Consider the following 57671-nt stretch of genomic DNA (forward strand, 5'->3'; position numbering starts at 1 on the left):
CCCGGTCGAAGAGGGTCGAGGGGCGGCTCAACGAGCTGCTCGCCGCGCTCGGCCCCGAGCTGGAAATTCTGACCACTACGCCGCTGTCCGACATCGCGCAGGCCGGCGGTGAGCTGCTCGCCGAGGGCATCGGGCGGCTGCGGAGGGGCGACGTACGCCGAGTGCCGGGTTACGACGGCGAGTACGGGGTGATCACGCTGTTCGATCCGGCGGAGCTGGGCAGGGGCGCCGGCACGGCGCAGGAGACGCTGTTCGACGTACCCGTGTCGGTGCCGTCGCAGCGACGTCCGGCGGAGCCGGCAGCCCGCGCGGCGGCCAAGCGCCCGGCAGCGGCCAAGGCCGAGTCGAAGCGCAAGCCGGCCCCGCCTCCCGCGCCACCGATCGCGCCGCCGCCGTCACCGCACGAACCGTTCGAGCCGATGCTCTCCGGTATGGAGGAGGTCGGCACCGGCCTGCTGGACCGTTTGGACGCGATGCAGCGGGTGGCGGCGTCCGCGCCCGGCGGACCACTGCTCATCGTGGCCGGACCGGGCACCGGCAAGACCCGGACGCTGACCCACCGGATCGCGTACCTCTGTGCGGAGCTGAACGTCTTCCCCGAGCACTGCCTGGCGATCACGTTCACCCGCCGTGCGGCCGAGGAGCTGCGGCACCGCCTCGACGGGCTGCTCGGCCCGGTCGCCGAGGACGTCACCGTGGGCACCTTCCACGCGCTGGGACTGACGATTCTGCGGGAGAACGCCGACGCGGCGGGCCTGCCGGCCGGCTTCCGGATCGCCGACGACGCCGAGCGGGCCGCGGCCCGGTCGGAGGCGGGTGACGACACCGCCGGCTACACGGCGCGGCTGCGCAAGCAGGACCTCGTCGACCTGGACGAGCTGGTGACGTTGCCGGTGGAGCTGCTGCGCGCGGACCGGAAGCTCGTCGAGCGGTACCGGGACCGCTGGCGGTGGATCTTCGTCGACGAGTACCAGGACGTCGACGCGGTGCAGTACGAGCTGCTGCGGCTGCTCAGCCCCACCGACGGCAACCTCTGTGCGATCGGTGACCCGGACCAGGCGATCTACTCCTTCCGGGGTGCCGACGTCGGCTACTTCCTGCGTTTCTCGCAGGACTTCACGGATGCCAGGCTGGTCCGGCTCAACCGCAACTACCGCTCGTCGGCACCGATCCTGGCCGCCGCCGTGCAGGCCATCGCGCCGTCCTCGCTGGTCCAGGGCCGGCGACTGGATCCGGCCCGGCTCGACCCGGAGGCTCCGCTGGTCGGCCGATACCCGGCGTCGTCCGTCGTCGACGAGGCCGACTTCGTGGTCCGGACCGTCGACGAACTGGTCGGCGGGCTGTCGCACCGATCGCTGGACTCGGGCCGGATCGACGGCCGGTCCACCACGCTGTCGTTCTCCGACATCGCCGTGCTGTACCGCACCGACGCACAGGCCGCTCCGATCGTGGACGCCCTCACCAGGGCCAACATCCCCGTGCAGAAGCGCTCGCACGACCGGCTCCGGGACCGGCCTGGGGTGGCGGCGATCGCCCGCGAGCTGCGGCACGCCGTCGGCTTGGCCGGGTCGCTGGCGGCCCGGGTGCGGCTGGCCGGCCAGACGGTCGCCGAGCGGTTCGCGGTGCCCACCCTGGACGGCTCGGGTAGTGGGGCCCGCCCCGAGGACGTGCGCTCGGCGGTGGACCTGCTGACCCCGCTGGCCCGCCGCTGCGGCGACGATGTGGAGGCGTTCCTGTCGCAGCTGGCCACCGGCGCCGAGGTGGACGCGCTCGACCCGCGCGCGGAGGCGGTGACCCTGCTGACCCTGCACGCCGCCAAGGGCCTCGAGTTCCCGGTGGTCTTCCTGGTCGGTGCCGAGGACGGGCTGCTGCCGCTGCGCTGGCCCGGCTCGACGCCCGACGAGGACGCGGTCGCGGAGGAGCGCCGACTCTTCTTCGTCGGCCTGACCCGGGCCCAGGACCGGCTGTATGTCAGCCACGCCGCCCGCCGTACCCGGCACAGCGCGGAACGCGACTGCACACCCTCGCCGTTCCTCGCCTCGATCGATCCGGGCCTGTTCGAACGGTTCGGCGAGACCGAACCCCGCCGCCCCAAGGACCGCCAGCTCCGCCTGATCTGACCCGGCGGGCGACCCTTGCGTCGATCATGAAGTTGTTGCCGCGACACGCCGATACGGCTGGCAACAACTTCATGATCGACGCGGCTCCCGGGACGCGGGGCGCGGTCAGGCGAGGAGTGCGGCGAGCCACGCGCCGGTCAGCAGGGCTGGGCCTAGCGGGAGCAGGGTGTCGCGGTGGACCCGTCGCGCGGCGAGCAGGCCGAGCACCAGGCCGCCGTGCAGCAGGTGTGGCAGGAGAAGCCCGGTGAGCAGGGCGTCGCGGCCCAGCCAACCGAGCGGCAGGCCGAGGACGGCGGCGAGCTTCACGTCCCCGAAGCCCAACCGGGACCTCGGCAGCAGGGCGAGCAGCACGTGTGCCGCGCCGGAGAACGCCGCGCCGGCCAGCGCGCCGACCAGTCGCCCGGGAGTGCCGGCCAGCAGCGCCGCCCCGGCCAGCCCGCCGAGAGCCAGCGTCCCGGCGGCAGCGACAAGCGGGTCGGGCAGTCGCAGACACGCCAGGTCGACCACGGCCAGCACCAACCCCACCGCCGCCACCGCGAGAAGGACCGGCAGCGCCGGATCGTGACCCCGCGCGGCGGCGAGCCCCACGAAGACCACGGCCGTCAGTGGTGGACAGAGCCAGACCGCCCCAACCGGCGGGTCGGCGAAGCGCCGGGCCACCGGGGGTACGACGAGACCGGCCACCCCACCGAGCACCGCCACCGGAAGCAGCGCGGCGGCCGACATGGGCCGGACGTTACCGGCGGGCTCCCGTCCGCGCCGCCCCCGATCGTGGTTCCGCTGCCTTGCGGCGTGGGCGTTCGGTGCTCACCACCAGGGCCACCCCGGCGACGATGACCGCCCCGCCGAGCAGCACCTGCGGCGTGATCGGCTCGGCCACGAACAACGCGCCGAGCGCCACCGCGACCGCCGGATTCACGTACGCGTACGTCGACACCAGCGAGATGGGCGCGTTCTGCAGCAGCCAGACGTACGCCGTGAAGGCCACCAGCGATCCGGCCACCATGAGGTAGCCCAGCGCCAACCAGGATCGGGCGCTGACGGCCGACGGGTGGAAGTCGTTCAGTTCGCCCCGACCGGCGGCGACCACGGCCAGGGCCAGCGCTCCGGCCGCCATCTCGTACACGGTCGCCACGAACGGGTCGGCGGGCATTCCGATCCGTCCCGACAGGAACGACCCGAACGACCAGGCGGCGGCTCCCGCTACTACCGTCAGCGCACCGACCAGTGGCACCGCATCCGAGGTACCGGCCGGCAGCACCAGCAGCACCAGCCCGACGAAGCCCACGGTGACCCCGGCGAACGTCCAGAGCGGCGGTCGGTCGCCGGTGACCGACCGCAGCAGCACCACGAGCAGTGGCACGGTCGCGACCAGCAGCGCGGCGACGCCGGACGGCAGCGCCACCCCGGGCGGCCCGGACTCGGCGAGCACCACCAGGCCGTTGCCGCCGGCGAGCAGGAGCACACCGACCAACGCGGCCGAGCCGAGCTGTCGAGGCCGCACGCGGAGCGCACCCGGCCCTCGGCGCAACCGCAGCACCACCGCCAGCACCAGACCGGCCACCGCGAACCGCATCGTGGCGGACAGCAGCGGCGGCAGCGTCTCCACCGTGATCCGGATGGCCAGATAGGTGGAGCCCCACAGCAGGTAGACCACGATCAACGCGGTCCAGACCAGGCTTGGCGCGGCGTCGGCGCGGCGGCCGGATGCGGCGGCGGCGCTCGGTGGAGATGAGCTCATCGGTGGACCACGCTACGGTGACGTCGGAGTCGGCGTCGCGCTTTGGTGGCCGGCCTCTCACCACTTGTGCAGGAGGGCGGCATGACGAACTACGGACCACCGGGTGAGGGCTACGGACGCCCGTGGCGTGGGCAACGCCCCGACGAGACGCCCAACCGGCCGCCGCAGCAGCCCTATCCGCCGGCTGCGGAGCCCTATCCGCCGACGGTCCAGCCCTACCCGGTGGCGTCGCAGCGGCCCGGCCCCTACGGCGACGGCCCGTACGGAGGCGCACCGGCGGCGCCCCCTGAGGGCGGCCAGTACGGGGGCGGGCAGTACGGGGGCGGCCAGTACGGCGGCGGGCAGGGGACGCCGTACGGCGGCGGGGCCTCGGAGCCCTACGGCGGCGCGTACCCGGCCGTCGACGGCAACCCGGCCTACGGCCCAGGGTCCTACCGACCAGACGACGACCCGGCACCCGAGCCGCCGAGGCGGGGGCGGGGACCGCTGATCGCGGTGCTGGCCGTCGTCGTCCTGCTGGTGGTGGCCGGCGGCGCGTACTGGTTCCTGCGGGGATCGGACGAACCGGCGCCGACCACGGCCGCGCCAAGCGGCTCGGCCGCTGCGGCGGAGCCCACCGCCGGTGTGACCGAACCGGAGGAGCCGGCGCCGAGCGCCGCGGCGCCGGAGTCGTCGGCCGATCCACGGTTCGTCAAGGTCGGGCAGTGTGTACGCAACGACGGCGTGACGGGCGGTAAGCCCAAGCTGCTGATCAGCGGCTGCGCGCCGAAGTCGTACGAGGTGCTGCGCCGCATCGACGGCGCGACCAGCGGTGAACGCGACGCCGAGGCCAAGTGCGCCAAGGTCGAGGGCTACACGAACTGGTACTTCTTCGACAGCGAGCTGGACACTCTCGACTTCGTGCTCTGCCTCAAGCAGCGCTGACCACCCACCCTGGGGATGACATGACGACCTACGGACCACCGGGTTCCGGGCAGCCGGACGACCCGTACCAGCGTCCGCCGACCGGCCCCGGCGGGCCGCCACCGGTCGATCCGACGCTCCCGCAGTGGGGGCCGCCACCTGAGCCCTCGCAGTGGGCTCCCCCGGAGCAGCCGACGCAGTGGGACACCCCACCGGAGCAGCCAACGCAGTGGAACGCTCCACCCCAGCAGCCGGCGCAGTGGAACGCTCCACCGCAGCAGCCGGCGCAGTGGAACGCTCCACCGGGGCCGTTTCCGCCCGCACCCGGTCAGCCGGGAGCACCGCTGGGCCCGCCGCCGCCCGGCGCGTACCCGATGCCGCCCGCCGCCTCCGCGGGTCGCAACGGCCGCAAGGTCGCCCTGATCGTGGGGCTGGTCGTGCTGCTTCTGCTCTGCCCCTGCCTCGGTCTCGTCGGTTGGGCGGCCTGGCGGATCGCCGACTCCGACAGCGACGTCACGCCCCTGCCGTCGGCGAGCGCGCCGGTCCTCCCTCCCGGCCTGCCCAGCGATGCGCCGAGCTCGGTCGCGCCGTCGCCGGACGAGGAGGAGGAGTTCGCCAAGGGCGACTGCGTCGTCAACGACGGCTCCGAGGACGACGCGGAACTGCGCAAGGTGCCGTGCGGCCCGAACACCTACCAGGTGCTGCTGCGGATCCCGGCGACCACCGACGGGGACCGGTGCCAGACACTCGCGCCGCAGGCGACCGCGAACTACGTGCACGACAACTCGATCGACCTGTTCGACTACGTGCTCTGCCTGAAGAAGCGGTAGACGATTCCCGAAACTAGGGCTGTCTAGCGTCCACGCTAGACAGCCCTAGTTTTGTCTCGACGGCCTCGACACGCCGTAGCCCCATCTATCCATATCTAGCTTCCCAGCTAGAGGGCCCGATATTCTGCGATGCGTGGATCCGGTCCGCAACCCGTACGCCCCCGGCGCCGGTCAGCGCCCACCCGAACTCGCCGGGCGGGGGCGCGAGCTGGACGTGTTCGACATCGTGCTGGAACGCATCGCCCGCGGCCGGCCCGAGCGCAGCCTCATGCTCACCGGGCTGCGCGGCGTCGGAAAGACCGTTCTGCTCAACACCCTGCGCTCGCAGGCGATCAGCCGGCTCTGGGGCACCGGCAAGATCGAGGCCCGTCCGGACCAGTCCCTGCGCCGCCCCGTCGCCGCCGCGCTGCACATGGCCGTCCGCGAACTCGCCCCGCGCCACCGCGCCCCCGACCGGATCGACGCCTTCCTCGGGGTGCTCAAGGCGTTCGCCCAGCGGTCCGCACCGGCAGGCCGCGGGGCCACGCCCAAGCTGCGCGACCGGTGGCAACCCGGCATCGACGTACCCGCCGCCAGTGGCCGGGCCGACTCCGGCGACATCGAGATCGACCTGGTCGAGCTGTTCAGCGACGCCGCCGACGTGGCCAGCGACGTCGGCACCGGCATCGCGCTCTTCATCGACGAGATGCAGGACGTCGGGCCGGAGGACGTCTCGGCGCTCTGCGCCGCCTGCCACGAACTGTCCCAGATCGGCGCCCCACTGATCGTCGTCGGCGCCGGCCTGCCACACCTACCGGCCGTGCTCAGCGCCGCCAAGTCGTACTCCGAGCGGCTCTTCCGCTACCAGCGCATCGACCGGCTCGACCGGATCGCCGCCGACCAGGCGCTCTGCGCCCCGGCCGAGCGCGAGGAGGTGGAGTACGAGCAGAAGGCGCTCGACCTGCTCTACGAGAAGTCCGGCGGCTACCCGTACTTCGTCCAGGCGTACGGGAAGGCGACCTGGGACCATGCGCCACGGTCGCCGATCACCGCGGCGGACGTCCGGGTCGCCGCGCCCGAAGCCGAGGCCGAACTGGCGGTCGGGTTCTTCGGCTCCCGGTTCGAGCGGGCCACCCCGGCCGAGCGTGAGTACATGCGGGCGATGGCCACGCTGTCCCTGGTGGAGGGCGAAGCCAGCGGGACGGTACGCGACGACATGGACGCCGCCGTGCCCACCGCCGAGATCGCCCGCGCCCTCGGCCGCAAGCCGGCCAGCCTCTCGCCGGCCCGGGACGCGCTGATCAAGAAGGGGCTCATCTACTCGGGCGAGCGGGGCACGGTGGCCTTCACCGTTCCACACTTCGGCCGCTACCTGCGCACCCAGCCGGCCTGACCCCGGCGACCGGATCGGCCCGGCGCAGTGGCGGGCCGGCGCGTCAGACCTGGGACCAGGGCGCGGGGAAGACGACCTCACCGCGCGGCGGGGGGCCCTCCTCGCTGGTGGACGGCGGCAGCACCAGCGCCTGCCACGGCTCACCGAGACCGGCCCACGGGCTGCTGAGACCCAGCTCGGTGGCCGGTTCGAAGCCGAAGCGGCGGTAGAAGGCCGGGTCACCGAGCACCACGACCACCCGCTCACCCAGTTCGGTGGCGGCGTCCAGGGCGGCCTGCACCACCGCGCTGCCGTGTCCGACCCGCTGTCGGTGCGGCGCCACGGCCACCGGTCCGAGTGCCAGGGCCGGCACCACGGCACCGCCTTCGGGCCGCACCCGCACCCGGGTGAGCAGCGCGTATCCGACGATCTCACCGCCGTACTCGGCGACCATGGCCAACTCGGGCAGCCAGGCGTCGGTGCCGCGCAGGTCGTCGACCAGTCCCACCTCCGGCGGCGTCTGCACGTCCGGGCGGGCGAACGCCGAGGCCAGCACCCGACGCACCGGGCCGGCGTCGGCCGGGCCCTCGGGGCGGAGCCGAAGCGTCGTCACCCGCGCGACGTTACCCGTCACGCCCCGTCCATCAGCGATGGTCGCTCGACTCGGCGTGGCGCGCGCAGCCCACGGACCGATCCGGATCCGCCGGTTGACCGGGTAGCAAACGCCGCGAGGGGGTATGACTGATCCATGACGCCCGTACGCTCCCTCGCCCGCGCCATGCTGAGCGGCATCTTCGTGATCCAGGGATACCGCAACCTCCGCAACCCGCACCGACTGGCGGAGACCGCCAAGCCGGTGACCGACAAGGTCGCGCCGTTGCTGCAGAAGGCGCACCCGAACTTCCCCACCGACACCGAGTCGTTGATCCGGCTCAACGCGGCGACGCAGGTCGGAGCGGGGCTCATGTTGGCCACCGGGCGGTTCAGCCGACCCGCCGCGCTGGTCCTCGCCGGCACCCTGGTGCCCGTGACCATCGCCGGGCATCCGTTCTGGAAGAACGACGACCCGATCGCCAAGAACAACAACCAGATCCACACCCTCAAGAACCTCGGGCTCCTCGGCGGTCTCCTCCTCGCGGCCGTCGACACCGAGGGCAAGCCCGGCATGCGCTGGCGTACGGGTCACCGCATCGGCCACTCTCGACGTTCCATGCAGCGCGCGGTGCGCACCGCCCGCCGCGAGGCGCGGATCGCCGTCCGGTCGGCGGCCACCGCGCGTCGACTCCCAGGCTGACCTGCCTCGATGCCTCTCGTTGTCACCCCCACCCCCCGCTAAGGCCGCGAATTACCTGAACCACCCGGTAGGCGTTAACGCGGTGGAAATGTCAAAAACATGTGTGGGATCGGACACGGTCGCATAACGCGGGAGGCATTGACGTGAGGCGCCGTTCTAGGCTCCGTGCAGGACCTGGACGGGTAGGACGACCTTGGTACGGGGGTGGCCACGCCATGCCGACGACTGTCGGTAGACGGGCGGACCGCCTCGCCCCAGTTCAGCGCATGACCCGGGGGATCGATCGCAGGAATGTCGTACGGGCCGCCGTCGTGGTCGCCGTCGCCTACGCCGCATGGCTCGCCATCGGCGAGTTCGGGCGACCGTACAACTTCTTCGATATGAAGATCTACCATGGTGCGGTGGTGTGGTGGGCGAGCGGTCACGAGCTCTACGAGTTCATCGCGCCCGGCACCACGCTCGGTTTCACCTACCCGCCGTTCGCCGGACTCGTCATGTTGCCGATGGCACAGCTGCCGATCGGCGCGGCCGGGATGGTCAACGCCCTCGCCAGCGTCGCCGCGCTGGCCCTGGTGCTGGCCGGGCTGCTGCGCCCCATCGTGGACCGGTTGGCGTGGCCACTGTGGTTCACCGTGGCCCTGGCCGTCCCGCTGGCCGTCGCCATCGAGCCCAGCCGCGAGACCCTGGGCTACGGCCAGGTCAACCTCCTGCTCTTCGCCCTGATCATGGCGGACCTCATCGGGCTGCGCTGGCGCTCCCGCCGGGGCACCCACTACGCCGCGACCGACGGTCCGCTGCTGCGCTTCGTCTACGGTGGCGCCTGGGCGGGCGCCGGCATCGGCCTGGCCACCGCCGTCAAGCTCACCCCGGCGCTGTTCATCGCCTACCTGCTGATCACCCGGCAGTGGCGGGTGGCGGCCACCGCGATCGGCACGGCGATCGGCGTGACCATCGGTACCTTCGCGATCGTCGGCGACGAATCGCGCACCTACTTCGGCAGCGTGCTCTGGCAGACCGAGCGCGTCGGCGCGGCCGACATGACGCCGAACCAGTCGCTCGCCGGCCTGCTGGCCCGCCTGTACGACTCGATCGAGACGCCCGGCCTGCTCTGGCTCGCCTTCTCGGTGCTGATCCTGGCGCTGGGCCTGTCCCGGGCGGCCAATTCACGCGCCGAGGGCGACGAGTTGACCGCGTTCACGCTTGTCGGACTGACCGCCAACGTGATCAGCCCGATCTCCTGGACGCACCACCTCGTCTGGGTGATCCCGGCGATCATCGTGCTGGCCGACGCCGCCGTACGCCGCCGCGAGGCGAGCCGGGGCCTCTCGCAGCGCACCGGCCAGGGGCCGGCGTTCGGTGGCCTGAACGGCCTGAACGCCATTCGCCCGCCGATCTGGTATCCCACGCTGACCGGGCTCCGGCACGGCGTCGCCGCGGTCGGGCTCTACCTGCTGTTCCTCATCTCCCCCATCTGGCCGTACGAGCACCAGTTGCCGGAGGTGTCGCACTACCAGGACGGCCTGTTCGGGGCGCTGATGGAGAACTCGCTGGCTCTCGCCCTGATCGTGCTGGTCGCGGCCCTGCCCTGGCGGCCCGGCGCTGAGCCGGCCTTCTACGGCGAACGACTCGCCCGGGCAGTGGTGGTGAACAGCCGCCGCTAGAACCTCGCCTGGCCGCCGTCTGGGCCGGCCGCAGGCCGGCCCAGGGCTATGGCCCGGTCAGGGGCAGTTGACCCACTCCTCGGTGCCGTCGGAGAAGACCTGCCGCTTCCAGATGGGCAAGCGGGCCTTGGCCTCGTCGACCAGTCGGGCACACGCGGTGAAGGCGGCGGCGCGATGCGCCGTGCTCACCGCGGCGACCAGCGCCACGTCACCGATGGCCAACGGGCCGACCCGGTGCGAGACCGCCACCGCGTAGACGTCGGGGTCGGCCGCGATCTCGGCGGCGACCTCGCGCAGCACCTGCGCGGCGCTCGGATGCCCCTCGTAGTCCAGGCTCACCACCGAACGCCCGTGGTCGTGGTCGCGGACGACGCCCTGGAAGGAGACGACCGCGCCGGCCCGACGGTCAGCGACCGCCGCCTCGTGGGCGGCGAGGTCAAGGGGCCGGTCGGTGACCTCGACGACGGTGATCGCCGGCGCGGTCACGACGCCCGCTCCCCGGACAGCAACGGCAGCGGCACGATCGGCACCCGGTCACCCTGCGCGCCGCTGGTGCCCGGTCGGATGACGGCGAACCCGTCGGCGCCCGCGAGGCCGCGCAGCATCGCCGAACCGACGTGCCGCACCGGGTACGCCGTACCGGCGGCCCGGTCCAGCCGAACCAGCGCCAGGTGGGTGTGGTCGCCGCGCCCGGGCACCGCCTCGGCCAACGTGGCGTGCGGCAACACCGGCATCGAACGACCCGCGAGGCCGGCGAGCAGCGGCGCGACCAGTGACACCAGCGCGACGATGGCGGACTGCGGATTGCCCGGCAGGCCGGCGACGAACCGGACCCGCCCGTCCGGATCGGCCAGCCGGGCCAACAACATCGGGAAGCCCGGTCGGACCGCCACCGTGTTGACCACGTAGTCGGCGCCCAGCGCCTCCAGGGTGGGGTGCAGATGGTCGACCGGACCGTGCATCGTGCCGCCGGTGGTGCAGACCAGGTCGGCTGTGGTCAGCGCCGTACGCAGCGCCGCCACGTGCGCGGGCAGCGTGTCCGCCACCGGCCCCACCACGTCCGAGGGGCGGACGTGGCACCCGTACCGCCGCAGCCACGCCGGCACCGCTGGGCCCAACGCGTCCCGCACCCGACCCGCCGCGGGCGGACCCGCCGTCAGCAATTCGTCGCCGAAGACCAGCAGCGCGGCGCGCGGCGCGCGCCGGACCCGCAGCGTGTCGTGGCCGCAGGAGGCGGCCAGGCCGATCACCGCCGGGTCGATCGGCGTGCCGACGGGCAAGAGCTCCTCATCGGCGTACGCCTCCTCGCCCGGCTGCCGCCACTCCGGCGTGCGCCGCGGCGTTCCGCTGACCAGACCGTCGGCGACGGTGGACTCCTCGACGCGCAGCACGGCGCTGGCGCCCTCCGGGACCATCGCTCCGGTCGCGATCTCGACGGTCGTGCCGTCGTCGGTGAGCGGCCCGGGAGTGTTGCCGGCCAGTACCCGCCCGACGATCCGCCACGGCCCGTCGCCCCGGACGGCCCAGCCGTCCACGCTGGAGGTCGGGAACGCGGGCAGGTCGGTGCGGGTGGTCAGGGGCTCGGCCAGGGTCAGCCCGTCGGTGTCGACCAGCGGCCGGGTGACGGCGGGCAGTGCGGCGGCCAGGCCTACCGCGTACACCCGGGACCGCGCCTCCTCCCACCCGGCCGGCGGGGGCGCGGCGACCTGGGCCGCCGTTGGTGTGGTTTCCGTTCGCACCGACCGAGCCTATCGGGACGGACGGACAGCCGGCGCGCTCTGACGACGCGAGACGGGTTGCGGGCCGGCCGATGATCGCTGCGGCGTGGCTGGCTGGTCCGATTCCGCGCGTGCGGTCAATGGTCGCCGCCCCGCGTGCGTCAGTGGTCGCCGCCGCGCAGTTGGTCGACGGTGTGGCCGAGGATCGGCCCCAGCACGGCGAGGCCGTCGCGGGCGCCGCCCGTCGAACCGGGCAGGTTGACCACCAGCATCCGGCCGGCCACCCCGGCCAGCCCCCGGGACAGCACCGAGGTGGGTACCCGCTCCCGACTGTGCGACCGGATCGCCTCGGCGATGCCGGGGATCTCGTAGTCCAGCAGGGCCCGGGTCACGTCCGGCGTCCGGTCGGACGGGGTGACGCCGGTGCCACCGCTGGTCAACACCACGTCGACACCGTCGCTGACGGCCGCCCGCAGAGCGTCGCCGACGGGCTCGCCGTCGGGCACCACCACCGGATCGTCCACCTGACAACCCAACTCACGCAGGCCCGCGACGAGCAGCGGACCACTGGTGTCGGCGTAGACGCCCGCCGCCGCCCGGTTGGACGCCACGATCACCCGGGCCCGGATCACGGCCGGTCCTCCGGCCGCACCCACTCGCCGGTCTTGCCGCCCTCCTTGCGCAGCACCCGGACCGCCTCCACCGAGGCCGCCGGGTCGACCGCCTTGACCATGTCGACGAGCGCGAGGCCGGCGACCGCGACGGCGGTGAGCGCCTCCATCTCGACTCCCGTCCGGTCCGCCGTGCGGGCGGTGGCGGTGATCTCCACGGTGTCGGTCGTCAGGCGCAGGTCGACCGTGACGCCGTGCAGGGCGATCGGGTGGCAGAGCGGGATCAGCTCCGGGGTGCGTTTGGCCCCCATGATTCCGGCGAGCCGGCCCACCGCCAGTGCGTCGCCCTTGGGCAACCCGTCCCGGTGTAGCAGGTCGACGACCTCTTCGGTGGTGCGCAGACGGCCCGCCGCGACGGCCAGCCGCCCGGTCACCGGCTTGGCGGAGACATCGACCATGCGGGCCGCGCCGGCACGGTCGACGTGGCTGAGCTGCGCGGGTTCGGTCACGGCGCTGAGCCTATCGGTGCGGTACGACGCGCGGACGCTCGGAAGGGGCGACGGCACAGCAGCTCGCCGGGTGCGACGGCGCCCCCACTGGGCCGTCACCCCTTCCTGGCCCCCACCCGTCACCGGAGTCGCTGGGGGGTGACCCGGTGACGGGCGTGTCTCGACGACCTGGTTCTGCCCAGGGGCAGAACCTCCCCCGTTCGTCGTTACGAGAAAGAAGCTACCGAGCCCGGCGATAAGAAATCGATAAGTGACGTGTGGGCAGGTCAGCGACCTGTCTCGTCGTCCAGCCCGGCGAGGCGACGCTCCACGTCGAGGCGTTCCGGCACACCCATCCGGCGGAAGATGGCGAGCGCCCGTTCCCAGTGCCGCCGAGCCTCGGCCGGATCGATGCTGGCGAAGTGTTCGCCCAGCCCGGCCAGCGCCCGTCCCTGCTCGTGCGGGTGGGCGATCCGGGTCGCCAACCGCAGCGCCTCGCGGTGCATCTCGGCTGCCTCGCGGTCCCGCCCACGTGCCCGCAACGTGCTGCCCAGCTCGTTCAACGCCACGGCCTCGATGTGCCGTTCGCCGACGTCGGCAGCGAGATTCCGGGCAGACTCATGTTGCTGCTGCGCCTCGGCCAGCCGCCCGAGACCGCGATAGGCGATTCCGAGATCGATGCGGACCTCAGCCTCAGCGTATCGATGACCGGTGCGGTCGCGCATCGCCAATGAGCACAGGAGGATCCGGATCCCCTGGGGTAGATCACCCATGCGGGTACGCACCGAGCCGATGTGACTGAGTGCGTTGAGCATGTGGAAGTCGTCGGAATTGATCCGCGCCCACGCCAGGTGTAGGCGATGCAGCCGTAACGCTTCGGCGTGGCGTCCCAGGGCCATGAGCGCCAGACCCAGATTCGGCAGCAGTATCGGACTTCCCTCGTTCCCGTACACCGTGTCGCGCATGCACTCGAAACCAAGTGCCACCGCCTCGTTGAGGTGGCCGCTCCACAGATAGACGGCGGCGAGGTTGGCGCGGGATCGCGCAGCACCCAGAACGTTTCCTGACCGGTGGAAGTATTCGACCGCGCGGGACAGGTAGTCGAGTGTGCTCTGCTTGTCAGCGGTACGAACGTATGCGGAGGCCAGGTAGTTGTTCATCAACGCCATGGCATCGACGTCTCCGGTCGCCTCCGCGGCGATCAGTCCGTCCTGGTGTGCTCGGATAATGTCCTCGAAATACCCCCTGATGTAGCAGAAGCGCCACAGCGAGCGCGCCATCCGCCAGGCGTGTTCGTAAAACCCTGACTCCCGCGCCGCCGACACCATCGCCACCAAATCGGTCCGGTGGGTCTCCAGCCACTCGCTGCTCGGTTCCCCGATGGATTCGAGCAGCTCAGGACGGCCGATCGACAGGTGTGTGAGCTGAGAGCCGATCACGCCCGCTTCGAGCGTCTCGGCGACCCGCAGAGTCGCCGCCAGCACGAAATCGAACAGCTCTCCCAGCGCGACCTGCCGCTCGGCCGCGGGGTCGATGTGCGAGCACATCTCGACGGCGTACTGGCGCATGAGGTCGTGCAGTCGATAGTGGGTCGCGTCCAGGTCCTCCACCAGGTGCCGATCGGTGAGCTCGTCGAGCGCCGCGCGCGCTGTCGCCACCGTCAGTCCGGTCAGTGCGGCGACAAAAGGGGGGCTTATTCGGCTACCCGGGTAGAGGCCCAGGAAGCGGAAGACCCGCTTGATCGGCTCGGGTAGCGGCTCGTAGGAGGCGGCGAACGCGCCGGTGACCGTGCTGTTCTCTCCGCCCAGATGAAGGAGTACCGACGTCGGACCCGCCATCTGTGCCGCGAGATCCGCCAATCGCCAACCAGGTCGGTGCGAAAGCCGGGCGCCCGCCAACCGGATCGCCAGGGGCAGGTGGCCGCACCGCCGGACCACCTCGAGCGCTGCTTCCGGCTCGGCGTCGACCCGTTCGCGGCCCACGCTCAGGGCCAACAGCTCGACGCCCTCCCCGGACGACATGACCGGCAGGGTCTGCGACGCTCCGAGATCGGGGTGGGTGAGTCGCCGTCGCGACGTCACCAGTACGACTGCGGTCGGCTCGACCGGCAGGAGCGGAAGGATCTGGTCGCTGCTGGCGGCGTTGTCCAAGATGATCACCGACTTCCGGCGGGCCAGCTCGCGTCGCCAGAGTTCGATCCTGCCGTCGAGTTCGACGGGCATCCGCTCGGACGGCACCCCAAGCTGGCGAAGCAGGACGACCAGGGCCGGCGCCGGTTCCACCAGATCCTTCGCGCCATGCCCACGCAGGTCGAGATACAGGCGGGCGTCCGGATACCGGTCGCTCAGCCGGCGGGCCAGGTGCACGGCAAGCGTCGTCTTGCCGCTACCGGCCATCCCGTCGATGACGTGCACGACCGGGACCCGGTCCTCGACACGCCGTGTCTCCGACAACAGCCGTGCCACCACGGCCTCGCGACCGACGAAATCGGTGACCGAGCGGGGTAGATGGTCCACCGGGGTGACCGGTTGTCTCCGCCCGATCGCCGAGGCGCCAGTCGACCCGGGCGCGGACGGACGTCGCACCTCGCTCTCGCCCCGGCCGACAACGGTCACGCGGTTCGGCATCTCGGCGAGGATCCTGCGGCGCAATGCCTCCAGGGTGGCCGCCGGACTCACCCCCAACTCGGTGACCAGGCGCCTGCGGACCTCGTCGTACACGACAAGCGCCGCCGCGTTGTCGCCGCGCGAGCTCAGCGTCCGCATGAGAAGGAGATGCGTCGACTCGCGCAGCGGATGTCGGGCGACCACCTCCCGCAGTGACGGGATCGCGAGGTCACCCCGTCCTGAACGAAGGTGGACCTCGGCGAGGAGTTCCACCGCCAACAGCCGTTCCTCTTCGACCGCGACGGTGCGAGCCGCCAGGACGGGCCCCAGCGGGAGACCGGCAAGCATCGGGCCGTCCCACCGGGCCAGGGCCCGGCTCAACAGCTGGCCAGCCTCAGCCAGGTCGCCGACCGCCAGCGCCTGCCGACCCGAACTCCGCTCCGACTCGAAGCAGAAGACGTCAATCAGGTGCGGCGGCACGTCGAGTCGATAGCCGTTCCGCTGCCGCACGATAGTTCCACGCCCGGGCTGTAATGCCTCAAAGCCTCGACGCAGATTGGCGGCGTATGTCCGCACATTCGGCACTGCGGATCGGGGGGGACGGTCGGGCCATAACTCGTCGACGAGTTCGTCCACGCTCACCAGTTGGCCGGGTTGCACCGCGAGCATTGCGAAGATTGCCTGCTGCTTGGGAGTGCCCATGTGCAACGCGCCGCTTGGGAGTCGCGCGGAAAGGCCGCCCAGAAGCCGAATCTCCACCGTCCCTACTCCAGCCGTCGCGGGGTATTCAATCAGTCACGCAACGAAGCGTACGACCTAGTCCGGCCGCCGGTGGGGCAGCCTTCGCGGATCTCAACTCCGGCCGAACTCCCACCCGGCCGGGAGGTTGCAGTGTGTGAGCGGCAAGTTGCACAACGGGGTCCGCTTGACGGACAACGCCCCACCATCGTCAGATGGTGAGGCGACAATTGGCTCGTCGGGCACCTATCGGGCCCCCGCCAAGGCGCGCCCGCCTTCGCTTCTAGCCGAACCCCGGATGAGTCATCTCGGGGTGAGCCCCCAGACTGTGGGAATAACGCAACCACAATGTTCGAGCAATACCGCTAGCTGGTCAGCCGACACCGGGGGTCATAGCCAGAAGCCTTGACCGCACTCCGCGCAGGACATGTGGACACAACGTGACATAACATCCCCATCTTGACTAATATTGCGCATACCGACATTTATTCTAACTAAATCGCCCTTCCTCCTTTTAAGCTGCCTTTCGTAGGAAGACCCCCCGTTCCGCGGATAGGTCGACTGGGCAGTGAAAGGGGATTGCGATGCGCGGCACCGACTGGAACTGAATGTTTACAGGGGGCGACCGAGGCCTGACGAGAGTAGGCTGCGGGCACGGTGAGATAGCCCCTCGGGAGTGGCGTGACCCTTCCTCAGCGACGCGAGATTGAGACCGATCGGCGGCTACTGCTGCTCGTCGGTCTCGTCGTCGTTACCGCGGCAACGGTGATCGGAACCTCCCTGCCGCCTGCGCTGATCTCGGCAAGGTCGGCGACGGTGAACGACGTAGCGGTGCTCGTCATGCTCACCCTCACGATCGCTCTGGGGACACTCGTCAAGGCCAGGGTGCGCATTCGGTCCACCACCCAATCGATCAGCTGGAACGAGACGGCCATCATCGTCGGTGCGGCCATCGCGCCGACGTCCGTGGTGGTCCTCAGCACCGCGGTCGGCATTGCCCTTGCCTCACTTCGCCTCTCGCCGATGAAGCTGGCCTTCGGCATCGGAAAGAACGTCATCGTTGCCTGGGGAGCCGGCACGGCGCTGGCGATGACGACGTGGACCTGGCCCTCATCGGGGCTGTCCGAGCTGCTCATGCCGTTGACGCTGGCCTACGTAGTCGCGGCTCTCCTGGATGATCTGCTCGCCATCCCGGTCATCGCGCTGGCCTCCCAGACCAGCATCGGAAGACAGTTCCGGGCCAACCTCGACCTTCGGCTCGCCGGCTTCGCCGTGCGCTTCGTGGTCGCCGCCTTCACCCTGGTCATCCTTCAGGCGGAACCCCGCTTGCTGCTCGCCGTTCCACCACTGGTCCTGAGCCTGCACCTCGCCTACTCCGCACGTATCCGGGGTCGCACCGAGCAGCAGGCGTGGCAGCGACTCGCCCGCACCACCGACGCGCTCAACGTGGTCGACCTGGACAACGTCCTCACCACGGCGGTCACCCAGGCCGCCGAACTGTTCTCCGCCGACGAGGTCGAGATCGAGCTGCGCGACGGTGGTCGCACCGTCCGGGGCGCCACCGGTGGCATCACCTTCGACGGGCCGACCGACACAGCCACCGAGGTGGACGGCACCGTCGTGCCCACTCCGCTGGAGGGCCACGACCGCTCCGTCGACATCGGCGTCCTGCGCCTGCGCTTCCGTGGGCCGGTGCGGCTGTCCGAGCGGGAGCAGTACACGCTGCGGACCTTCGCCTCGGCGCTCTGCACGGCGGTCCGTAACGCTCAGGCGTACGCCGAGCTGGCCCGGGTGGCCGACGAGCACGCGTACGCCGCCGCGCACGACGCCCTCACCGGCCTCGCGAACCGGCGGCAGCTGCTCGATCAGGGCACCGAGCAGCTCAGTGCCCGGCACGCCGACGGCGTGACCGCTCTCGTGCTGATCGACCTCAACCACTTCAAGGAGGTCAACGACACCCTCGGCCACGCTGCCGGCGACCAGGTGCTGGTCCAGGTCGCCGACCGGCTGCGCGGGGCCGCCCAGGCGAGCGACCTGGTGGCCCGCCTCGGCGGCGACGAGTTCGCCGTACTCCTGCGCGGGCTGCCGGCCCCGGCGGTGGCCGCGCACCGGGCCGACACGCTGCTGGCCGCCCTGCACGAGCCGTTCGAGCTGGACGGCATGCGGATCAGCGTCGAGGCCAGCGGCGGGATCTCCGTGGCCCCGGCCAGCGGTGGCATGCCCGAGCTGCTGCGCCGCGCGGACGTGGCGATGTACCAGGCGAAGCGGGCCGGTCAGCGGATCTCCACGTACGCGCCGACCCGGGACACCGCCGACCTGAACCGCCTCACCCTCGGCGGTGATCTGCCCCGCGCGGTCGCCGACCACGAGTTCATCGTCAACTTCCAACCGATCGTCGACCTGGGCACCGGCGAGGTGACCAGCGCCGAGGCGCTGGCCCGCTGGCACCACCCCACCCACGGGTTGATCGATCCGCTGCGCTTCCTGGAAGCGGTGGAACGCTCGGGAATGCTGCCAGCCTTCGCCGAGGCGATCCTCGACCAGGCACTGATCGCCGCCGCCGACTGGCGTGACGCCGGCTTCGACGTGCCGGTGGCGGTCAACGTCTCGCCGCGCAGCCTGCTCGACGCACGCTTCCCCGGCTCGGTGCTGGCCCGGCTGCGCGCCCACGACCTGCCGCCCGAGCGGCTGGTGCTGGAGCTGACCGAGACGTTGACGCTCAGCCAACTCGACGTGGTCGACCGGGTCCTCAGCCGGCTCCGCGACGAGGGCGTCCGGTTGGCGCTTGACGACTTCGGCACCGGCTACTCCTCCCTCTCGCTGCTCTCCCGGATTCCCGTGCACGAACTGAAGATCGACCGCAGCTTCGTCACGACCATGGAGAGTTCGGCCGAGGCCGCAGCCGTCATCCGCTCCACCCTCGACCTGGGCCGCAGCCTCAACCTGGCGGTGGTCGCCGAAGGCGTGGAGAGCGAACCGCAGCGGCGGGCCCTCTGGGAGCTGGGCTGCTCGGCCGGCCAGGGCCACCTGTTCGCCCGACCGATGCCCGCCGGAACCCTGCTCGCCACGATGCAGCGCGGCTCGGGGGGCCAACCCGGGACGCTGGCGCCGCCGCTGCACGACACCGGCGCGGTGATCCGCCTCAACCAGACCCGCCGCCAGGCCGGTCGCTCCCGTCCCGACCGCCACCTCCCGGCCTGACCGGGCACCGGCGCCCCGACCAGGCTGCGGCCGGACGGCCAGCGGGGTGAGCAGCGAGATCTGCCAGACTGGCGGCCGTGACCGCCGACGCCCCGACCGCCCTCCACCAGCGCTGGCGGACACTCGACACCGCCGCCGGCGGACTCGCCCTCGACCTGGGTCTCTACACCATGTCGGCCCTGTTCGCGGCGATCACCGCCAGCACGTCGACCCTCCTGCCGCACCGGGCCTGGGGTGCCGTCGCCACCGTCGGCTACCTGGTCACGACGCTGGCGGTGGTCGTCCAACTCATCGTCCGCCGACGTGCCCCCCGGCTGGCCGGGCTCGCCTCCCGCTGGGTGGTGACGGGCCTCGCCTGGGTGACCACCGCACTGGTGCCCGTGCTCTGGCAGAGCATCGAACGGGCCAACGGACGTATCGACCGGGCGCAGGAAGAAGTGCTCGTCGTCGAGCAGGCCGGCATCCGACTGCTCGACCACGGCACGCCGTACCTCGGTCGGGACGCGATCGCCGCCCTGCCAGCCGGCGAGCAACTGCTCGGATACACGCCGTACCAGCCGGGCATGGCGATGTTCGGCGTGCCCCGAGCCCTCGTCGACGTCTGGTGGACCGACGCCCGGGTGTGGTTCGCGTTGGGCACCGCCCTGGCGCTCGCCCTGGCCGTGGTCGCGCTGCGCTCCGCGCCCGCCACCCTCGGCGCGGAGCACCGGCGGGACGCCGCCCTGCTGCGGGGATTGCAGGCCGCCACCGTCCTGCCCGTCTGCGCGCTGACCCTGGCCACCGGCGGCGACGACCTACCCGTACTCGCGCTCTGCCTGCTCGCCCTCGCGCTCGCCGCCGTCGGACGGCCGGGCCGGGCCGGTCTCGCCGTCGGCCTGGCCGGCGCGCTGAAGCTGTTCGCCTGGCCGGTCGCCCTGGTCCTGATCGTCTGGGGTCTGACCCGACGAGCCGGTGCCCGGGTCGCGGCCGGCGCGATCGGGCTACCCGTGCTCGCCCTGCTCCCGGCGTTGCTCGTCGACCGCGGGGCGCTCGCCGAGAACGTGCTGCGCTTTCCACTCGGCCACGGCCTGGTCACCAGCCCGGCGCAGTCCCCGTTCCCCGGTTACCTGATCGCCACCATCCTGCCGGGAGGCCGGCTGATCGCCGCCACCCTCCTGGTCGCGGCCGGCGCCGCCATCGCCGTCCGGCTCGCGCGACGCCCGCCCGGCACCGCCGCGACCACCGCTTCGATCTGTGGGTACGGGTTACTCGCCGCCATCGCCCTCATGCCCTCCACCCGGTTCGGTTACCTGCTCTACCCGGTGGCGCTGCTCGTCTGGGCACCCGCGGTGCACCGCCCGGAGTCCGCACCGACCACCCCGACGCCCGAGCACCTGCCCGGTCGGGCCACATCGGCGTAACCGGCGGGCGAAACGACGTGGCACGGCGTAGACCTGAGGGCATGACCACCTACCGTGACCGCGCCGAGGCGGGCCAGGTGCTCGCCGAGCGGCTCACCGCCCTGGTCGGTGACCCGGACGCCGTCGTCCTCGGCCTGGTCCGCGGTGGCGTACCGGTGGCCCGGGTCGTCGCCGAACGGCTCGGCGTCCCCCTGGACGTGTTGGTCGTCCGCAAGCTCGGCATGCCCTGGGCGCGGGAGGTCGCCTTCGGCGCGCTCGGCCCCGGTGGTGTGCAGGTGCTCAACGACGCGATCGCCAGCCGCCTCGGCAGCAACGACATCGCCGAGGTCAGCCACCGCGAACAGGTCGAGTTGGAGCGCCGCGAGCGGCTCTACCGGGGTGGTCGCCCACCGCTGGACCTCACCGGACGCGTCGCCGTGATCGTCGACGACGGTCTGGCCACCGGCGCGACCGCCCGTGCCTCCGTCGAGGTCGCCCGCCGGCTCGGCGCCCGCCGCGTCGTGGTGGCCGTGCCGGTCGGCGCCCAGGAGGCGTACGAACTGCTGGCCGCCGAAGCCGACCAGGTCATCTGCGCCCAACGCCCGCCGGAGTTCAGCTCGGTGAGCGTCTACTACGACGACTTCCACGAGGTCTCCGACGACGAAGTCATCGAGGCGCTCACAGCAATCGCTTAGGTCGACCGGGTACCGTCGGGTGATGAGTGACCTCATCTGTCCCAAGTGTCGCGGCGAGATGCGCCAGTACGAGCGCAGCGGCGTCGTCATCGACCAGTGTGGCGAGTGCCGGGGCATCTTCCTCGATCGCGGCGAGCTCGAGAAGCTGTTCGAGGCAGAGGCCAACTGGAGTCGCCAGCAGGCCGGGCCGACCGCGCCGGCCCAGCAGCCGGGCGGTTACGCGCCCCCACCCCCGCCGCCGCCGGCCCAGCACCAGCCGGGTTACGGCGCCGTCCCGCCACCGCCGCCCCCGCCGCCCCCGCCGCCCGCGCACGGCTACCCGCCGGCGCCTGCCTACGGCCACCAACAGCAGCACCACGGCTACCACGGCCACTACCGGCACAAGAAGCGCAAGAGCTTCCTCGACGAGATGTTCGGCTGAGCGCGGCCGAGTCTCCCGCCCGGGTCGATCCACGTCGACCCGGGCAACGCCGCGGGTGATTGGCTGGCGCGGCGGTCCGTGCGAGGCTGCACCGCATGACCGCCACCCGGCACGACGAGGCCCTCGCCGAGGCGTACGACGGCATCACCGCAGTGGTCGACGCCCTCGACGACGCTGACCTGCAACGGGCCACCCGATGCCAGGGCTGGCTCGTCGCCGATCTGCTCCTGCACGTGCTCGGCGACGCCCAGCGGGCACTGGTGGCCCTGGCCAGCCCGGTCGACGGTCCCGCCGACGTGGACGACGTCTCCTACTGGCGCGGCTTCCCGGGCGGCGACGAACAGGCAGCCCGGCACGCCTGGTGGATCCGGCGGTCGGCGTCCGCCTTCGACCGGCCGACCGCCATCGTCCGGCTGTGGCGCGAGACCGCCCCGGCCGCGGTCCGCGCCGCCGGGTTCGCGGACCCCGAGGGGTACGTGACCACACAGGGCCACGTGCTGCGCGTACCCGATCTCCTGGCCACCCTGACCACCGAGGCCGTGGTGCACCACCTGGACCTCACGCCGGAACTGCCCGCCGCGCCGTCACCCGGACCGATGGCGGTGGGCGTGGCGGTGTCCACGATGGATGGCCTGTTGAGCGACGACGCCGTACGCCCCGCCGGATGGGACGACCAGGAGTTCCTGCTGAAGGCGACCGGCCGGCTGCCGCTCACCGACCGGGACCGGCTGGAGTTGGGCGAGGCGGCGGGCTGGTTCCCTCTGCTGGGGTGACGTGATGAACGATGGGGACATGGATCCTTCAACCGACATGCTGCCGAAGATCGGTGCGCCGGCCACGCGCGCCCTGCACGGCGCCGGTTACACGACCCTGCGCGAGCTGGCCGGGGTGCCCCGTACGGAGTTGGCCGCACTGCACGGCATGGGCCCGAAGGCGCTCGACATCATCCAGGCCGCTCTCGAGAAGCACGGCCTCAGCCTGGGGTGATGCCTGTCCCGAGCCGTTGCCCCGGGCGATCCGGCCGTCGGCGGATCGGCGAGCCGCACGGCGCGCCGAGGACGCCGATCATCCGATGGCCATGTCCACGAATCGCGACAGGTGCAGTTGGGCTGCGACCGTCACCGTGTCGGTCGGACCATTTCGATGCTTGGCAACGATGAAGTCCGCTTCGCCCGCCCGCGGTGACTCCTTGTCGTAGTAGTCGTCGCGGTGCAGAAGGATGACAACGTCTGCATCCTGCTCAATCGAGTTGTGGGTGGCGATGCCGTTCGCCACGAAGTTGTGCTTACCGAGCACTGTCGCGTCGAACACCTCCTGCTCACCGATCGACTCGATGGACACGATCGAGTCCCAGAAGATGTCGTTGGTCGCGTGCAGGTCGAGGTCGGCAGAGTCGAGCACTGCGGCAACCGCCGCGAGCCGAGAGCGGCTGGGCGCGCTCTTCCAGAGCGCACTGCCGCAGAACTGGGTGCCGATGGCCTTCGCGAACTCACGGTGGGACATCCCCTGTTCGACCAGGATCTCCTTGACCGTGTCCCACACCTCGCGCGGCACCGTGTCGACGTTGGTGTTGCTTTCCCTGAGTTCCAGAGCCGCAAGCAGAACAGCACAGCCCTCCGACCGCTGACCATGGACTCCGATCTCGCGTAGGAACCTCAACTGGTCGTCGCGGCCGGAGATGTCAAGCGTGTACTGGGGACGGTGGCCTACCACCGGCACGGCCCGAAGGCGGGCAGTGATGCCGTACCTCAGAAGCAGCCTGGAGATGTCCTCCAACATCCGCCGACTCGTAGACGAGAAGTAAACCCGTCCGCCACGGCCTGAACTGTTGGCGGTGACCGAGCCGTCGGTGGCCCAGAGATGCCGCAGGAAGACGGTGACCTGCTCCTTGGGAAGTCCGAAAACCGAGGATGGAACAAACTTCTCGTGCGACCGCAGACCAAAGAGGCCCAAGCCGTCCAGCCACTCCGCTATCGGGTTACGCCGGCCTCGCGCCAGCCGGAAGGGGGCAGGCAACCGCAGGGTGGTCACCCTCGCGGCCGCATAGTCATCGCGCACGGCGGTGATGCCGAAGTGTTTTGCCGCCTCCGTCACCGCCTGCAGGTTCAGCTCGTCCCGGCTTGCATAGCGAATCGGCTGACGTCGCACGAAGGAGCCGTCGCCCAGCAGGTGCGCCAGCATGACAACCTCTGCTTCAGCCCAGGGCCGGATCGTCATCGGGGGCGGCAGGTGTCGTGGCGTAGCGATGCGGTCTCCCGGTGCCAGTTCGCCCAGCGGCACCCATCCCGTGAAGGCGAGGAAGGGGTGGTTCGCCGTGGCGTCGACCTGCTTGCCTGAGGCCAGCGTCAACCGGAACACCTCACGGGTGCCGCTCGGGAATACGTGGGTCATGGTGCGGGGGGTATAGCGAAGCCCTTCGTCGAGTGCCCAGACTGGAATGTCTCTTGTCCGGTTCGACAGCAGTTCGCCAAGCGTGATCTCCGCATTGTTATCTGCACGTACGACTCGGGTATCCGCAGTGAGACACCCCGATTCACGCAAGTCGGACAATTGAGGCCGCTTGTCGGTGCGCTGCTCCGGGCCACGGTTCAGCTGACTCACCGCGATGACCGGGCACTCGACCTCCTTGGCCAGCAGCTTGAGGCCACGGGAGAGGTCGGCGACCTCCTGCTGCCGACTCTCGGTGCGCTTGGGCGAGGTCATCAGCTGGAGGTAGTCGACCACGATCATCTTGAGGTCGTGCCGTTGCTTGAGCCGGCGGGCCTTCGCGCGAATCTCCATCAGGTTCATGCTCGGCGTGTCGTCGACGAACAACGGCGCCTCGCTGATCTCACCCATGCAGCGGGCCAGCTTGGTCCAGTCGTCGTCGGAGAGCTGCCCGCTGCGCAGGACGTGCAGCGGGACCCGCGCCTCGGCCGAGAGCAGTCGCATGACGATCTCGACCTTGCTCATTTCCAGCGAGAAGATGGCAGCGGCCTGGTTGGCGCGGATGGCGGCATTTCGGGCAAAGTCCATACTTGCGGTCGATTTGCCCAAACCAGGCCGGCCGGCCACAATGATCAACTGCCCCGCGTGCAGGCCGTTGAGCAGCCGGTCCAGGTCGCTGAAGCCGGTCGGCACGCCCGTCATCACGCCGCCCTGCGCGCCCACCGCCTCGATCTCGTCCAGGGTCGGCTGGAGCATGTCGGCCAGGATCGCGAAGTCCTCGCTCACCCGGCGTTCGGTGACGTCGTAGACGGCCTGCTGGGCAAGGTCCACGACGTCGTCGACGTCGCGGCTGCCGCCGCTGGCGGTGCCGTAGCCCAGCTGCACGATCTTGGTGCCGGCCTCCACGAGCCGGCGCAGCACGGCACGCTCGCTGACGATCCGCGCGTAGTACGAGGCGTTGGCGGCGGTGGGAACGCTGGCGATGAGGGTGTGCAGATAGGGAGCCCCACCGATGCGGGCCAGGTCGCCCGAGTCGGTCAGGGCGGCGGCCACGGTGATCGGGTCGGCTGGCTCACCCCGGCCGTAGATGTCGAGGATGGTGTCGAAGATGGTGGCGTGCACCGGCCGGTAGAAGTCGTTGGTCTTGAGGATCTCGACGACGTCGGCGATGGCGTCCTTGGAGAGCAACATCCCGCCGAGGACGCACTGCTCGGCGGCGACGTCCTGGGGTGGAGTCTTGTCGAACCCGCCGTCCCGCTGCACGGGTGGCTGACCGTTGCCGGACCGGGCCTCCGCCCGCATGTCGTCGGTGACCGACACCGGTCCCCCCTCCACTGCGTCCGATCCGTCCCAGCTCTACCGCCCGGGTACGACACTGCTCCCGACCGAACCGGTCGATCGGGGGCCATCGCGCCGGCGGTCGAGGGCCAACCATACGGACCCCGAGGTCAGCCACTCAACAAGCACGGTGGACGAGCCTCGGGACAACCTGTGGATGCCGGTGGACGAGCATGTGCGCAGGGTGTGCACAGCCTGTGGACAACTGCTGGGGAATTCTCGGCCGCAGGTCGTTGACCTGGGAATATGTGGTCCCCAACCTGTGGAGGAGAATATTTCGGTCGGTTCTTTTACACGATCTTCCCGTACTATCTCCAGCGAACGGCTACACCTGGACAGCGGATCACGCTTTGGGTTCAGAAGGGTCACACTCCGGCCGTGAGTTACCGGGACTGGGGACGCGGGGAGGGCAGCCCGCGGGAGCGTCCGTCAACCGCCTCGTGGGGTCGGCCCGCGCTGCCCGCTCCGGCCGATCCGTACGACGAGGACGCGCCGTACCGCACCTCCAGTCGGCGGCGTGCGCGGGACCGTGGGCAGGACGAGCCGGTCGACGCCTACCTGCCGCGGTGGGCGCTGGAATCGGGTGTCCAGCGTGCCGACGGTGGTGGACGGCACGCCGCTCCCGACGAGGACGAGGTCGAGGTCGAGCGCCCGAGTTCGGGCGCCGGCTGGCGCGGCGCCGAGACGACCGGCCGGCGACGGGCCGACGCGAGTGGTCGGCGTGAGCAGCCGGCGATCAGCGCGAGCGCGTGGCGGGCGCAGCCGGCGATCGGCGCGGGTCCCGATTCGGACCACACCCGGGAGTGGACGCTCGACCGTCCCCAGGAGCAGGGCTACGCGGGCCGCCGACGCGCCGACTCGGCGGAGGAGGAGCCGGTCTCCGGCGCTGCCGCAGACCGTCGTCCCCGTCGCGCGCCGGCCGGTCGTCCGCAGGTGATCTGGTCCGGTGGGGACCTGGAGGCCGGCTCGGCCGAGGCGGCGTCCCGCCCGGAGGTGAGCCGACCGACGCGGCGTAGCCGGCGCGCGGCGGAGGAGTCGTGGACGCGTCCGGCGGTCGATCCCTGGGAACGCGGGTCGGAGCGGCCGGCGGAGCCGGATCCGTCGTACGCGCCAGCGGTGGACCCGTGGGACGCGTCGGGTGTGCACGCGTGGCCGCCGCCCGGCCCGGACACCACGGACCTGAGCGGGCAGTGGTCGCAGGGGGAGAGTGCCGGCGGTTGGGAGCGGTCGGACCGCACCGGCCAGTGGGAGCGGTCCGCGGTCGAGGACGACCAGTGGGACCGGACGCTGCCACCCCGCTCGGACCGACTGACGGAGGGATGGCCGAGCCGGGACAGCGGTTTCTGGTCCGGTACGCGGTTGTCCGGTGACGATCCGCGCTGGATGGACACCACGACAACGTCGGCGCCTCGGTCGCCGGTGGTGGGTTACACCGCCCCGCGACCGCGTAGTGCGCCCGTACCCCCTCCCGGTGCCGTACGTCGGGCGGACCGGTCGCCGGTCGGTACGGCGTCGGTACGGCGTCGGGTCGAGTCGGTGGCGACGGGCGGCTGGGCGCGGCGTCTGGAGGATGACCTCCTCGACCCTGATCCCGGTGGGTCGGTCCGGCCGCTGCTGTACACCACCGCCTGCTACGTGGTGCCGGCTGTGCTGATCTTCCTGTGGTTGCTGACGCTGGACGGGCAGGCGCCCGCCGGTTGTGTCACCGACATCTCCGGGGGTGGCTGCGACTCCGCACGGTCGCGTGCGTTGGAGTCGTTGCTCGCCGGCTCGCCGCGTTTCGGGTTGGCGCTGGTGAGCAGCCTGGTGGTGGCGGCGCTGCTGCGGCGGGTCGGCACGACGTGGCGGTCGGCGACGATCGCGCTCGCCGCGGCGGTGGTCGGTGGTGGTCTGTCCACGGTGCTGATCAGCGCGGTGACCGGTCAACCGATCGGCTGAGGCTGGCGAGCCGGGCCACGTGTGGCGTATGCGCGAAGGCCCGCACCGATCGCTCGGTGCGGGCCTTCTTCGTGGTCCAGCGGGTCGTCAGCCCTGAACGACGTTCAGGTTGAACGACGCGGTGACCTCGGGGTGCAGCTTGATCTTCACCGGGTAGGTGCCGGTCGACTTGATGTGACCGGGCACCTCCAGCCGACGACGGTCGAGGACCGGACCGCCGGCGCCCTTGACGGCGTCGACGATCTCGGCCGAGGTGACCGAGCCGAAGAGCCGCCCGCCGTCGCCGGCGCGGGCCTTCAGGTTGACCTTGAGACCCTCGAGCTGGCCCTTGACCTCGTTGGCGTGGTCGAGGTCGCGGATCTCACGGGCCGAGCGGGCCCGCTTGATGACCGTGACCTGCTTTTCCGCGCCCTTGGTCCAGGCGATCGCGAAGCCCTGCGGCAGCAGGTAGTTACGGCCGAAGCCGTCCTTGACCTCGACGATGTCGCCCGGGGCACCGAGGCCGGACACTTCCTGAGTCAGGATGATCTTCATATCGGTGCCTCCTTTCAGCGGGCCGTTGCGGTGTACGGCAGGAGCGCCATCTCGCGGGCGTTCTTGACCGCGCGGGCGATCTGCCGCTGCTGCTGCGAGGTCACGCCGGTGACCCGCCGAGCGCGGATCTTGCCGCGGTCGGAGATGAACTTGCGCAGCAGCGCCGTGTCCTTGTAATCGATGTAGGTGATCCCGTCCTTGTCGAGCGGGTTCACCTTCTTCTTAGGCTTGCGAAGTGCCGCAGCCTTGGCCATTGACCTTGCTCCTGGTTTGCGATCGCGGGCGCTCGGCGCCATTAGAACGGAGGCTCCTCGTCGAAGTTGCCGCCCGAACCGGCACGCGCGGGAGAGGGTGCGGCCGAAGCCCAGGGGTCGTCGAAGTTGCCTCCGCCGCCACCCTGGCCACCACCACCGCCGCCACCGAAGCCGCCGCCACCGCCACCGGAGCGGGACATCTTCTGCACCTTCGCCGTGGCGTAGCGCAGCGACGGGCCGATCTCGTCGACCTCAAGCTCGATGACAGTGCGCTTCTCACCCTCGCGGGTCTCGTAGGACCGCTGACGCAGCCGGCCCGAGACGATCACGCGGGCGCCCCGCTGCAGCGACTCGGCGACGTGCTCCGCCGCCTGACGCCACACGGTGCAAGCAAGGAAGAGCGGCTCGCCGTCCTTCCACTCATTGGTGGTCTTGTCCATGAAACGGGGCGTCGAAGCGACCCGGAACTTGGCGACCGCCGCACCGGACGGGGTGAACCGCAACTCGGGGTCATCGGTCAGATTGCCGATGACCGTGATGGTGGTGTCTCCTGCCATGACCATCTCCTCGCGCACTCAGCGTCTCGTCGTACAGGCTCTCAGAGCCGTACGACAGAGTCGCGGAGGCTGATCCGGGCGAACCGGGTTGAATGCCGGACAGAATGCTTAGCGCATCTCCGGCCGGATGACCTTGGTGCGCAGAACGGACTCGTTCAGCCGGAGCTGACGGTCCAGCTCGGCCACGGCAGCAGGCGTGGCCTGCAGGTCGACGACGGCGTAGATGCCCTCGGCCTTTTTGTTGATCTCGAACGCGAGGCGCCGGCGGCCCCACACGTCCGTCTTCTCAACCGAGCCACCCGCGGTCCGAATCACGTTCAGGTACGTGTCGAGCGACGGGGCGACGGTGCGCTCCTCGAGGCTGGGGTCGAGGATCACCATGATCTCGTAATGACGCAAGACGTGCTCACCTCCTGTGGGCTAAGCGGCCACGGTCCTTCCGTGGCAGGAGGTCGTGCGTCGCTGCCCGCACGTGCCGGGGGAACCCGGCCGGACGCGGACAACCTGACCAGGATACCCGGTCCGGACGATCATGCCCGGGGCGGTCGGGTCGGCGTCGGGGACATGCCGACGGGGGCCCGCCACCCGACCGTCACTGGTCGATGGCGAGCCCCCGTCAACGAGGCCGCGGAGCGTCCCGTCCGCATTCCTTGGGTGGGACCTGGGGAGGAACGACCACACCGATGAGGTTGGACCGGAGACGCCCCGCGGAGCTTTATCGTGTTGTTATCTGACGATACAACGGGTGTCGTCCCGTGTAGGGGGAAAAGGCAGAAATTTCCGAGATTCTGGATCCGGGCCGATCTGGTACGACGACGGGGTCTCCCCCCGCGGCGCCGGGCCGCGCCGCAGGGGTGACCTCGCTGTCGGGCCGACGAACACCCGCTGGCCCGTACCCGGGCGCCTCGTCGCGCCCAACCCCGGGCCGCTCGGCGGATCCCATCCCCTCAACGATCGTCCGACGGCCGGAGTGACGACATCGCGCCGACCGTCAGCACGCCCGCCGTGCTCCCGACGTAGGCTCGCTGCCATGCGTATCGGAGCCCACGTCGATTCGACCGACCCGCTGGCGGAGGCAGCCGCACGGTCCGCCGACACCGTGCAGTTCTTCCTCTCCGACCCGCAGGGATGGAAGGCACCCAAGCCTCGGGAGGACGCCGAGCGGCTGCGGGCCAGCGAGGTCGACCTCTACGTGCACGCGCCGTACGTCATCAACGTGGCGACCCTCAACAACCGCATCCGGATCCCCAGTCGCAAGCTGCTGCTCGGGCACGCGACCGCAGCGGCCGAGATCGGCGCCAAGGGCCTGATCGTCCACGGTGGACACGTCAACGCCGGGGACGACCTGGCGGTCGGCTTCGACAACTGGCGCAAGACCTTCGCGTACGCGGCCGACTCCGGCGGGTTCGGCGTGCCGGTCCTCATCGAGAACACGGCCGGCGGCGACAACGCGTGCGCCCGCCGGCTGGACGCGCTGGCCCGGCTCTGGGACGCGGTCGGCGACTACGAGGTCGGCTTCTGCCTGGACACCTGCCACGCGTACGCCGGGGGTGAGGAGCTTCTCGGCCTCGTCGACCGGGTCAAGGCGATCACCGGCCGGATCGACCTGGTGCACGCCAACAACTCCAAGGGCGCGTTCAACTCGGGGCAGGACCGGCACGACAACCTCGACGGCGGGACGATCGACCCGGAGCTGGTGGTGGCGGTGATCCGCGCCGCCGGGGCGCCGGTGGTGGTCGAGACCCCGGGCGGCGTCTCGGGCCAGGCCGCCGACATCGACTTCCTGCGTCAGCAGCTCCCGACGGAGCGCCCGGCAGCATGACGACCGGCCAGTCCAAGCCGGGGAAGGCTCGGCCCGCGTCCACCGGCGACGACCCCATCCGACCTGCCGCGCCGCCCACCGGCGACACTCCGGCCGCCTCGCCCGGAACCACCGCGAACGGCGCGACCCGCGACGACCCGGCGCAGGGAAAGGCCCGCACGAGCGCCGGCACGGCCGCGAAGGGCGCCGCCGACGAGCAGGCCGGCGCGACCACCGCCGGCACGGCCGCGAAGGGCGCCCCCGGCAGGAACGGTCGCGCCAAGGGCGGCGCGGAGAAGGCCGACACGGCCAAGAGCGTCGGTACGACCAGCGACGGCGAGAAGGAGGCCGACAGCGAGAAGAAGGCCGACGACGCCAAGGACGCCACCGCCAAGGACGGCGAGTCGCCCGCGAAGGCGACCAACGAGGCCAAGCCGGTCGACCCCGACCGCTGGGAGGCGTTCGCCTCGGCGCCGGAGCCCCGGCCCAGCTGGCTCACCCGGGCCGCCCGCCCGGTGGGCCGGTCCCTGATCCACGAGTGGACCCTGGCGGCCCTCACCTCGTTGGCGCTGGCCGTGCTGATGACCTGGCCGACGCTGCGCTACCCGCGCTACACCCTGCCGCAGGACACCTGGGACCCGAGCCTCCAGGCGTGGCAGATGGCATGGTCCGGCCACATCCTGCTGGCCGACCCGGCCCGCCTGTGGCAGTCGAACACGTTCTTCCCGGAGCTGTGGAGCTTCGCGTTCTCTGACACGCTGCTCGGCTACGCCCCGGCCGGGATGCTCGGCAGCGGCCCCGAGGACGCGGTGCTGCGTTACAACATCATGTTCGTGCTGGCGCACGCGCTCGCCACGCTCGGGGCGTACGCCCTGGCCCGGCAGCTCGGGGCCGGCCGGATCGGCGCCGCCGTCGCCGGCGTCGGCTACGCCTACGCGCCGTGGCTGCTTGCCCAGGCGGGGCACCTGCACGTGCTCTCCAACGGTGGCATTCCGCTGGCCCTCGCGATGCTCGCGCGGGGGCACGGCTGGTCGCTGCGCCACGGCTACCGGCCCGACCGACGACACGACGGCTGGGTGTACGGCGGTTGGCTGGTGGCAGCCTGGCAGATCAGTCTCGGCTTCGGCATCGGCCTGCCGTTCGCGTACTTCCTGGCCGCCGCCGCGCTGGTCGCCGCAGTGCTGTTCGGGGTGAAGTGGCTGCGGTCCGGTCGTACCCTGCCGTTCGGCCGCCGGCTGCTCGTGGCCGACCTGGTCGGCGGGGTGTTCTTCGCCGGGGTGGGCGCGCTGATGGCGTTCCCGTACTTCCAGGTGACCGAGCTGCACCCGTACGCCGAGCGGAGCGTCGGCGACATCGCCATCTTCTCGCCGCCCGCGTCCGGCTTCGTGACCGCGCCCGCGGAGTCGCGGATCTGGGGTGGGTTGCACGAGGGTGCCCGCGCGGCGCTGCCGTTCCACGCGGAGATGACACTGCTGCCGGGCTTCGTGCTCTACGCGCTGGCGTTCGGCGGCCTGTTCTTCTCGGTCTGGCGGCTGCGACACCGACTGTTCCTGCTCGGCGGTGTGCTGGTAACGATGGTGTTCGCGATGGGCACCCGCTTCTTCGACGGCACCTTCACCTACGTGCCGCTGTTCGAGCACGCGCCGGGATGGAACGCGCTGCGTACCCCCGGGCGGTTGATGCTCTGGATCACGTTGCTGCTCGCGCTGCTCGCGGCCGGCGCGGTCACCGCCCTCACCGACCGGGTCCGTGAGCTGGCCGCGCAGCGGGTGCCGTCCTGGCCCGGGCCGTGGCTGCGGATCGCCACGCTGTTGCCGCTGCTGCTGGTCACCGTCGAAGGGTTGAACACCACCCCGCATCCGGTGGTGCCGAGGCAGCCCGCCGCGATGCGCTCGGCGGAGGGTCCGCTGCTCGTGCTCCCCAGCGACCAGGGCCTCGACCAGCACGTCATGCTCTGGTCGACGAGCGGATTCCCGGACGTGGCGAACGGCGGCAGCGGCTTCACGCCCCGGCAGCTCGACGAACTCCGCCGGGCCAGCCAGTCGTTCCCCGACCCGAACAGCGTCAACTACCTGCGCACGTACGGCGTGCGGACGGTGGTGCTGCTACGCGACGAGGTGCCCGGCACGCCCTGGGAAATCACCATCGACGCGCCGGTCGAGTCGCTCGGCATCACGCGCCAGGAGGTTGGCGACGCCGTGGTGTACCGGCTCTGACGCGCTCTTCCCTGGGGCGGTTTGCGGGGGGAGCCCGCCCGGCTCCGGGCGGTCAGGCTTGATCCCTGCGCCGGGCGGGCTCCCCCCGCAAACTGACGTGGTCCGGCACGTCCGTTCCTCAGGATCGATCAGGTCGCGGTTGCAGTCTGTGGCTCGGGCTCTAGCTCGGGCTTGTTCGCGGGCCGGCGCCAGCGGTCCAGCCAGGGGGCGTCCGGTGCGCCGTCCAGTACGCCGCCGTCCGGGTCGTCGTCGTAGGTGGCGCGTACCGCGTCCTGCTCCGGGTGCAGGATCTCCCGCACGACCAGCACGCACAGGGTCACCACGGTCGCCAGCCGCAGCGTCGAGGCCAGCACGAAGACCCCTTCGGGGAAGACGGGACGGCTGGTCGCCGCGCCCAGCAGCTCACCGTAGAAGGCCACGAAGTAGCAGACCTCGGCGAGTTGCCAGGCCAGGAAGGCACCCCACTTCGGCCGGGCCAGCACCACCAGCGGCAACATCCAGAGTACGAACTGCTGGGACCAGACCTTGCTGAAGATGAGGAACGCGGCGACCACCAGGAAGGCGAGCTGGGCGAGGCGCGGCCGGCGCGGGGCCCGCAGCGCCAGCACTGCCACGGCGATGCAGGCCAGCCCGAACAGGGCGTACGAGATGGTGTTGAGGGTCGGGATGTTGGTGTTCAACCATTCGAACGGGCCCTGCTCTCCAGGGTCGTTGCCGACCTTGCCGTCGAGGTAGCGCCCGATGTACCAGAGCGTGCCCCAGTCGATCGGCCGGGTGGTGTTCAGCTCGAAGAACCGACCCCAGTTGTCCGGGTTGGCCCGGTAGGCCGGCAGGTTCACCAGCACCACGGCCACCACCGCCGCGCCGAGCGCGGTGAGCGCGGCGCGGAGCCGGTTGGCCCGCAGCGCCAGGACGAGGATCGGCCCCAGCAGGAACAGCGGCCAGAGTTTCGCCGCGCCGGCCAACCCGAGCAGCACGCCGGCCACCACCGGTTGTCGCCGGGCCCAGGCCAACAGACCGAACGCCGCCAACCCGATGGCGAGCAGGTCCCAGTTGACGGTCGCGGTGAGCAGCAACGCCGGGGCGAGCGCGAACAGGGCGGCGTCCCAGGGTCGTCGGCGGCGCAACGCGAGGATCACCGCGACGGTCGCCACGGCGAGCGCGCCCAGCACGAGCGCGTTGAGGTTGTAGAACCACTGACCCTGGTTGATGCTCGGGTCGCCCTTGCCGATCGCGTGCACCGGCAGACCGAGGGCACCCATGAAGTAGCCGGTCAGCACCGGATATTCCACCGGGTGGTCCCGGTAGGGCACCTTGCCCTCGTTGAGGCCCTCGGCGTAGTAGAGGGCGAGGACGTCCGTGTAGCAGAACCGGTTGTACTGGACGTTGTTCTGCCACGCGCCGTCCTGGCACGGGGATTTCTGCACCCAGTGCAACGCGAGCGTGAGGCAGGCCAGCGCCAGGACGATCCGGACGGCGGTCCAGAATCGGCGTTCCTGCCCGGCCGGCCGGTCCAGTGCCGTCGCGTGGTCGCCCAGCGGCCCGCCAATGGCGCCGGACAGGCCGCGAACGAACCCGTCGGAGCGGGACGGGTGGTCGGTGGTTCCGGCGTCGTCGATGCCGGGCGTCGACTGGGTGCTCATAGAGAGGCATCCTGCCGTACTCGCAGCGGTGCGTCATGTACTCGTGTACCCGTCGAGGTCACGACCCGCACGGTCGACAAGCGACAAGTGCCCGGTGCCACCACGTCAACCGCCGGCCGGACAGGTCGTCCGGCCGGCGGCGGCGTGTGCGCTGTGGCTCTTGTTCCAGGGTGCTCAGTGGCAGGTCGGCTCGCGGTTAACCGTTCGGACCGCCGCCCCCACCGGGACCACCCGGTCCACCTGGGTTGCCCCCGTTCCGTGGGCAGAACGGATTGGTCAGCGGGTCACACGGCTGTCCCGGCTGGCCCGGCTGGCCCGGCTGCCCGGGCTGACCCGGCTGGCCGGGCGGTGGTGCGGCCGGCTCCTTGCCGTTGCCCTTGGTGATGTCGCCCTCACCGGTGACGGTGGGAAGGGGGATCTCCTCCTGACCCTTGAGGGCGGTGTTCATGTACTTCTCCCAGATCGGACCGGGAAGGGTCGAACCGCCGATCGGCTTACCACCCGCGAGGCGGATCTGCGGCTTCTTCGGGTCCCGGCTGCCTACCCAGACGGCCGTGGCGACCTGCGGGGTGTAGCCGACCGTCCAGGCCTGCGAGTTGTCCTTGCTGTCGTACTCCCAGGTGCCCGTCTTGGCGGCGGCCTGGCGGCCGCCTTCCAGCGAGAGACTGTTGGGAGCGGGAATCTGCTTCAGGACCGCGGTGACCTCGTCGGTGACCTTCTTGTCGATCCGCTGCTCGGGCTTGATGCGCTCGCTGCCGACGACCTTCCACTTACCGTTGCTCTTGTCCTGCTGCTCCACCTTGATGACGAAGTGCGCCTTGATGTACTTGCCGTCGTTGGCGAACGTCGCCATCGCGTTCGCGTGGTCGAACACGGTGAGCGGGTACTTGCCGAAACCGGTGTAGTTGTCGAACGGGTTCGGCCCCTTCTTCGCCAGGTCGAACGCCTGCGGCGGGTCGACGCCCCACATGGTGGTCACGCCGGCCTTGCGGGCCATGTCGACCACCTTCTCGGCGCCGATCTCCTTGGTGACCCAGTAGAACGGCACGTTGTACGACTGGATCGTCGACTCTTCGAGGGTGCAGTTCTTGCCGCACTTGAGGTTGGTGCGGCCGGCGTTACCGATCGCGACTGCGGAACCCTCGGGCTTGTACGGCGTCGGGTCCCAGTGCGACTTCACCGAGATACCGGCCTCGATCGCGGCGGCCAGGGTGTAGACCTTCATCGACGAGCCCGGCGAATGACCACCGGTCAGGTCACCGTTCTTGTCGGTGTTCTTGCCGGCGTAGTCGAAGTCTGCGCCACTGTCACCGCCGTAGTAGGCGAGCACCCGGCCCTTCTTCGGGTCGATCGAGACAACCGCCGCCATCAGGTTCTTGGGCTGGTCGTTGAGCTCCGAGCCCTTCTTCGACTGCATGGCGACGTTCTCGGCGGCCGTCTGGAGCTTCGGGTCGATGGTCGTGGTGATCCGGTAGCCGCCGTCGCGCAGCGCGTCGACGCAGCTCGTCTTACCCTCCGCACCGCTGTCGGAGCAGAGGCCCATCGCGTCCATCTCCTGACGGACGTAGTTGATGACGTTGCCCCGAGGGCTGTCGACGCCGAAGCCGTTGCCGCCCTTCTTCGGCGGCAGCACCTTCGGGTACGCGATCGGGGCGGCGGGGTCCAGCCACTTTTCCTTCTTCATCCCGTCGATCACGTAGTCCCAGCGGGTCTTCGCGTCGGTCGGGTTGACCGCCGGGTCGTAACCCTTGTGGGTGTCGGTCGCCACCGGCTGCTTGATCAGCGCCGCCAGGACCGCGCCCTCGGCGGGGGTCAGCTTGATCGCCGGCTTGCCGAAGTACGTCTGTGCCGCCGCCTCGATGCCGTACGCGCCACGTCCGAAGTAGATGACGTTGAGGTAGTGCTGCATGATCTCCGGCTTGCTGTACGCGTCGTTCAGCTTGGAGGCGAGGATGGCCTCCTTGACCTTGCGGCCGTACGTGTCGTCCTGGAGATTCTCGAACGCGTTGCGGGCGTACTGCTGGGTGATCGTCGACGCGCCCTGCTTGTCACCGTTGGAGACGTTGTTCCAGGCGGCACGGACGATGCCCTTGTAGTCGACGCCGGAGTGCCGGTAGAAGTTCCGGTCCTCGGCCGCCGCCACCGCGTGCTGCACGTGCTCCGGAATCTGGCTGATGGTGACGAAGGTGCGGTTCTCGCTGCCCAGCCTGGCCAGTGTGGTCTTGCCGTCCTTGGCGTACACCGTGGTGGACAGCGGCAGCGGTAGTTCCTCGGGCATGACCACGTTCGTCGAGTAGTAGGTGAACCCGACCACGCCGGCACCGGCGAGCATGATGAAGACGGCGAAACCGGCGATCAGCAGGTTCATCCGCTTGCGCTTCTTGGCCCGCGCCGCCGCGGCGGGGTCACCCGCGCCACGACCGCCCCGGCCACCGCGACCGGGCCCGTTCGGTCCGCCCGGGCCATTCGGACCGCCGGGACCACCCGGCCCGCCGGAGACCGGGGAGACGCTCGCCCGGGCGACCGCGGCGCGGCCACCCACCGACGCGGAGCCGACACTGGCCCGGCCCGCCGAGGCGGCGCCGACGGCGGCGGTGCCCACCCGGGCCCGACCGGCGGGTGCTCCCGGCGCCGGCGACACCGGGACGGAGGCCCGTCCGGCGCCGGCGCGACCCGTGGCCGCACCCGGCGCCGGCGACACGGGCACCGAGGCCCGACCGCTGCGGCCGGGCGTGGCCGGGCCCACCGACGCGGATCCGGCGGCAGCGCCGGGGGGCGGCACGGAGGCCGAGCCACCGACCGACGCGCGGCCGCCGGCGGCTCTCGGTGTCACCGAAGCCCGACCGGGGGGCGCCGCGGGCTCCGGGGAGGACCAACCGCCCGCGCGGGAGTCACCGCCGGGTCTGCGGTACGCGTCGTCCGCGCCCGGTCCGGGGTCACCGTCCGGGCCCGGGTACTGGGCCCGACCGCGCGCGGAGCTGGGATCGCCGTACGAGTTCATTCTTCACACCCTGCCGGTCGCGGTGGGACGCGACAGCGCCGCCACCGGGTTGCCGTGAGTTGCTTCACCCGGACCGCCGGCAGAAAGGTGCCGGTGCGCCAGGGTCATTGCCGAATCAATCGGGCCAATCGGACCAACGAGTGGTCGGCCGTCCCGGGTCATGTCCCCAGCCCCGGAGCCGGTCCAACTCGCTGAGATCACCGTTGCGCCTCTCGCCTCCGCCGACCCACGCCTTCGGTGGCCGCAGCGTCCTGCTCGTCAGCGCCAACGCCGTCACCGTCGCCGGTGAGACCGTCCCGACCGAGCAGGTACTGCTCGACGAGATGGTTCCAGTCACAGCCGAGGCACACCTCCACCACGAAGACCTGGAACTCACGTAGCGTCATCGCCAGCACGGGCAGCTCGGCGAGCGTCCGGGCCTGTCCGGCGGACTGCTTGAGTTCGTCCCCGTAAATGTAGTGGACCAGGGTCAGATTCTCGCTGCGACAGATGGGGCAGCGCAGGTCGGTGGGCTCGCCGTGGAAGCGTGCAGCGTTCTTCAGGTACGGCGACGCGTCACACACGTCGTACGTACCGATACGGCTGGCCATCAGCTCACGCAGCACTGCTCGCTTCTGAAGCGAGTAGTCGACGATCTGGCGCTGCGTACGCATGCGGTGAAGGGTACGCGGTCCGGCTCGACGAGGCGACCACGGTCACGATCCGTGACGGCAGCATCCCGGAACGGGGGTTTGCCCTGGCCGGCGGCAGCGACTAACGTGCGATGTATCGGTCCGATACATCGCGGCGGTTACCGCTCCGCGCCGGAGGGTAAAGGGAGGGTGGCTCGTGCTCGAATTCGCCATCCTCGGCCTCCTGCAGGAGTCTCCGATGCACGGCTATGAGCTGCGCAAGGAGTTGACCGCCAAACTCGGCGCGATCCGGGCGGCGATCAGCTACGGCTCGCTCTACCCGACCCTGCGCAGGTTGCAGGCGGCGGGCTGGATCACCGAAGCTGCCGAGACGCCCGCCACCGCCGAGGAGGTTCCCGCGCTGACCAGCCGACGAGGTCGGGTGGTCTACAAAATCACCGCGGAGGGCAAGGAACGCTTCGCCCAGCTCATCGCACAGGCCGGGCCCGAGACGTACGACGACACGGGTTTCGGTGTGCACTTCGCGTTCTTCGCCCGGACCGACCAGGCGACCCGCCTGCGCATTCTGGAGGGTCGCCGCCGCAAGATCGAGGAACGTCGTGAAGGCCTTCGCGACGTGCTGGGCCGGGCGGCCGAGCGCCTCGACGCTTACACCTTGGAACTGCAGCGCCACGGCCTGGACGCCTGTGAGCGTGAGGTCCGCTGGCTGGAGGAGCTCATTGCCAACGAGCGCTCCGGCCGAGCCCCGACGGTCCCCCACCTGGGGACAGCCGGTGGCCGACGAGAAGACAACAGCCCGCCTCCGCCTGGAGAGACCAGGAAAGAGCGGCCGTGACAGAAAAGAAGGAGGCAGACGCTATGGGCTCCGTCCGCGTCGCCATCGTCGGTGTGGGTAACTGCGCCTCGTCCCTGGTTCAGGGCGTCGAGTACTACCGCAACGCCGACCCGAACGACCGCGTCCCGGGTCTCATGCACGTCACCTTCGGCGACTACCACGTCTCTGACGTTCAGTTCGTCGCGGCGTTCGACGTCGACGCCAAGAAGGTGGGCATGGACCTCGCGGAGGCGATCGTCGCCAGCGAGAACAACACCATCAAGCTCTGCGACGTACCGCCGACCGGCGTGTCCGTGCAGCGCGGCCCGACCTTCGACGGTCTGGGCCAGTACTACCGCGAGATCGTCGAGGAGTCCGACGCCACCCCGGTCGACGTGGCCCAGGCGCTGCGCGACGCGCAGGTCGACGTCGTCGTCTCCTACCTGCCGGTCGGCTCCGAGCAGGCCGACAAGTTCTACGCCCAGGCCGCGATCGACGCCGGTTGCGCGTTCGTCAACGCCCTGCCGGTCTTCATCGCCTCCGACCCCGAGTGGGCGCAGAAGTTCACCGACGCGGGCCTGCCGATCGTCGGCGACGACATCAAGAGCCAGGTCGGCGCCACCATCGTGCACCGCGCGCTCGCGAAGCTCTTCGAGGACCGCGGTGTCGAGCTGCTGCGCACGTACCAGCTCAACTTCGGCGGCAACATGGACTTCATGAACATGCTGGAGCGCAACCGCCTGGTCTCGAAGAAGATCTCGAAGACCCAGTCGGTGACCTCGCAGATCCCGCACGAGATGAGCAAGAGCGACGTGCACATCGGCCCGTCGGACCACGTGCCGTGGCTGGACGACCGCAAGTGGGCGTACATCCGCCTGGAGGGTCGCTCCTTCGGCGACACCCCGCTCAACGCCGAGCTGAAGCTCGAGGTGTGGGACTCGCCGAACTCGGCCGGTGTCATCATCGACGCCGTCCGGGCCGCGAAGATCGCGCTGGACCGCAAGATCGGCGGCCCGATCCTGTCGGCCTCGTCGTACTTCATGAAGTCCCCGCCGGTGCAGTACGCCGACCACGACGCCCACCAGGCCGTGGAGGAGTTCATCGCCGGCGAGGTCGAGCGCTGACCCGCTGAACAACGCACGGAAGAGGCCGGATCCAGCTGGATCTGGCCTCTTCCGTCGGTCGCTCTCAGGGGCTTGCGTGGCGCCCGGTCATCGCGGCCTCCGCCGCGGCACCGGACGGCGCGGGCGCAGACCGACCAACAGTCGCACCCCGGTCGCCGGCCCGCGACCGCGTCTGCGTGGGCACCGACGAGCCCTCCGCCCGACCCCGGAGCAGATCCCGGGCGTACGCGCTGACGGCGTCGCCGAGACGCGCCTTCAGCTGCACCTGATGCTCCTGCAACGACAGGTCGTACTCGGCCCGCCGCATGCGAGCCCGGCGGTCGATATCGTCCTGCTCGGCGGCGTACTCCTCGACGGCCCGCCGTTCCTCGGTGCTCACCCGTTCCGCGAAGATCCGCTGAGACGCGGTCGACCGGATCTTGAACAGTTCGTCGTAACCGCTGGTGCCGCCGAAGAATTTGACCACCACTGGCAGACAGTCGACGGCGACGAAGAACAGCCGTATCGCCCACGTGGCGACGCCGAGCGCGAAGCTCTGGCCGGACAGCGTGTGCAGCGCGTCGAGCCGTTCCAGGAAGCCGATCGAACCCTGGTGGCTCCGCTCCTCGTCGACGCGGCTGTTGATCTGTGTGTCCCGACTCTTCTCGAAGTCGGTGACCGCCGTGCCGAGCTGGCCTTCGAGCGCGGCGCTCCGCTGCCGCAACTCTGCCAGCTTGCTGGTGTTCTGCGCGATGGGATGCGTACGGGCGAACTCCTCGGCGTCGGCGGTCCGTTGCCGGCACAACGGGCCCTGACCCCGGCGTCCGGTGAAACCCGCCCCACTGCCGCCAGCGCACTCTTTCGCCGCGTCGTTCCGCAGCCGGGTGAGATCAGCGGTGTCCTTGGTGACGACGCTCTGCAGATCTTTCGTCTCCGCGCGGACCCCGGCCAGTTCCCGCCGGACCGAGGCCGGGGTGGCAGCGAAGGTGAGTGTGTAGTCGGCACACTCCGGACCGACCGCGTCCTCCCGCTCTGCGACCGCCCGCTCCTCGCTGTTGCACTTCACCAGATTGGCACGGAGCGCATCGAGCTGACCAGCGCGCTCGTCCTGGATGTGCTGCACGATCGCGGTCTCGAAGATCCGCATGATGAGCGGCTCGGCGATGATGAACCCGAACGTCAGGGCCACGGCAAGCCGCATCACCAGGGAACCGACCCGGCGGGCGCCGCCCACCATGCTGGTGACCAACAGACGGTCCAGGTTCAACACGAAAAGCGCCCAGAGCAGGGCCGGAACGAGATGCACCGCGGAGACCACGCCCAGCGACTGGTTGATCGCGATCCACATCGAGAAGCCTGCGATCATCGCGGTGCCGAGCACCACGCCGCCAAGCGCGGTGTGGCGGGCGCGCTCGTGCCAGATCTGTCGGAGCAGAGCCTCGTCCACGCCGGCAAGGGCCCGCAACAGCCGGCCCGGTTCGACACGTCCACCCCGGCTCGCCGTGGCGGGCGTCGGGTCAGGTGACGGATTCCGGTTCTCAGGCAATGTCTTCCTCGCTGGGAATCGGGTCCGGCTCTGTCGAGTCGTCGGCGGCCACCGCCCGACGATGGCTGTCCCGGCCCGCGCCGAGTGGGACCGTCGGTCCGCCGTGGGCCGCCGGTGGTATCTCGCCACCACCCATGCGGCGACCGGCGACCTCGTCGAGCAGGCGCATCGGGTCGACCGGCATCCGATCGAAGTAGCCGCGTTCGACCATCATCTGGAGCGTCTCGCCGAGCTGTTTGCGGCGTTCCCGGTCGTCCTCGCGCATCCGCTCGGCCACCTGGCCGACGTTGACCTCATGCCGCACCACGCCGAGCGCCTCGGCGTACTCGGGCCCGGCGGAAAGGATGCCCGCATACCGGTTGACCTCGCCGTCCTCCCAGGCAACGTCGATGCGCCCGACCTCGCGCTCCCACTCCTTGTCCCGGACGCGCCGGCGCTGCTCCCGCAGGTCCGCCGAGGGGTGCACAAGCACCGAGGAGAGTTCGATAGCCATTCCCCGCACCGCCGGCGGCACCAACATGCAGTACGCGGTGACCTGGGCATCGACCAGGCTCCTTACCTCGTTGATGTCGTCGATCCGGTGGCCCAGCCCCAGGCTCTTGAGGTCCCGGTCCTGGGCCAGGTGGTTCGCGAGCACCGCCGAAAGGTCCATCAGGCCCGACTCCGCCACCACTTCGGGCGCCAGGACCTGACAGCGGAAGGTCACCGCGATGGTGAAGTCGTCGGCCGCGCTGGTCGAGGGGATGGCGAACTCACAGGTGATCATGGAGGCACGCCGCTGCACGATGCTCACCGCGACGGCGTCGACCACCACGTCGTCGCCGAGGTCGACGTGACCGTCGCCATACAGCCGTTGGCGGCCGTCGACCTTGAATACGTAGACCCCTCCGGGCGGTACCGGCGGAAGGTCGTTCGCGTCCCGGCGGGTCGGCCGGAACATGCGCCGGGGAACCGGCGACAGCGACTTCTCAGTCAATACCGGATAGAACATGTCGGACGCCTTTCTGAAGGGTCGTGAAGAACGTTCAGCGCGAGAGGAAACGCGCAGGGGTACCGGCAAGCGCGGACAGCAGGGCGGTGACCACCGGGCGGTAGGTGTCCGCTTCGTCGAACGGGTGCCGCAGTGCCCAAGCCAGGTCACGCCCGAGCAGCTCGCACTCCTTCGGGGTCAGTTCGTCGCGTATCGCACCGCCCAGCCGGCCCACGACGCCGCCCTCCGCGGGCTCGTTCGCCGCCGCGTCCAACGTGGCGCGCAGCGCGTCGATCCCCGCGCCACGGTGTGGCAGGTTTCGCAGCACCTCGCCCCAGAGCGCGCCGACCGTCGAGGTGACCTGCGGTCGTTCCCGGAGGAGGTACGCGACCATCGGCTCGTCCCGGTCCAGATGCCGCACCGTGAGAACCTCCAGGACCGCCTCGATTGCGTAGCCGCTCAGCCGAAGCTCCACGGTGCCGTCAAGGGTGTGCCGCAACCGGGCGAGCAGCCGCTTCAGCATCGCCTCGGCACCCTGAAGGTCGCCCTCCGTGGCGCAGAGGAGTAGACCGAGCGAACGGGCGGCAACCACACGCACCGGCTTGCCACGCGTGGACAGGTGCCACAGTCGACGCACCGCCTCGGTGGGATAGCGGATTCCGAGCGGACCCCCCAGCGCCATGGCCGCGGTGACCGCGCAGTTCTGGCCCTTGCCCTCGGACCAGTCGAGGACGGTCCGCAACGCCACCGGAGCGAGCACGTCGTCACCGGCCATGAACGAGACGGTCGAGACCGCGGTGAAACGCTCCGCAGCCCTGCCTGCTGCCCACGTTCGCAGCAGATCCCGTGCCTCACCGGCGGCACTGCGGTTGCGGGCCAGCAGGGTCACCCCCAGCGCGAGTTGCAGCCGGGTGTCGAGGTCCGGCACGGCCGCCAGCTCGTGCATCCAGATCCGCAGCGGCCGCCAGAGCCGGTAGTCACACTCGTACAGCTCCCGCAGGACGTGTTCGCGCATCGATGCGGCGACGAAGACGAGCCGGCGCTCGTCGCCGAGGCCCATGTCGAGCGTCGTGCCCTCCCGCCGGGTGATGAGACCCCCGTCCCGATGCAGCCCGCGACGCCCCTGAAATCCGGACGGCGACGGAGCCGGCGCGGCCGTCTCCGGCTGAAGTCCCTCCTCCCGGTCGATCTGCCGCAGCCTGGCGTGCAACTCCTCGAAGGTGCGTTCCGGCAGCTCGTAGGCGAAGGCGAGAGCCGCCACGGTCAGCAGCTCCGTCCAGCTCGTCGTCTCGCCGAACCAGTCCTCCACACGGCGCTGCGCGGTGCGCTCCGCCTCATCGAGGGCGGCCTCCACGCTGCGGGACAGTCGTTCCAGCAGCCGTACGACCTCGGCGGGACGGCCGAGCTCGGTGACCCGCTGCCGAATTCGTGCCGCATCCTCGGGCGAGAGCGGCGAGATGGCTTCCTTGCCGAGATAGGCATCCACGATGGCGGTCGGATCCGGGCTCTGCCACGCCACCACGTGGCCGGGCAGTGCCCGGCGGAGGGTCGGGCGCGGCTCCGAGGTGATCACGAGGAAAGCGCCAGCCTTCTTCAGGCGATGGCTCAGCCGTCCAACGTCGAACGCCTGGACCGCGCCGTCTCGGCGTTCGCCCAGCCAGTCGAGCACGACGTAACCCCGATCCGGCAGGTAGTCGTAGTCGGCGAGCTGGGCCAGCGTCATCGCCGGGGACAGACCCGTCATCTGACCGGCAGTCACCGTCCGTAACAGGGCGAACGCCGAGGCGCGCCGGCCGCTGCCCTCCTCGGCGGCGAGCACCAGCAGATGGGAGCCGCGCAGGGTGTCCTCGGCGGTGTCGTACTCCACCGGCGGCACGTAGTAGCGCAATGCGTGGTCGACGTCCGCCGACCGCAGTCGACCCACCAGGGCGGGAGTGGCCATGGTGCCGCCGGAAACTCCGAAGGTCGCCTGGGCCGCATGGACCTGACCGTAAAACTTGTTGATGACCCGTGCGCCGTACCGCTGATCGTCGGCGTCGGACTCGTCGTCCGCTGGCAGAGGCTCTGGCGTTGGCGTCCGTGCCGACTCGGGTTCGGAAGCGGCGGCGGGCGGCGGCGGGTCATTCCCGGCCGGCGCCGATCCGTCCAGCCCTCCAGCGGGGGGCGCCGATGTCCCATCAGCCATGAACCCCACCCGAGATGCCGAAGGTGCCGTGGGTGGCGTCGACCTCGTGGTTGAAGATGTTCGTCACCAACGGCGCCCGCCCGCTCCGGGTCTCCGCCTCCGGTGTCGGGGCGCCGGACCGTGGCGTTGCGGGCGGCTGCTCCGAGGCGGGCGACGCCGTCGCGCTCACGAGATCGAGGCGGTGTACATCGACACCGGGCACCCGGAGCCAAGCAACCCCCCGGTACTCCTTCTCGGTGATCTCCACCTGGCGGAAATCGTTCGTCCCGAGAGTCGTGTGGCCCTGCCGGATCACATCCGTGAAGACGACCTCGGACACCAGCCAGGCGAGATTGGCGGACGTGGCGAGCTTGAGCGCCTGCCGGAGCGGGGTGGCGTTCAGCAGTCGGCTGACCGCGACGATGCCCTGACCGGCGTAGCCGTTGTCTGCGGGGTATGCCACGCCCACGTGCAGTGCCATCCGCAGACGGAGGCGTTCCTCGCTGCGGGAACGGTTGAACCGGGCCAGTTCTGCATCGAGTTGGCGCGGGAACTCGTCGACCAGCCGGGGTTCGTCCGGCCCCAGCGGAACGAGGGACAGCTCCTCGTCGCCCACGCCCTGCCGGCGCCACGTCGTCCGGTCCAGGCCCGCCCTTGCCGCTGCGGTGTCCAGGATCTGGACCAGGGTCCGTTGCATGTCATATTGCGCGCGGTCGTCGCGCTGGCCGTAACCCTCGGCGTCGACCGATACGCAGAGTCGACGACCGAAATCCTCATGATGCTGCAAGGTGCCAACCTCTCCCGTGAAGCGAGCGCATGAGTTCTGCTCGCCCACTGTGGAGGAAGTCAGCCGACCAGATGCCTCACAAATGTGGTGTCCGGCTGTCGGCTCGACGACATGGCGATCCGGTGGAGGCCGCGCCGGGTCGATCGACCGAATCCGAATGGTAGTAGAGCCGATACCGTCTGCGACAGAACTATGGGGTCAACCCCACATCCGGCCGAACGCGACGCCCGCCTCCAGCTCCAGCAACCTGACCTTGCGCGGCAGACCGCCGCCGAAGCCGACCAGCTTGCCGCCCGCGCCGACGATCCGGTGACACGGCACGATCACGGGGATCGGGTTGCGGTTGCAGGCCACCCCCACCGCCCGTGCCGCCCCGGGGTCGCCGACCAGCCGCGCCACCTCGCCGTACGTCAGCGTCTCGCCGTACGGAATGTGGGTCATCTCCCGCCACACCGCCCGCTCGAACTCGGAGCCGCGCGGGGCCGACACGGGCACCGTGAACGCGGTCAACGCACCCGCGAAGTACGCCCGCAGCTCGGCCACGACCTGCCGGGACAGCGGATCGCCCGGCTCGTCGACGGCCGTGTCCACCCGACCGAAGTGGGCTCCGCACACACTCGTGCCGTCGGTGGCCACGGAGAATTCCCCGATCGGCGAGTCGAGCACAATCCAGCGCACAAACCCATTGTCCCTCGCGACGAGGCAAAGTTCCGCTGCCGCTCGGCGTCTGAACAACGGAGGTGGGTGGTGGCGGATGTCGACGGGGAGTTCACCACGTTCGTTGAGGAGCGGGGCGCCGCCCTTCTGCGCGTCGCGTACGCGCTGGCCGGGAACCAGCACGCGGCGGAGGACCTGCTGCAGAACGCGCTGGCCAAGGCGTACGCCCGCTGGCCGCGGATCAGGGGCGACGCCGAACCGTACGTCAAACGCATCCTCTACCACGATCAGGTGTCCGGCTGGCGACGACGAGCGCGGCGCAGTGAGGTGCCCGTGGCCCAGGTGCCGGAGCTGGCGGCGGCCGGCGACGACGGCCGCGAGACGGATCTGCGCCTGCTGCTGCTGGAGGCTCTGCGGGCGCTGCCGCCACGGCAACGGGCCGTGCTGACGCTGCGCTACCTGGAGGACCTGAGCGTCGAGCAGACCGCGGCACTCCTCGGGTGCCGGGCCGGAACGGTCGCCAGCCAGAGCTCGCGGGCGCTGGCGCGGCTCCGACGCCTGGTACCGGGGTTGGACGAGCTGACCGACCGCCCGGGGGTGACGCGATGACCACGCATCTGGACGAGATGCTCCGCCGGGCCGTACGCGACCTCGCCAACGGCGCCGCACCCGCTCCGGGCCTCGCCGTCCAGGCGCTCGGTCGGGGTCGCCGGCTGCGCCGTCAGCGACGACTGATCGTCAGCGCGGCGGCAATGGTCGCGATCGTCGCGACGGCTGTGCCATTCGTGCTGCTCCGACCCCGGCCGGCCCCGACCCCGGCGACGCCGCCCCCGACCGTGACTCCGTCACCCTCGATCACCTCGTCACCGTCGGTCCGGCCCACCCCGGGAGCGAACTGGGCCGCCGCGCCGCTGGTGCTGCCCGGTAACTGGGTGGTGGCCCGGGCACAGTTCGCCGGCGGGTCGGGCAGCGGGTTCCTGCTGGACCGGAGCCGGGGCCGCTACGTGCCCACCGACCGCTACGACGCCATCTTTCCCGCACCTACCGGGTCGCTGGTGGCGGTCATCGAGGAGGACCGTCCACGCGAGGTCGGTCTCGTCGACATGGCCACGGGAAGGACCCGCTGGCACGAGGTAGGCCGTGCGCTGAGCCGCCCGACCTGGTCACCGGACGGCCGTCGCCTCCTGTTCACCACCGATCAGCTCGATCACTTCGGCTTCGTCGTGGTCGAGCGGGACGGCACGAAGCGTACCCACCAGGTGTCCCGGAAGGATTACCTCTGCACCGACCAGTGCTCCTTCGTCTGGACCCGGAACGGCCGGGAGGTGGCACTGCCGCAGACCGCCCAGGGCAGGCCCCGGTCCGAGTCGGTCCGGCACCCTCGAAGTGGCGTGCAGATGTTCTCCGCCGACGACGGACGACCGACCCGGTCGGAGCCGCTACCCGGCGATCCCGCCGGGCCGTGGTCCTGGTCGTCGGACGGCCGCCTGGTCGTCGTGCAGGGCCAGCAGGAACCGTTGCTGGTGGAGGCCGCCAGCGGACGGGTGATCAACCCCCTGCCGAGCGCCGACGCCGCCTGGGTCGATGACGACCTGCTGCTCTATCGGGAACCGTACAAGGGTGACTTCGTGCTCGCCGACACCACCGGGCGCGAACTCGTCCGCCAGCCACTGCCCGAACAGCTGTCCGAGTTGGAGGTGAGCGCGGCGCCTCGTTGAGCCGTTCGACCGTTCATCGGCGTTGCGGGGTGTCGATACCGTGCAGGTCGTGGCCACGGGGACGCTCATCTTTCTGATCATCGGCGGGGCCGGTGTCGCGATACTGGCGCTCGCCCTGCTCGGTAGCGAGCTGCTCCACTTCGGGCACGCCGACGTGGACGGGCCGATCTCCACCGAGACGGTCGCGGGCTTCGCCGGCGCGTTCGGCTTCGGCGGAGCGATCGTCAACGAACTGCTCGGTGCGCGTACCCCGGGGATGATCGCGGGCGCGGCGGCCGGCGGTGTGCTCGCGGCCGTGCCCACGGCGTGGCTGGCGTCGCGCTTCAGTCGGGCGGCGCGCAACATGCGCACCGACGCCACCCCCACCCGCGACGACCTGGTCGGCGCGCTCGGCCTGGTCGTCACGCCGGTGCCCCTCGACGGGTACGGCGAGGTGCGGGTACGCGTCGCCGGCCAGCCGGTCAAGCTCAACGCCCGCGCCGACCAGCCGATCCCGATCGGCGCGCAGGTCTTCGTCGTGCAGGCGCTGAGTGAGACCAGCGTGCACGTCGAGACCTACTGATTCCTTCTCGTAGACAGGACCCCCCTTCATGCCCCTGTTGATAGCTGTCGTGGGCGCGGTCGTCCTCGCGCTCGTCCTGGTGTTGTTCGTGCTGTCCCGGATCAAGGTGGCCGGGCCGAATGAGGCCTTCATCGTCACGGGTCGCAAGGGACGTACCACGCACACCGCCGACGGCGGCCGGTCGACCGACACCTCCGGGCAGAAGGTGGTGCTCGGCGCCTCGGTCTTCGTGCTCCCGGTGGTGCAGAAGCTCCAGTCGCTCGACCTGTCCAGCCGGCGGATCGACGTCGGCATCCGGGGCGCGGTCAGCAAGCAGGGCATCCGTGCCGACCTGCACGGCGTGGCGATCGTCAAGGTCGGCGGCACCGAGGACGCGATCCGGGCGGCCGCCCAGCGGTTCCTGCACCAGCAGGACGAGATCGACAATTTCACCCGGGAGGTGCTGGCCGGCGCGCTGCGTTCGATCGTCGGCCGGCTCACCGTCGAGGAGGTCATCCGGGACCGGGCGGCGTTCGCCAGCGCGGTGGCCGAGGAGGCCGAGCACTCGATGACCAACCAGGGTCTGGTGCTCGACACCTTCCAACTCCAGGACATCCTCGCCGAGGGCTCCTACCTGCAGGACCTGGGCCGACCCGAGGCCGCCCGGGTGCTCAAGGACGCGGCCATCGCCGAGGCGCGGGCCCGGCAGCAGGCCGAGCAGGAGCGCCTGCTCGCCGAGGAGGCCATCGCCGAGGCGAACCGCAACCTGGCCCTCAAGCAGGCCGGCATCCAGGCGGAGATCGACGCGGCCAAGGCCAAGTCGGCCGCGGCCGGGCCGCTCGCCCAGGCGGAACGGGACCAGGCCATCCTCTCCGAGCAGCAGAAGGTGGCCGAGCGCAACGCCGAGCTGAAGCAGCGTCAACTGGACACCGAGGTGCGCAAGCCGGCCGACGCCGCCCGGTACAAGGTGGAGCAGGAGGCCGAGGCAGCCCGCAACGCGGCGGTGCTCACCGCGGACGCGCAGCGCCAGGCGGTCATCGCCGCCGCGCAGGCTTCCGCCGAGCAGGCGCGGCTCACCGGTGAGGGCGAGCGGGCCCGACGGGCGGCCCTCGCCGAGGCGAACGCCATCGAGGGCGCCAAGGAGGGTGAGGCCGAGCAGCGGCGGCGCTCCGCGATCGCCGAGGCCGTCGAGCGCGAGGGTCAGGCCGAGGCGGCGGCCATCTTGGCCAGGGGTGAGGCCGAGGCCGACGCGATGGCGCGCAAGGCCGAGGCGTTCGCCGCGTATGGCGAGGCCGCGGTGCTGGACCTGCTGGTCAAGGTCCTGCCGCAGGTCGTCGAGGCGGCCAGCGCTCCGATCGGGGCGATCGACAAGATGACGGTCATCTCCACCGAGGGCGCGTCGTCGCTGACGAAGTCGGTGGCCGGCAACGTGGCGCAGGGTCTCCAGCTCGGCAGCGACCTCACCGGCATCGACCTGGCCGGCCTGCTGGCCCGCCTCGGCTCGGCGTCGACACCCGGCGGCAACGGCACCCCCGCGGCCAAGGCCGCGTCCGTAGACGGCACAGCCGTCGAAACGCGCTAGTCCATCACCCGCTCCCGCTCCCGCTCCAGCTCCAGCTCCAGCTCCAGCTCCAGCTCCAGCTCCAGCTCCAGCTCCCGCGATCTTGCACTTTCTGTCGCGACAAAAGAGGGCAGTCCCCTCATATCGACAACAGAAAGTGCAAGATCGGCGGGTTCCGGGCGGGGCGCGCGGGGCAGGGGCGCGGGGTTGGGGCGGGGTTAGGGGATCAGGCCTTCGGCGCGGGCCCAGCGGAGCAGCTCCGCCTCGGCGGCGTCGCGGTCCAGGGGGCCGTGCTCCAGACGCTGTTCCTTGAGGTGCTTCCAGGCCCGCCCGACGATCGGCCCCGGAGGTACGCCGAGCAGCTCCATGATCGCGTTGCCGTCGAGGTCGGGGCGTACCCGGGCCAGATCCTCATCGGCGGCGATCCGGGCGATCCGCTCCTCCAGCGCGTCGTAGTCGGCGGCGAGCTGGGCCGCCTTACGGCGGTTGCGGGTCGTGCAGTCCGAGCGGGTCAGCTTGTGCAGCCGGGGCAGCAGGTCACCGGCGTCGGCGACGTACCGGCGCACCGCCGAGTCGGTCCACTCGCCCCGACCGTACCCGTAGAAGCGCAGGTGCAGCGCGACCAGCGCGGTCACCTTCGCGGTGATCTCCTTGGGGTACCGCATCGCCTTCATCCGGGCCTTCGTCAGGCGAGCGCCCACCACCTCGTGGTGGTGGAAACTGACCCGACCGTCGGACCCGACGGCCTTCGTGGCCGGCTTGCCCGCGTCGTGCATGAGGGCGGCCATCCGCAGGACGAAGTCGCAGCCCTCCTCCTCGTAGGAGACCGCGTTCTCGACGACCGTCAGCGTGTGCTCGTAGACGTCCTTGTGCTGGGCGTGCTCGTCGATCTCCAACTTCAGCCCGGTCAGCTCCGGCAGGAACCGTTCGGCCAGACCGGTGTCGACCAGCAGACGCAGCCCGGTGATCGGGTCCGCGCCGCAGAGCAGCTTGGTGAACTCGTCACGGATCCGCTCGGCGGTGATCCGGTCCAGGTCGGCGGCCATCTCGGTCATCGCGACGCGCACGTCCGGGTGAACGGCGAAGCGCAGTTGGGCGGCGAACCGGGCGGCCCGCAGCATGCGCAGCGGGTCGTCGCCGAAGGACTCCCGCGGGGTGCTGGGAGTACGGATGACCTTGGCCGCGAGGTCGTCCAGCCCGCCGTGCGGATCGGTGAAGCGGTGGTCCGGCAGGCTGACCGCCATCGCGTTGATGGTGAAGTCGCGCCGCTTCAGGTCCTCGTCGAGGCTGGTGCCGTACACCACCACCGGGTTGCGGCTGACCTGGTCGTACGACTCGGCGCGGAAGGTGGTGACCTCCAGCCGGAGGCCGTCGCGCTGGAGCCCGATGGTGCCGAACTCACGGCCGGTCTCCCAGATCGACTCGGCCCAGCCCTTGACGATCCGCAGCGTCTCGTCGGGGTGGGCGTCGGTGCAGAAGTCGAGGTCGTCGCCGAGTCGGCCGAGCAGCGCGTCGCGTACCGAACCGCCCACCAGGTGTAGCTCGTGACCGGCACGGACGAAACGGCGGCCCAGCTCGTCGGCGACCGGGGAGACCCGGAGCAGTTCGGCGACGGCGTTGCGCTGCGCGGCGGTGAGGTCGCGGCGGTCGGCGGCGTGGGGAGCGGAGGCTTCGGACATGGGATCGCCAGCCTATCGGGCCGGGGTGTGATCCGATCCGCCGGGCGCGGGTAACGGGTGGGGGTTGACTAAGGTCTGTGACGTGCGGGTCGGTGCCCGGCTCGACGTACCCCTGGGAGGCTGGAGATGAGCGGCGGGCTCTACCGCAGCGCGAACGCCGCGCAGGACGGTGGTGCGGGGGGAGCCAACATCCGCCCCTCCGACGGTGCCACCTTCATCTCCGCGGAGCCGCTGAACCAGCCGGCCATGGAGTCGACCGCCCCGCCGCAGGAGCAGGTGGGCGAGGCGAGCGCGGCGACCAACAGCGCGGTGATGGCGATCGGAAGCCTGGTCAGCCGGGGTACGGGCTTCCTGCGCAACCTCGTCATCGCCGCGGCGCTCGGTGGCGCGCTGGTCGGTGACGCGTACACCACCGCGCAGATCCTGCCCGGCATGGTCTACGAGTTCCTGCTCGGCGGGGTGCTCACCAGCGTGCTGATCCCGGTGCTGGTACGCCGTCGCAAGGTCGACGTCGATGGCGGCCAGGCGTACGCCCAGCGACTACTCACCCTGGCGGTGCTCGCCCTCGGCGTCGCGGCGCTGCTGGCGGTCGCCTTCGCCTCGACGCTCACCTGGCTCTACGGCAGCGGCCCGTCGAACGGCGACTATTCGCAGTTGGTCACCGGGCTGGCCCGCCTCATGTTGCCGATGATCTTCTTCTCCGGGCTGAGCGCGCTGATCAGCGCGGTGCTCAACACGCGGGGCCACTTCGCCGCCCCGATGTGGGCGCCGATCCTGAACAACCTCGTGGTGATCGGCACGGCAGGTCTCTACATCGCGATCTTCGGTGCGGAGATCGTTCGTCCGGAGGAGATGACGACCGGGCGGATCCTCCTGATCGGCGGTGGCACCCTGCTCGGTGTCGCCGTCCAGGCGGCGGGCCTGCTGCCGGCGTTGCGTAAGGTCGGCTTCCGCTGGAAGGCCCGCTTCGACTTCCGCGCGCTCGGTCTGCGCGAGCTGGGCCGGCTCGGGGCCTGGATGATCTGCTACGTCGCGGTGAGCCAGGTCGGCCTCATCGTGCTGTTCAACCTGCTGAACCGGGCCGGTAAGGAGAACGCCGCCGGTCCCCTGATCTACAACAACGTCTTCCTGCTGCTGATGACCGCGCACGGCATCATCGCCGTCTCGATCATCACCGCGCTGATGCCCCGGATGAGCGCCGCCGCCGCCGACGGCCGGTACGCCGACGTCGCCGCCGACCTGTCGCGGGGCACCCGTACGGTCACGGCGGTGCTCGCGCCGATCGCGGTCTGCTACGCCGTCCTCGCCACCCCCATCGCGTTCACGCTGTTCCGGTTCGGCGCGTTCAACGAGGACAATGCCACCGCCACGTCCGTCGTCCTGCTCGCCGCCGCACTGGCGCTGGTCCCGTTCGCGGTGAGCCAGCTCTTCACCTTCGCCTTCTATGCCCTGCCGGACACCCGCACCCCGGCACTGATCAACATCCCGGTGGTGGCGCTCCGGATCGGCGTACAGGTGGTGCTCTTCGTGGCCTTCTCGGCGAGCTTCGCCGGAGCCGGCATGATGATCGGCAATGCGGTCTCCTACCTGGCTGCCGCGATCGGCTCCGCGTGGCTGCTCCGGCCGCGCGTCGGCCGGATCGGCCTCGGCGGAATCATGCGGACCGGTGGGCGGGTCGCGGTGGCGGCGCTCGGCTCGGCGCTCGTCGGTCTCCTGGTGATCAAGCTGTTGCCCGGTGACGACACGCCGAGCCGCCTCGAGGCGATCGTCCAGCTCGTGATCGGTGGCGCCGTGATCGGCGGGACCTACCTCGGGCTCGCCATGGCGCTGCGGATCGGAGAGATCACCGAGGTTGTCGGGATGATCCGCCGTCGTCTCGGTCGTTGAGCCGCACCCACAATCGCGGCCACACGGAACGTGACCATGGATCACCAGCCTGGGGATGTCCCTGTGGATAACTCCGCGATTCACCGGTCAGCCGCCGGATCAGCCTGTGGATAACCAGCCGTACGGCTGAGCGTGGGCGGCCAATCGGCGGGGAACCGGCTGGTGGACGAGGGCGGCACGCCCGGCCCGGCCCCGACGTCGGTCACTTGCGGTGAAGCCGTAGATTAGCTAGTACATGTGCCAGCAACGTGGCTGACAACGGTCGTAACCGGACGACTTCCCCGATCCCCGGCACCCCGCCGGGTACGGCAAGAAGATGACATGTCGGGGAGACGGGCAACCCGGGTAAGGTCGCTCTCGACGGGTACGGCAGGCGCCGACACCGGTTGGCCGGTTCCTTCAACGGCAGAGCGGGAAGCCACATGCCCAGCAGTACGGGTCCATCGATCGACACGATCACCGAGGGAGGACGGGTGACCCAGGTCGGCGAGGGTCAGGAGGCGGACGAGAGCGCTCCTCCGATCATGACCTTCGGTGCTCCCACGGCCGGTGAGATCCTCGCCGAGCGTTACGAGCTGGTCGAGCACATCAACAACGACAGCGCGGGTCGGCTGGTCTGGCGCGGGGTCGACGTCATCCTGCGCCGCCCTGTCGCGGTGGTGCTGCGCTACCCGGGTGGCGACTCCGCCACCGAGATGCTTCAGGCGGCCGTCGCGGCCAGCCGGGTCATCCACCCCAACCTCGTCGGCGTGTACGACGCCATCGACGAGGCCGAGCGGGCGTACGTGGTCCGCGAGTGGGTGGACGGGCAGTCGCTGCGCGATCTGGCCGCCGATGGCCCGCTGGACCCGGCTCGCGCCACCGCTGTCGGCAACGCCGTCGCCAGTGCGCTGGCCGCGGTGCACGCCACGGGCATGGTGCACGGCAACGTCCACCCCGGCACCGTCATGATCAGCGACGACGGCCGTGTGGTCCTGGCCGACGCCCGCACCGACGGCGACGACAGCCAGGAGAGCGACATCCGGGCGGTCGGCGGGGTCCTCTACTTCGCGCTGACCGGTCACTGGCCGCACGCCGAGGCGCCGCTGCGTGGGGCCACCGCCGGTCACGGGCGGGCCGCCATCCCGGACGCCGTCCGGGACGCTGCCGGCGCCCTCGCGGCGCCCCGCCAGGTGCGGGCCGGTGTGCCCGCGTACCTGGACGACCTGACGATGGACCTGCTCGACGCCGACATCGCGCCGCCGTCGTCCGACGTGCTGGCGGCCGAGTTGGCCCGGCTGGACGTGCCGGCCGAGGAGGAGCACTACCTCGACAACGGCGGGCCGCTGCGGTTCACCGCCGAGACCGGGGAGGAGCCGTCCCCGCTGGCCGCCGCCGGAGGCCGCAAGGTCGCTATCGGCATCGCCGGTCTGCTGGCGGTCGCGCTGGTCGGCCTGCTCATCGGCATCAGCGCGCTCGGCGGCGACGAGAAGGACCCGCAGGAGACCGCCGGGGCGACGCCGAGTGCCAGCGCTCCGGCCGGCGAGGCCACCCCGGCCGCCGCCACGGTGCGCAATCTCAAGGTGCAGGACATCCGCATCATCGACCCGGACAGCGCCCCGCGGGACGAGCTCGACGGCGCCAAGAAGATGACCGATGGCGACAACGACAAGGGTTGGGAGACCGACCGCTACCCGAACGCCACGTACGGCAACCTGAAGTCCGGCATGGGTGTCTGGCTCGACCTGGGTTCGCCGCACACGGTGAAGTCGCTGCAGGCTGTGCTCTCTGGTCGAGGCGCCACCGCGAAGCTGCTCGCCGGCACGACGACCTACCCGTCGACCTCCAACGGCGACAAGTCGATGGTGTCGAACTACAAGACGGAGATCGGTGTCCTCAAGGAGCACGACGGCACCACGATGACCTTCAACGGGTTCGACGCCGACCAGAAGTACCGTTACCTGCTGCTCTGGTTCACCGAGTTGCCGCCCAACGGCGACGACGGCGGCTTCAAGCTCGGAGTGCAGGAGATCACGGTCCAGGGTTCGTGAGCCGCGCGGCACGCCCCGGGCACCGCATCAGCCGGACGCGGTGATGGACGGGCGCGACGCGGCAACGGATCTGGAGCTGCTGCGCGCCCACGTCGCCGGCGACCGGGACGCCTTCGCGGCCCTGTTCCACCGGCACCGCGATCGGCTCTGGGCGGTGGCCCTGCGGACGCTCGGCGACCGTGAGGAGGCCGCCGACGCGCTCCAGGACGCCCTGCTGTCGGCACACCGCGCGGCGGCCCGCTTCCGTGGTGACTCCGCCGTCACCACGTGGCTGCACCGGATCGTGGTGAACGCCTGCCTGGACCGCATCCGACGCCGGCAGGCGCACCCCACGGTGCCGCTGCCCGACGGCAACCGGACCGACGGGTCGGGCACCGGCGGTGTCGAGCCGGCCGCGCCCGTGCAGGACCACGACACCGCGCTCGTCGTCCGCGCGGCGCTCGCCGCGCTCCCGATCGAGCAGCGGGCCGCGCTGGTACTGGTGGATGTGCAGGGCTACCCGGTGGCCGAGGTGGCCCGCATTCTCGGAGTCGCCGAGGGAACGGTGAAGAGCCGGTGCGCCCGGGGCCGGGCCCGGCTGGCGGTGCTGCTCGGGCACCTCCGGTCGACGCCGACGCGCCCCGGACGGGTCGACCCGGACGTGCCCGACGTCACGACGGGGAACCCACGTACGGCCGAGGGCGTCGGATCGGGGTCGGTTCGCATCCGGCAGGACGCCAATCAGGAGGAGACGTGACGGCCGAGGAGTTCAGGGAGGTCGACGCCGACCTGCTCGCTGACTACCTCGGCGGAGCGTTGGACGGCACACCGCAGCAGGCCCAGATCGCCCGGCTGGTCGCCACGGACCCGGCCTGGACCGAGGCGTACGCGCTGCTGGCATCCGCGGTGACGCAGGTACGCAGCGACCTGACCCGGTGGTCCGAGCCCGCGCCGGAGCTGCCGTCCGCCGTCGCCGAACGAATCGCCGCCGCGCTGGTGGCGGCGGACACCCCGCCGGCCGACCCCACGCCGGTGACCGTGCCGGCGCAGGGTGGACGTCGGCCCGCCTCCTCGTTCCCCGCCGAGTCGGGGCGCGGCCCCACCGGCCCGGGTCGTCGGCGGCGTCGCTGGGTCCGCAACGCCGCCCCGGTGGCCGTCGCCGCGGCCGCCGTCGTCGCGGTCGGTCTGGGGCTCAGTCACCTCTCGACCAACGTCGCGGACAGCGGTGCCATGGAGCGTCCGGTCAACGCGCCCGGTGACCTCGCCGCCGGCGGGACGGTCCGCACCTCCGGTCCGGCCCTGCACAGCGGTGTCGACTACACCCCGCAGACCCTGGGCGGCACGCCGAGCCCGTCGTCCCCGTTGCTGGGATCGAGCGGCAGTGGCCCCGGTGAGCAGCCCGGAGCGGACGGTGGAGTAGACCGGCGGCCCGCCTCCAACGGGTCGGACCAGCTCGCCCGACTGACCGGCGAGGCCGCGTTGAGCACCTGCCTGTCGTCCGTGGCGGCGGAGCACGGCTCGGGTCCACTCGCCGTCGAAATGATCGACTACGCGCGGTTCCAGGGCGAGCAGGCGCTCGTCATCCGGTTCACCGACGCGACCGGATCGCGCTGGGCCTGGGTGAGCGGCGCCGAGTGCGGCGTACCCGGGTCCGGCTCGGACAGCCGTTATTCGGCGCGGGTAGGGTGAATCCGCAGCACGATGAGCGTCCACGTGACCTGACCCACCGGTTGCCCGGTTCGGGAATCCCCGCTTCGTACGATGACGTTCTGGAAGTCAGCTGCCGGCACCCCCCAGGCGTCGGCACTCGGATCAGCATCGGTGCGCGCGCCGACGCCGAACACACAACTCGGGAGACGGCAGTGGACGAGGTCCGCAACCTGATCATCATCGGCTCCGGCCCGGCCGGTTACACGGCGGCGGTCTACGCGGCGCGCGCCAACCTGAAGCCGCTGATCATCGAGGGCAGCCAGTCCGGCGGCGCGCTGATGACCACGACCGAGGTGGAGAACTTCCCCGGCTTCGCCGACGGCATCCTCGGCCCCGAGCTGATGGACAACATGCGCAAGCAGGCCGAGCGGTTCGGCGCCGAATTCCTGACCGACGACGTGACGCGGGTCGAGCTGGTCGACACCGG

At 70.9% G+C, this 57671-nt stretch carries 49 protein-coding genes (2 of these 49 only partly in view); 26 read left to right on the plus strand and 23 right to left on the minus strand.

Annotated features, from left to right (window positions below; all coding sequences use genetic code 11):
- A protein-coding gene (locus ACIA3K_RS22525) for a UvrD-helicase domain-containing protein (protein ID WP_396803459.1) crosses the window boundary here: on the plus strand, positions 1-2120 show its 3' portion. 1081 nt of this gene lie to the left of the window's left edge; the window shows 2120 of its 3201 coding nt (coding positions 1082-3201); its start codon lies off the left edge, out of view; its stop codon occupies positions 2118-2120.
- Between the two features lie 105 nt (positions 2121-2225).
- Here the strand turns inward: ACIA3K_RS22525 and ACIA3K_RS22530 are convergent, their stop codons facing one another.
- Complete coding sequence (locus ACIA3K_RS22530; protein WP_396803460.1) at positions 2226-2846, minus strand: prepilin peptidase; 621 nt, start codon at positions 2844-2846, stop codon at positions 2226-2228.
- Positions 2847-2856: 10 nt separating this feature from the next.
- A complete protein-coding gene (locus ACIA3K_RS22535; protein ID WP_396803462.1) occupies positions 2857-3861 on the minus strand; it encodes an EamA family transporter in 1005 nt (334 codons plus the stop codon).
- Between the two features lie 486 nt (positions 3862-4347).
- On the opposite strand from ACIA3K_RS22535, the gene ACIA3K_RS22540 reads away from it, so the two are divergent.
- The 3 genes from ACIA3K_RS22540 to ACIA3K_RS22550 all read left to right on the plus strand — a co-directional run bounded on the left by ACIA3K_RS22540 (position 4348) and on the right by ACIA3K_RS22550 (position 6966).
- Positions 4348-4785 (plus strand): hypothetical protein, encoded by a 438-nt coding sequence (locus ACIA3K_RS22540; RefSeq protein WP_396803680.1) that lies wholly within the window; start codon positions 4348-4350, stop codon positions 4783-4785.
- Between the two features lie 398 nt (positions 4786-5183).
- A complete protein-coding gene (locus ACIA3K_RS22545; RefSeq protein ID WP_396803682.1) occupies positions 5184-5594 on the plus strand; it encodes a hypothetical protein in 411 nt (136 codons plus the stop codon).
- 133 nt (positions 5595-5727) lie between these two features.
- Complete coding sequence (locus tag ACIA3K_RS22550; protein WP_396803464.1) at positions 5728-6966, plus strand: AAA family ATPase; 1239 nt, start codon at positions 5728-5730, stop codon at positions 6964-6966.
- Between the two features lie 43 nt (positions 6967-7009).
- On the opposite strand, the gene ACIA3K_RS22555 is transcribed toward ACIA3K_RS22550, so the two are convergent.
- Complete coding sequence (locus ACIA3K_RS22555; RefSeq protein WP_396803465.1) at positions 7010-7558, minus strand: GNAT family N-acetyltransferase; 549 nt, start codon at positions 7556-7558, stop codon at positions 7010-7012.
- Positions 7559-7693: 135 nt separating this feature from the next.
- Here ACIA3K_RS22555 and ACIA3K_RS22560 point away from each other — a divergent pair, with 135 nt between their 5' ends.
- Positions 7694-8239, plus strand: coding sequence for a DoxX family protein (locus tag ACIA3K_RS22560; RefSeq protein WP_396803466.1), 546 nt, complete (start codon positions 7694-7696; stop codon positions 8237-8239).
- A 215-nt stretch (positions 8240-8454) separates the two neighbouring features.
- Positions 8455-9900: a glycosyltransferase 87 family protein gene (locus ACIA3K_RS22565; protein ID WP_396803468.1), complete on the plus strand. Its 1446-nt coding sequence runs from the start codon at positions 8455-8457 to the stop codon at positions 9898-9900.
- A gap of 57 nt (positions 9901-9957) precedes the next feature.
- Here ACIA3K_RS22565 and ACIA3K_RS22570 read toward each other — a convergent pair whose 3' ends face one another.
- The 5 genes from ACIA3K_RS22570 to ACIA3K_RS22590 form a co-directional block, all read right to left on the minus strand.
- On the minus strand, positions 9958-10386 hold the full coding sequence (locus tag ACIA3K_RS22570) for a molybdenum cofactor biosynthesis protein MoaE (RefSeq protein WP_396803469.1): 429 nt from the start codon (positions 10384-10386) through the stop codon (positions 9958-9960).
- Complete coding sequence (locus ACIA3K_RS22575; RefSeq protein WP_396803470.1) at positions 10383-11639, minus strand: molybdopterin molybdotransferase MoeA; 1257 nt, start codon at positions 11637-11639, stop codon at positions 10383-10385. Before ACIA3K_RS22575 ends, ACIA3K_RS22570 begins: the two co-directional genes overlap by 4 nt.
- A gap of 140 nt (positions 11640-11779) precedes the next feature.
- The gene (locus ACIA3K_RS22580; protein ID WP_396803471.1) at positions 11780-12250 is read right to left on the minus strand and encodes a molybdenum cofactor biosynthesis protein B; all 471 of its coding nucleotides are present in this window, start codon (positions 12248-12250) and stop codon (positions 11780-11782) included.
- Positions 12247-12738: a cyclic pyranopterin monophosphate synthase MoaC gene (gene moaC, locus ACIA3K_RS22585; RefSeq protein ID WP_396803472.1), complete on the minus strand. Its 492-nt coding sequence runs from the start codon at positions 12736-12738 to the stop codon at positions 12247-12249. Before moaC ends, ACIA3K_RS22580 begins: the two co-directional genes overlap by 4 nt.
- Before the next feature lie 266 nt (positions 12739-13004).
- A complete protein-coding gene (locus ACIA3K_RS22590) occupies positions 13005-16082 on the minus strand; it encodes an AfsR/SARP family transcriptional regulator (protein ID WP_396803474.1) in 3078 nt (1025 codons plus the stop codon).
- Between the two features lie 660 nt (positions 16083-16742).
- Here ACIA3K_RS22590 and ACIA3K_RS22595 point away from each other — a divergent pair.
- The 6 genes from ACIA3K_RS22595 to ACIA3K_RS22620 all read left to right on the plus strand — a co-directional run bounded on the left by ACIA3K_RS22595 (position 16743) and on the right by ACIA3K_RS22620 (position 22744).
- A complete protein-coding gene (locus ACIA3K_RS22595) occupies positions 16743-19262 on the plus strand; it encodes a putative bifunctional diguanylate cyclase/phosphodiesterase (RefSeq protein WP_396803476.1) in 2520 nt (839 codons plus the stop codon).
- A 77-nt stretch (positions 19263-19339) separates the two neighbouring features.
- Positions 19340-20662 carry a glycosyltransferase 87 family protein gene (locus ACIA3K_RS22600; protein ID WP_396803478.1) on the plus strand — a complete coding sequence of 441 codons (1323 nt, stop codon included), beginning with the start codon at positions 19340-19342 and terminating at the stop codon, positions 20660-20662.
- 41 nt (positions 20663-20703) lie between these two features.
- Positions 20704-21336, plus strand: coding sequence for a phosphoribosyltransferase (locus ACIA3K_RS22605; RefSeq protein ID WP_396803480.1), 633 nt, complete (start codon positions 20704-20706; stop codon positions 21334-21336).
- A 22-nt stretch (positions 21337-21358) separates the two neighbouring features.
- Positions 21359-21757 carry a zf-TFIIB domain-containing protein gene (locus tag ACIA3K_RS22610; protein WP_396803481.1) on the plus strand — a complete coding sequence of 133 codons (399 nt, stop codon included), beginning with the start codon at positions 21359-21361 and terminating at the stop codon, positions 21755-21757.
- Positions 21758-21852: 95 nt separating this feature from the next.
- On the plus strand, positions 21853-22530 hold the full coding sequence (locus ACIA3K_RS22615) for a maleylpyruvate isomerase N-terminal domain-containing protein (protein WP_396803483.1): 678 nt from the start codon (positions 21853-21855) through the stop codon (positions 22528-22530).
- A gap of 19 nt (positions 22531-22549) precedes the next feature.
- Positions 22550-22744, plus strand: a complete 195-nt coding sequence (locus ACIA3K_RS22620; protein ID WP_396803485.1) for a DNA-binding protein — start codon at positions 22550-22552, stop codon at positions 22742-22744.
- Between the two features lie 78 nt (positions 22745-22822).
- On the opposite strand, the gene ACIA3K_RS22625 is transcribed toward ACIA3K_RS22620, so the two are convergent.
- A complete protein-coding gene (locus tag ACIA3K_RS22625; protein WP_396803486.1) occupies positions 22823-25519 on the minus strand; it encodes a replicative DNA helicase in 2697 nt (898 codons plus the stop codon).
- A 381-nt stretch (positions 25520-25900) separates the two neighbouring features.
- On the opposite strand from ACIA3K_RS22625, the gene ACIA3K_RS22630 reads away from it, so the two are divergent.
- Positions 25901-27460, plus strand: coding sequence for a hypothetical protein (locus ACIA3K_RS22630; protein ID WP_396803487.1), 1560 nt, complete (start codon positions 25901-25903; stop codon positions 27458-27460).
- A gap of 87 nt (positions 27461-27547) precedes the next feature.
- Here ACIA3K_RS22630 and rplI read toward each other — a convergent pair whose 3' ends face one another.
- The 4 genes from rplI to rpsF form a co-directional block, all read right to left on the minus strand.
- Positions 27548-27994 (minus strand): 50S ribosomal protein L9, encoded by a 447-nt coding sequence (gene rplI, locus ACIA3K_RS22635; protein WP_007453817.1) that lies wholly within the window; start codon positions 27992-27994, stop codon positions 27548-27550.
- Positions 27995-28008: 14 nt separating this feature from the next.
- On the minus strand, positions 28009-28248 hold the full coding sequence (gene rpsR, locus ACIA3K_RS22640) for a 30S ribosomal protein S18 (RefSeq protein WP_007073789.1): 240 nt from the start codon (positions 28246-28248) through the stop codon (positions 28009-28011).
- Between the two features lie 41 nt (positions 28249-28289).
- Entirely contained in the window at positions 28290-28823 is a 534-nt protein-coding gene (locus ACIA3K_RS22645) for a single-stranded DNA-binding protein (protein ID WP_234582687.1), read from the minus strand.
- A 90-nt stretch (positions 28824-28913) separates the two neighbouring features.
- The gene (gene rpsF, locus ACIA3K_RS22650) at positions 28914-29204 is read right to left on the minus strand and encodes a 30S ribosomal protein S6 (RefSeq protein WP_007453836.1); all 291 of its coding nucleotides are present in this window, start codon (positions 29202-29204) and stop codon (positions 28914-28916) included.
- A 631-nt stretch (positions 29205-29835) separates the two neighbouring features.
- Here rpsF and ACIA3K_RS22655 point away from each other — a divergent pair.
- Positions 29836-30627 (plus strand): deoxyribonuclease IV, encoded by a 792-nt coding sequence (locus ACIA3K_RS22655; protein WP_396803488.1) that lies wholly within the window; start codon positions 29836-29838, stop codon positions 30625-30627.
- The gene (locus ACIA3K_RS22660) at positions 30624-32822 is read left to right on the plus strand and encodes a hypothetical protein (protein WP_396803489.1); all 2199 of its coding nucleotides are present in this window, start codon (positions 30624-30626) and stop codon (positions 32820-32822) included. Before ACIA3K_RS22655 ends, ACIA3K_RS22660 begins: the two co-directional genes overlap by 4 nt.
- 128 nt (positions 32823-32950) lie before the next feature.
- On the opposite strand, the gene ACIA3K_RS22665 is transcribed toward ACIA3K_RS22660, so the two are convergent.
- The 3 genes from ACIA3K_RS22665 to ACIA3K_RS22675 all read right to left on the minus strand — a co-directional run bounded on the left by ACIA3K_RS22665 (position 32951) and on the right by ACIA3K_RS22675 (position 38119).
- Entirely contained in the window at positions 32951-34465 is a 1515-nt protein-coding gene (locus ACIA3K_RS22665) for a glycosyltransferase family 87 protein (RefSeq protein WP_396803490.1), read from the minus strand.
- 196 nt (positions 34466-34661) lie between these two features.
- Complete coding sequence (locus tag ACIA3K_RS22670) at positions 34662-37466, minus strand: transglycosylase domain-containing protein (protein WP_396803492.1); 2805 nt, start codon at positions 37464-37466, stop codon at positions 34662-34664.
- Between the two features lie 197 nt (positions 37467-37663).
- A complete protein-coding gene (locus ACIA3K_RS22675; protein WP_396803493.1) occupies positions 37664-38119 on the minus strand; it encodes a DUF5318 domain-containing protein in 456 nt (151 codons plus the stop codon).
- Positions 38120-38294: 175 nt separating this feature from the next.
- On the opposite strand from ACIA3K_RS22675, the gene ACIA3K_RS22680 reads away from it, so the two are divergent.
- Both ACIA3K_RS22680 and ACIA3K_RS22685 read left to right on the plus strand, forming a co-directional pair.
- Positions 38295-38933: a PadR family transcriptional regulator gene (locus tag ACIA3K_RS22680; protein WP_355048596.1), complete on the plus strand. Its 639-nt coding sequence runs from the start codon at positions 38295-38297 to the stop codon at positions 38931-38933.
- Between the two features lie 23 nt (positions 38934-38956).
- The gene (locus tag ACIA3K_RS22685; RefSeq protein ID WP_355048595.1) at positions 38957-40036 is read left to right on the plus strand and encodes an inositol-3-phosphate synthase; all 1080 of its coding nucleotides are present in this window, start codon (positions 38957-38959) and stop codon (positions 40034-40036) included.
- Positions 40037-40100: 64 nt separating this feature from the next.
- Here ACIA3K_RS22685 and ACIA3K_RS22690 read toward each other — a convergent pair whose 3' ends face one another.
- The 5 genes from ACIA3K_RS22690 to ACIA3K_RS22710 form a co-directional block, all read right to left on the minus strand.
- Positions 40101-41462: a DUF4407 domain-containing protein gene (locus tag ACIA3K_RS22690; RefSeq protein ID WP_396803494.1), complete on the minus strand. Its 1362-nt coding sequence runs from the start codon at positions 41460-41462 to the stop codon at positions 40101-40103.
- Between the two features lie 91 nt (positions 41463-41553).
- Complete coding sequence (locus ACIA3K_RS22695; protein WP_396803495.1) at positions 41554-42621, minus strand: hypothetical protein; 1068 nt, start codon at positions 42619-42621, stop codon at positions 41554-41556.
- A complete protein-coding gene (locus ACIA3K_RS22700) occupies positions 42587-44473 on the minus strand; it encodes a hypothetical protein (protein WP_396803497.1) in 1887 nt (628 codons plus the stop codon). The genes ACIA3K_RS22695 and ACIA3K_RS22700 overlap by 35 nt, the downstream gene beginning before the upstream one ends.
- Before the next feature lie 235 nt (positions 44474-44708).
- Positions 44709-45530, minus strand: a complete 822-nt coding sequence (locus ACIA3K_RS22705; protein WP_396803498.1) for a hypothetical protein — start codon at positions 45528-45530, stop codon at positions 44709-44711.
- A gap of 150 nt (positions 45531-45680) precedes the next feature.
- The gene (locus ACIA3K_RS22710) at positions 45681-46160 is read right to left on the minus strand and encodes a methylated-DNA--[protein]-cysteine S-methyltransferase (protein WP_396803500.1); all 480 of its coding nucleotides are present in this window, start codon (positions 46158-46160) and stop codon (positions 45681-45683) included.
- A 66-nt stretch (positions 46161-46226) separates the two neighbouring features.
- On the opposite strand from ACIA3K_RS22710, the gene ACIA3K_RS22715 reads away from it, so the two are divergent.
- Genes ACIA3K_RS22715 through ACIA3K_RS22730 form a run of 4 tightly spaced genes read left to right on the plus strand, consistent with a single transcriptional unit; the run spans position 46227 to position 49980 of the window.
- Positions 46227-46748, plus strand: a complete 522-nt coding sequence (locus ACIA3K_RS22715) for a SigE family RNA polymerase sigma factor (RefSeq protein WP_396803501.1) — start codon at positions 46227-46229, stop codon at positions 46746-46748.
- Positions 46745-47857 carry a TolB family protein gene (locus ACIA3K_RS22720; protein WP_396803503.1) on the plus strand — a complete coding sequence of 371 codons (1113 nt, stop codon included), beginning with the start codon at positions 46745-46747 and terminating at the stop codon, positions 47855-47857. The genes ACIA3K_RS22715 and ACIA3K_RS22720 overlap by 4 nt, the downstream gene beginning before the upstream one ends.
- Positions 47858-47897: 40 nt before the next feature.
- Positions 47898-48419: a hypothetical protein gene (locus ACIA3K_RS22725; RefSeq protein ID WP_396803504.1), complete on the plus strand. Its 522-nt coding sequence runs from the start codon at positions 47898-47900 to the stop codon at positions 48417-48419.
- Between the two features lie 28 nt (positions 48420-48447).
- Positions 48448-49980, plus strand: a complete 1533-nt coding sequence (locus tag ACIA3K_RS22730; RefSeq protein ID WP_396803505.1) for a flotillin family protein — start codon at positions 48448-48450, stop codon at positions 49978-49980.
- Here the strand turns inward: ACIA3K_RS22730 and ACIA3K_RS22735 are convergent.
- Together ACIA3K_RS22735 and ACIA3K_RS22740 are read right to left on the minus strand one after the other, a co-directional pair.
- A complete protein-coding gene (locus tag ACIA3K_RS22735; protein WP_396803506.1) occupies positions 49977-50102 on the minus strand; it encodes a hypothetical protein in 126 nt (41 codons plus the stop codon). The genes ACIA3K_RS22730 and ACIA3K_RS22735 overlap by 4 nt on opposite strands.
- A gap of 75 nt (positions 50103-50177) precedes the next feature.
- Entirely contained in the window at positions 50178-51638 is a 1461-nt protein-coding gene (locus ACIA3K_RS22740; protein ID WP_396803507.1) for a CCA tRNA nucleotidyltransferase, read from the minus strand.
- Between the two features lie 126 nt (positions 51639-51764).
- Here ACIA3K_RS22740 and murJ point away from each other — a divergent pair, with 126 nt between their 5' ends.
- The 5 genes from murJ to trxB form a co-directional block, all read left to right on the plus strand.
- Positions 51765-53525 (plus strand): murein biosynthesis integral membrane protein MurJ, encoded by a 1761-nt coding sequence (murJ, locus tag ACIA3K_RS22745; protein ID WP_396803509.1) that lies wholly within the window; start codon positions 51765-51767, stop codon positions 53523-53525.
- 422 nt (positions 53526-53947) lie between these two features.
- Entirely contained in the window at positions 53948-55555 is a 1608-nt protein-coding gene (locus ACIA3K_RS22750) for a protein kinase family protein (protein WP_396803510.1), read from the plus strand.
- 43 nt (positions 55556-55598) lie between these two features.
- Positions 55599-56291 carry an RNA polymerase sigma factor SigM gene (gene sigM / locus ACIA3K_RS22755; protein ID WP_396803511.1) on the plus strand — a complete coding sequence of 231 codons (693 nt, stop codon included), beginning with the start codon at positions 55599-55601 and terminating at the stop codon, positions 56289-56291.
- Complete coding sequence (locus ACIA3K_RS22760; RefSeq protein ID WP_396803513.1) at positions 56288-57223, plus strand: hypothetical protein; 936 nt, start codon at positions 56288-56290, stop codon at positions 57221-57223. The genes sigM and ACIA3K_RS22760 overlap by 4 nt, the downstream gene beginning before the upstream one ends.
- 173 nt (positions 57224-57396) lie before the next feature.
- Positions 57397-57671, plus strand: the 5' portion of a protein-coding gene (trxB, locus tag ACIA3K_RS22765) for a thioredoxin-disulfide reductase (protein WP_396803514.1). Its footprint extends 676 nt past the window's final position; 275 of the gene's 951 nt are visible here — the first part of the coding sequence; the start codon lies at positions 57397-57399; the stop codon falls past the right edge of the window.

The sequence above is a fragment of the Micromonospora sp. NPDC051543 genome (assembly GCF_044454415.1).
Taxonomy (GTDB): Bacteria; Actinomycetota; Actinomycetes; order Mycobacteriales; family Micromonosporaceae; genus Micromonospora.

What these genes read in the sequence shown, in the direction of transcription:
- ACIA3K_RS22750 (WP_396803510.1), top strand. Translation starts at nt 53,948, where the DNA reads ATGCCCAGCAGTACGGGTCCATCGATCGACACGATCACCGAGGGAGGA.
- ACIA3K_RS22610 (WP_396803481.1), top strand. Translation starts at nt 21,359, where the DNA reads ATGAGTGACCTCATCTGTCCCAAGTGTCGCGGCGAGATGCGCCAGTAC.
- ACIA3K_RS22740 (WP_396803507.1), bottom strand. Translation starts at nt 51,638, where the DNA reads ATGTCCGAAGCCTCCGCTCCCCACGCCGCCGACCGCCGCGACCTCACC.
- ACIA3K_RS22660 (WP_396803489.1), top strand. Translation starts at nt 30,624, where the DNA reads ATGACGACCGGCCAGTCCAAGCCGGGGAAGGCTCGGCCCGCGTCCACC.
- ACIA3K_RS22605 (WP_396803480.1), top strand. Translation starts at nt 20,704, where the DNA reads ATGACCACCTACCGTGACCGCGCCGAGGCGGGCCAGGTGCTCGCCGAG.
- ACIA3K_RS22720 (WP_396803503.1), top strand. Translation starts at nt 46,745, where the DNA reads ATGACCACGCATCTGGACGAGATGCTCCGCCGGGCCGTACGCGACCTC.
- murJ (WP_396803509.1), top strand. Translation starts at nt 51,765, where the DNA reads ATGAGCGGCGGGCTCTACCGCAGCGCGAACGCCGCGCAGGACGGTGGT.
- ACIA3K_RS22670 (WP_396803492.1), bottom strand. Translation starts at nt 37,466, where the DNA reads ATGAACTCGTACGGCGATCCCAGCTCCGCGCGCGGTCGGGCCCAGTAC.
- ACIA3K_RS22615 (WP_396803483.1), top strand. Translation starts at nt 21,853, where the DNA reads ATGACCGCCACCCGGCACGACGAGGCCCTCGCCGAGGCGTACGACGGC.
- ACIA3K_RS22685 (WP_355048595.1), top strand. Translation starts at nt 38,957, where the DNA reads ATGGGCTCCGTCCGCGTCGCCATCGTCGGTGTGGGTAACTGCGCCTCG.
- ACIA3K_RS22530 (WP_396803460.1), bottom strand. Translation starts at nt 2,846, where the DNA reads ATGTCGGCCGCCGCGCTGCTTCCGGTGGCGGTGCTCGGTGGGGTGGCC.
- ACIA3K_RS22700 (WP_396803497.1), bottom strand. Translation starts at nt 44,473, where the DNA reads ATGGCCACTCCCGCCCTGGTGGGTCGACTGCGGTCGGCGGACGTCGAC.
- ACIA3K_RS22565 (WP_396803468.1), top strand. Translation starts at nt 8,455, where the DNA reads ATGCCGACGACTGTCGGTAGACGGGCGGACCGCCTCGCCCCAGTTCAG.
- sigM (WP_396803511.1), top strand. Translation starts at nt 55,599, where the DNA reads ATGGACGGGCGCGACGCGGCAACGGATCTGGAGCTGCTGCGCGCCCAC.
- ACIA3K_RS22735 (WP_396803506.1), bottom strand. Translation starts at nt 50,102, where the DNA reads ATGAGGGGACTGCCCTCTTTTGTCGCGACAGAAAGTGCAAGATCGCGG.
- ACIA3K_RS22655 (WP_396803488.1), top strand. Translation starts at nt 29,836, where the DNA reads ATGCGTATCGGAGCCCACGTCGATTCGACCGACCCGCTGGCGGAGGCA.
- ACIA3K_RS22665 (WP_396803490.1), bottom strand. Translation starts at nt 34,465, where the DNA reads ATGAGCACCCAGTCGACGCCCGGCATCGACGACGCCGGAACCACCGAC.
- ACIA3K_RS22730 (WP_396803505.1), top strand. Translation starts at nt 48,448, where the DNA reads ATGCCCCTGTTGATAGCTGTCGTGGGCGCGGTCGTCCTCGCGCTCGTC.
- ACIA3K_RS22675 (WP_396803493.1), bottom strand. Translation starts at nt 38,119, where the DNA reads ATGCGTACGCAGCGCCAGATCGTCGACTACTCGCTTCAGAAGCGAGCA.
- ACIA3K_RS22535 (WP_396803462.1), bottom strand. Translation starts at nt 3,861, where the DNA reads ATGAGCTCATCTCCACCGAGCGCCGCCGCCGCATCCGGCCGCCGCGCC.
- rplI (WP_007453817.1), bottom strand. Translation starts at nt 27,994, where the DNA reads ATGAAGATCATCCTGACTCAGGAAGTGTCCGGCCTCGGTGCCCCGGGC.
- ACIA3K_RS22560 (WP_396803466.1), top strand. Translation starts at nt 7,694, where the DNA reads ATGACGCCCGTACGCTCCCTCGCCCGCGCCATGCTGAGCGGCATCTTC.
- ACIA3K_RS22620 (WP_396803485.1), top strand. Translation starts at nt 22,550, where the DNA reads ATGGATCCTTCAACCGACATGCTGCCGAAGATCGGTGCGCCGGCCACG.
- rpsR (WP_007073789.1), bottom strand. Translation starts at nt 28,248, where the DNA reads ATGGCCAAGGCTGCGGCACTTCGCAAGCCTAAGAAGAAGGTGAACCCG.